Annotated in this window: 42 protein-coding genes (1 of these 42 running past the window's edge); 14 read left to right on the top strand and 28 right to left on the bottom strand. The window is 43.1% G+C overall.

Annotated elements, in window-relative coordinates:
- Nucleotides 1–117: 117 nt before the first annotated feature.
- The 3 genes from KP803_RS06840 to KP803_RS06830 all read right to left on the bottom strand — a co-directional run bounded on the left by KP803_RS06840 (nt 118) and on the right by KP803_RS06830 (nt 2,271).
- The gene (locus KP803_RS06840) at nt 118–453 is read right to left on the bottom strand and encodes a hypothetical protein (RefSeq protein WP_248008102.1); all 336 of its coding nucleotides are present in this window, start codon (nt 451–453) and stop codon (nt 118–120) included.
- A 249-nt stretch (nt 454–702) separates the two neighbouring features.
- On the bottom strand, nt 703–1,473 hold the full coding sequence (locus KP803_RS06835; RefSeq protein ID WP_248008101.1) for an isocitrate lyase/PEP mutase family protein: 771 nt from the start codon (nt 1,471–1,473) through the stop codon (nt 703–705).
- 411 nt (nt 1,474–1,884) lie between these two features.
- The gene (locus KP803_RS06830; protein ID WP_248008100.1) at nt 1,885–2,271 is read right to left on the bottom strand and encodes a hypothetical protein; all 387 of its coding nucleotides are present in this window, start codon (nt 2,269–2,271) and stop codon (nt 1,885–1,887) included.
- 211 nt (nt 2,272–2,482) lie between these two features.
- Between KP803_RS06830 and KP803_RS06825 the strand changes: the two genes are divergently transcribed.
- Complete coding sequence (locus KP803_RS06825; protein ID WP_248008099.1) at nt 2,483–3,436, top strand: DUF2860 family protein; 954 nt, start codon at nt 2,483–2,485, stop codon at nt 3,434–3,436.
- 92 nt (nt 3,437–3,528) lie between these two features.
- On the opposite strand, the gene KP803_RS06820 is transcribed toward KP803_RS06825, so the two are convergent.
- The 4 genes from KP803_RS06820 to KP803_RS06805 form a co-directional block, all read right to left on the bottom strand.
- Nucleotides 3,529–4,461 (bottom strand): LysR family transcriptional regulator, encoded by a 933-nt coding sequence (locus tag KP803_RS06820; protein ID WP_248008098.1) that lies wholly within the window; start codon nt 4,459–4,461, stop codon nt 3,529–3,531.
- A 153-nt stretch (nt 4,462–4,614) separates the two neighbouring features.
- On the bottom strand, nt 4,615–5,904 hold the full coding sequence (locus KP803_RS06815; protein WP_248008097.1) for a MipA/OmpV family protein: 1,290 nt from the start codon (nt 5,902–5,904) through the stop codon (nt 4,615–4,617).
- A gap of 244 nt (nt 5,905–6,148) precedes the next feature.
- Entirely contained in the window at nt 6,149–9,202 is a 3,054-nt protein-coding gene (locus KP803_RS06810; protein WP_248008096.1) for an efflux RND transporter permease subunit, read from the bottom strand.
- Nucleotide 9,203: 1 nt separating this feature from the next.
- Complete coding sequence (locus KP803_RS06805; RefSeq protein ID WP_248008095.1) at nt 9,204–10,289, bottom strand: efflux RND transporter periplasmic adaptor subunit; 1,086 nt, start codon at nt 10,287–10,289, stop codon at nt 9,204–9,206.
- Nucleotides 10,290–10,951: 662 nt separating this feature from the next.
- Here KP803_RS06805 and gltS point away from each other — a divergent pair.
- A complete protein-coding gene (gene gltS, locus KP803_RS06800; protein ID WP_248008094.1) occupies nt 10,952–12,151 on the top strand; it encodes a sodium/glutamate symporter in 1,200 nt (399 codons plus the stop codon).
- 402 nt (nt 12,152–12,553) lie between these two features.
- On the opposite strand, the gene KP803_RS06795 is transcribed toward gltS, so the two are convergent.
- The gene (locus KP803_RS06795) at nt 12,554–13,807 is read right to left on the bottom strand and encodes a D-amino acid dehydrogenase (RefSeq protein ID WP_248008093.1); all 1,254 of its coding nucleotides are present in this window, start codon (nt 13,805–13,807) and stop codon (nt 12,554–12,556) included.
- A gap of 102 nt (nt 13,808–13,909) precedes the next feature.
- Here KP803_RS06795 and KP803_RS06790 point away from each other — a divergent pair, with 102 nt between their 5' ends.
- From KP803_RS06790 to KP803_RS06780, 3 genes are all read left to right on the top strand, one after another.
- Nucleotides 13,910–14,824 (top strand): LysR substrate-binding domain-containing protein, encoded by a 915-nt coding sequence (locus KP803_RS06790; protein ID WP_248008092.1) that lies wholly within the window; start codon nt 13,910–13,912, stop codon nt 14,822–14,824.
- A 692-nt stretch (nt 14,825–15,516) separates the two neighbouring features.
- The gene (locus tag KP803_RS06785; protein WP_248008091.1) at nt 15,517–17,358 is read left to right on the top strand and encodes a glycerophosphodiester phosphodiesterase; all 1,842 of its coding nucleotides are present in this window, start codon (nt 15,517–15,519) and stop codon (nt 17,356–17,358) included.
- Nucleotides 17,359–17,401: 43 nt separating this feature from the next.
- A complete protein-coding gene (locus tag KP803_RS06780) occupies nt 17,402–18,352 on the top strand; it encodes a hypothetical protein (RefSeq protein ID WP_248008090.1) in 951 nt (316 codons plus the stop codon).
- Between the two features lie 19 nt (nt 18,353–18,371).
- Here the strand turns inward: KP803_RS06780 and KP803_RS06775 are convergent, their stop codons facing one another.
- A complete protein-coding gene (locus tag KP803_RS06775) occupies nt 18,372–19,181 on the bottom strand; it encodes a sulfite exporter TauE/SafE family protein (protein ID WP_248008089.1) in 810 nt (269 codons plus the stop codon).
- A 318-nt stretch (nt 19,182–19,499) separates the two neighbouring features.
- Here KP803_RS06775 and KP803_RS06770 point away from each other — a divergent pair, with 318 nt between their 5' ends.
- Together KP803_RS06770 and KP803_RS06765 are read left to right on the top strand one after the other, a co-directional pair.
- Nucleotides 19,500–20,474 carry a DUF1852 domain-containing protein gene (locus tag KP803_RS06770; RefSeq protein ID WP_248008088.1) on the top strand — a complete coding sequence of 325 codons (975 nt, stop codon included), beginning with the start codon at nt 19,500–19,502 and terminating at the stop codon, nt 20,472–20,474.
- 30 nt (nt 20,475–20,504) lie between these two features.
- On the top strand, nt 20,505–21,533 hold the full coding sequence (locus KP803_RS06765) for a methionine synthase (RefSeq protein ID WP_248008087.1): 1,029 nt from the start codon (nt 20,505–20,507) through the stop codon (nt 21,531–21,533).
- 87 nt (nt 21,534–21,620) lie between these two features.
- Here KP803_RS06765 and KP803_RS06760 read toward each other — a convergent pair whose 3' ends face one another.
- Nucleotides 21,621–22,508: a LysR family transcriptional regulator gene (locus KP803_RS06760; RefSeq protein WP_248008086.1), complete on the bottom strand. Its 888-nt coding sequence runs from the start codon at nt 22,506–22,508 to the stop codon at nt 21,621–21,623.
- A 154-nt stretch (nt 22,509–22,662) separates the two neighbouring features.
- Between KP803_RS06760 and KP803_RS06755 the strand changes: the two genes are divergently transcribed.
- The 4 genes from KP803_RS06755 to dgcA all read left to right on the top strand — a co-directional run bounded on the left by KP803_RS06755 (nt 22,663) and on the right by dgcA (nt 26,797).
- On the top strand, nt 22,663–23,583 hold the full coding sequence (locus tag KP803_RS06755) for an NADP-dependent oxidoreductase (RefSeq protein WP_248008085.1): 921 nt from the start codon (nt 22,663–22,665) through the stop codon (nt 23,581–23,583).
- Nucleotides 23,584–23,781: 198 nt separating this feature from the next.
- Nucleotides 23,782–24,675 carry a LysR family transcriptional regulator gene (locus tag KP803_RS06750; protein ID WP_248008084.1) on the top strand — a complete coding sequence of 298 codons (894 nt, stop codon included), beginning with the start codon at nt 23,782–23,784 and terminating at the stop codon, nt 24,673–24,675.
- 112 nt (nt 24,676–24,787) lie between these two features.
- Entirely contained in the window at nt 24,788–25,792 is a 1,005-nt protein-coding gene (gene dgcN / locus KP803_RS06745; protein ID WP_248008083.1) for an N-acetyltransferase DgcN, read from the top strand.
- 15 nt (nt 25,793–25,807) lie between these two features.
- Nucleotides 25,808–26,797 carry an N-acetyl-D-Glu racemase DgcA gene (dgcA, locus tag KP803_RS06740; protein ID WP_248008082.1) on the top strand — a complete coding sequence of 330 codons (990 nt, stop codon included), beginning with the start codon at nt 25,808–25,810 and terminating at the stop codon, nt 26,795–26,797.
- A gap of 93 nt (nt 26,798–26,890) precedes the next feature.
- Here the strand turns inward: dgcA and KP803_RS06735 are convergent, their stop codons facing one another.
- Both KP803_RS06735 and KP803_RS06730 read right to left on the bottom strand, forming a co-directional pair.
- Entirely contained in the window at nt 26,891–27,505 is a 615-nt protein-coding gene (locus tag KP803_RS06735) for a DUF6198 family protein (RefSeq protein ID WP_248008081.1), read from the bottom strand.
- A 167-nt stretch (nt 27,506–27,672) separates the two neighbouring features.
- Nucleotides 27,673–28,368: a type 1 glutamine amidotransferase gene (locus tag KP803_RS06730; RefSeq protein WP_248008080.1), complete on the bottom strand. Its 696-nt coding sequence runs from the start codon at nt 28,366–28,368 to the stop codon at nt 27,673–27,675.
- 363 nt (nt 28,369–28,731) lie between these two features.
- Between KP803_RS06730 and KP803_RS06725 the strand changes: the two genes are divergently transcribed.
- Nucleotides 28,732–29,301 carry a flavodoxin family protein gene (locus KP803_RS06725; protein WP_248008079.1) on the top strand — a complete coding sequence of 190 codons (570 nt, stop codon included), beginning with the start codon at nt 28,732–28,734 and terminating at the stop codon, nt 29,299–29,301.
- A 200-nt stretch (nt 29,302–29,501) separates the two neighbouring features.
- Here KP803_RS06725 and KP803_RS06720 read toward each other — a convergent pair whose 3' ends face one another.
- The gene (locus tag KP803_RS06720; RefSeq protein ID WP_248008078.1) at nt 29,502–30,383 is read right to left on the bottom strand and encodes a LysR family transcriptional regulator; all 882 of its coding nucleotides are present in this window, start codon (nt 30,381–30,383) and stop codon (nt 29,502–29,504) included.
- Nucleotides 30,384–30,532: 149 nt separating this feature from the next.
- Here KP803_RS06720 and KP803_RS06715 point away from each other — a divergent pair, with 149 nt between their 5' ends.
- Nucleotides 30,533–31,741 carry an adenosylhomocysteinase gene (locus KP803_RS06715; protein WP_248008077.1) on the top strand — a complete coding sequence of 403 codons (1,209 nt, stop codon included), beginning with the start codon at nt 30,533–30,535 and terminating at the stop codon, nt 31,739–31,741.
- Nucleotides 31,742–31,926: 185 nt separating this feature from the next.
- Complete coding sequence (locus KP803_RS06710) at nt 31,927–32,121, top strand: hypothetical protein (RefSeq protein WP_248008076.1); 195 nt, start codon at nt 31,927–31,929, stop codon at nt 32,119–32,121.
- A gap of 257 nt (nt 32,122–32,378) precedes the next feature.
- Here the strand turns inward: KP803_RS06710 and KP803_RS06705 are convergent, their stop codons facing one another.
- From KP803_RS06705 to KP803_RS06635, 15 genes are all read right to left on the bottom strand, one after another.
- Nucleotides 32,379–32,984: a hypothetical protein gene (locus tag KP803_RS06705; RefSeq protein ID WP_248008075.1), complete on the bottom strand. Its 606-nt coding sequence runs from the start codon at nt 32,982–32,984 to the stop codon at nt 32,379–32,381.
- Between the two features lie 145 nt (nt 32,985–33,129).
- Nucleotides 33,130–34,299 (bottom strand): phosphoglycerate dehydrogenase, encoded by a 1,170-nt coding sequence (locus KP803_RS06700; protein WP_248008074.1) that lies wholly within the window; start codon nt 34,297–34,299, stop codon nt 33,130–33,132.
- Nucleotides 34,300–34,435: 136 nt separating this feature from the next.
- Nucleotides 34,436–35,551 (bottom strand): phosphoserine transaminase, encoded by a 1,116-nt coding sequence (locus KP803_RS06695; protein WP_248008073.1) that lies wholly within the window; start codon nt 35,549–35,551, stop codon nt 34,436–34,438.
- 213 nt (nt 35,552–35,764) lie between these two features.
- On the bottom strand, nt 35,765–36,022 hold the full coding sequence (locus tag KP803_RS06690) for a hypothetical protein (protein ID WP_248008072.1): 258 nt from the start codon (nt 36,020–36,022) through the stop codon (nt 35,765–35,767).
- A gap of 7 nt (nt 36,023–36,029) precedes the next feature.
- Entirely contained in the window at nt 36,030–36,650 is a 621-nt protein-coding gene (locus KP803_RS06685; RefSeq protein ID WP_248008071.1) for a LysE family translocator, read from the bottom strand.
- A gap of 156 nt (nt 36,651–36,806) precedes the next feature.
- Entirely contained in the window at nt 36,807–39,245 is a 2,439-nt protein-coding gene (locus KP803_RS06680) for a hybrid sensor histidine kinase/response regulator (protein ID WP_248008070.1), read from the bottom strand.
- Nucleotides 39,246–39,283: 38 nt separating this feature from the next.
- Nucleotides 39,284–40,510: an ABC transporter substrate-binding protein gene (locus tag KP803_RS06675; protein ID WP_248008069.1), complete on the bottom strand. Its 1,227-nt coding sequence runs from the start codon at nt 40,508–40,510 to the stop codon at nt 39,284–39,286.
- 73 nt (nt 40,511–40,583) lie between these two features.
- The gene (locus tag KP803_RS06670; RefSeq protein WP_248008068.1) at nt 40,584–42,149 is read right to left on the bottom strand and encodes an HD domain-containing phosphohydrolase; all 1,566 of its coding nucleotides are present in this window, start codon (nt 42,147–42,149) and stop codon (nt 40,584–40,586) included.
- A complete protein-coding gene (locus KP803_RS06665) occupies nt 42,146–43,768 on the bottom strand; it encodes a sensor histidine kinase (RefSeq protein ID WP_248008067.1) in 1,623 nt (540 codons plus the stop codon). Before KP803_RS06665 ends, KP803_RS06670 begins: the two co-directional genes overlap by 4 nt.
- Before the next feature lie 216 nt (nt 43,769–43,984).
- Complete coding sequence (locus tag KP803_RS06660) at nt 43,985–44,983, bottom strand: LacI family DNA-binding transcriptional regulator (protein ID WP_248008066.1); 999 nt, start codon at nt 44,981–44,983, stop codon at nt 43,985–43,987.
- A 74-nt stretch (nt 44,984–45,057) separates the two neighbouring features.
- Entirely contained in the window at nt 45,058–47,835 is a 2,778-nt protein-coding gene (locus tag KP803_RS06655; RefSeq protein WP_248008065.1) for a glycoside hydrolase family 3 protein, read from the bottom strand.
- A 148-nt stretch (nt 47,836–47,983) separates the two neighbouring features.
- Nucleotides 47,984–49,006, bottom strand: a complete 1,023-nt coding sequence (locus KP803_RS06650; RefSeq protein WP_248008064.1) for an ABC transporter ATP-binding protein — start codon at nt 49,004–49,006, stop codon at nt 47,984–47,986.
- Between the two features lie 3 nt (nt 49,007–49,009).
- A complete protein-coding gene (locus tag KP803_RS06645) occupies nt 49,010–50,053 on the bottom strand; it encodes an ABC transporter ATP-binding protein (RefSeq protein WP_248008063.1) in 1,044 nt (347 codons plus the stop codon).
- Entirely contained in the window at nt 50,050–51,039 is a 990-nt protein-coding gene (locus KP803_RS06640) for an ABC transporter permease subunit (RefSeq protein ID WP_248008062.1), read from the bottom strand. Before KP803_RS06640 ends, KP803_RS06645 begins: the two co-directional genes overlap by 4 nt.
- Nucleotides 51,040–51,049: 10 nt before the next feature.
- Nucleotides 51,050–51,548: the 3' portion of an ABC transporter permease gene (locus KP803_RS06635; RefSeq protein ID WP_248008061.1), read on the bottom strand. The gene runs 494 nt beyond the window's last position; the window shows 499 of its 993 coding nt (coding positions 495–993); the start codon falls outside the window, past its right edge; its stop codon occupies nt 51,050–51,052.

The following is a 51,548-nucleotide window of genomic DNA, read 5'->3' as shown; positions in this document are numbered from 1 at the left end:
CTTCTGAGTTATGAAGTGCCAACTGTGAAGGTTCTGGACAGGAATGAGTTTGTAAAAATGATCGGTTAGTATTGATATCATTAGATTGACTAATGCAAACTCTAGATTTGGGTCGCTTTACTGGCCACGTAATGGAATTTGTCGACCATTTAGGCTCAATTTATCGACCGTCGCATAGCTGTCATTAAGACTATGGTAATCAATTTTCACATCATCATTAAGATTAAATATTAGTAACGCCTCATCACAAGTTGATCCTTTGACACCAAATACAAACCTCTTTCGTAGTCCATTTCGCACCAAGTACAGCTCTACAGAGTCACGAGACTTTGCGGTTTGTACGCATTTCTTGGCATCAACTTTCCCTTCAAAGAATTCAGGGGCTTTTAAATATAAGACTGAAGACATAGTGAACAAAATAATTATCGATCCAACTACAAAAAACTTATTCATTCGGTTCCTCTGTCTATAAGTTCTAATAAGCTTTCTTCAAAATTTTGCGTACTTTCGTGTTTGAAAGTACCGACTATAACGATTATGGACATTTCTGAGCTAGCGACTTTGTTAATTTAGATAAGTGCGGATAACTTTGAGTACTGCTAAACACCGTGCAGCACCTCATAATTAGGTGCCATAGGTGAACGGAGTAGGACAAACCGTTCTCCTTGGAGATATGTAGAGGAGATTTTACTTTCCTCTAACTCAATTTGTATTACTGAAAAGTGGTGCAAATGATTGAGTATCCGCGACTTTCAACAAGTCATTTTCTAGTTTTTTATAGATCCTACTATAAGCATAATTCCCCATGCTTATACGTTTTACCCCTAACTCAGAAAGAGTCGTGAAGTCAGGCAAACGTTGGGTACACATTACGTTTAGAGGTAGCTCTGTGAATTCTGAAAGAACCTTAATGTCCTCTTTTTTCTCTAAAAAGGGTACAAAAATGCCATCTGCACCTGCCTTTTGATACAGGGATATACGAAGCTTTGTTTCCTCAAGTGGAGTATCACTTTTGACTAAATAAGCATCTGTTCTTGAGTTCAAGAATATGGAAATATCTGATGCACGTAAAAGTGCTACCAAACCAGAGATGGTATTTTCCATTACATATGGATCTTTTAGAACTCTCTTTCCATCTATGACTACGCTATCTTCGATGTTAATCCCAACGACCCCAATTTCAGCTAACGCCTTAATATTGTCATAGATTTCAGATATTGTTTCCCCATAACCAGCCTCAATATCAACAGTCAACGGAATGGTTGTTCGGCTCTTAATCTTAATTACAAGATCGTGCAACTCAGAAAAGGAAATTTCTTCCCCATCTGAATACCCAAGCATACGAGAAATGGCTGCACTGGAAGTACCGATACATTGGTAACCAGCCTGCTCTGCTATAACTGCACTAAACACATCCCATACGTTACATATCAGAACTGGCTCTGGTTGAAAGTGTAAGCTCCTGAAATCCATATTAATAATCCTTATAACCATCTTCAGATAAAAGCTAACACGACCATGGTATTATTGAATAGTCATGCGGATGGATTTTTTGTCTACACACCCCTATTTTGATAGAAAATGGGAGTTTTCTGTCACGGCCTCTCATCTGTAAACCATGAGCAAAAGTAAGGTGATTTCAGTGGCACGATCTACCACTGAGTAAATACGTTAACGCGCAACGGGGCCGATCTTTATTGTCACAATTGGCTTCTGGTAGCTATGCTGGAAACGGACTTCAGAAGTAGAAAAGTTTTAATTTTTGTTGTCCAGCGACAGCGGCCCCCTTAACACTAACTGCTTTACAAAGTGTCCCATCTATATGATGCAAACACTTTTAACTAAACTTTTCAACGCGATCCACATTTATCGAGTATCTTCTATCTAACACTCGCTTTTTAGTAATGACCGTGAGTAATTTCGCAAAGCAACAACGTTAAAAATTGCTCGCATATCAATATGCTTTATCTCTGATTCTATATGGACTTCATCTAACCAGAACACATCAAAAAGCAGATGGAGATCATTTGCTAACAACTGTGGAACGCTTTCTTTCTGTTCTATGTGCTGAGCAAGCATTTTTGTTATATCTACAAAAATAATTCGACTCGTCACCTTCTCTTTATTTAATTTTTCAATGTGCAGGTCAATATTATTGACGATGATAATTGAGCACTTTCCTTCTCCAAAATCGAAAACATCATAGGGCCTGTCATTCAGGTAAATGGTCGTTTGGTACCGCTCTTCTTTAAGAATTGCACTTAAGGTCATTGTCTTTTCCAATTAAGAATACATTACCACACTTTATACTTAGCTAATGCTAGAAAATATGAATATGAGATATTCATACATGCCATTTGTAACAGTCAAATATGCATAACTGTTACCCATATTAATAATGAAAATAAAAACTAATATAGGCCCCACTAAACGGATGTAACGAAATAGCAGTAAGGAAAATAAAAATTAAGAGAGTTAAAAAATGAAAACTAAAAGCATATTAGCAGCATCAATTCTATCTTCATTGGCAACAGGGGCTTTTGCCTTTGATTCTTCTCGTTTGAGTGGTGAGATTATACTAGCGACAGGCTATATGTCGACCAACTCTAACCTTAGTACAGAAAGCGATGCGCTGCTAAACGATAATACGAGTAAAGGCTCACACAGCGACGATGTTATTGTTATGCCGCTTGGTCACATTTCGTATGAACTGGTGCAAAACCGAACCCAAAGGGTTTACATGGGTACATCTCGCGACGACTTAGCCGTTGGTGACTTGGCTTTTGAGATTGGCTATCAGTTCGATATGCAAAACGGTACACAGATAGATATTGCTTATTTGCCAACTGTTTTATCTGGTGAAGTATGGAAAGACCCATATTTAACAGGCCATCGAAGCAAAACAGATATTGATGGCCACGCTTATCGCTTGAAACTGAATAACATCGTCGGTTCTGGTTTTTCAGTCGATATGGCCTATGCCACACAGGAAATAGATGAAGAGCGCATTCAAGATTCAGAGCTACTGCGCGATAGTGATATGTACGCCTTTAAGGGTAGCTATTTAGCACACTTTGGGGCCAATATGGGGCTAAGCACGAGCCTAGGTTACCTTAATAATGATGCCGATGGTAAAGCAGAGACGTTTGAACAATACGAATTGGAAATGACGTATTTTGTCACTCATTCCGCGCACACACTCGCCGTGACGAGCAGCTATGCTTACCGAGACTACGATGGCCATAACTCTTTGTATGGTAAAACGCGCTCTGACAACAAGCACAAATTGTTTGTCGCTTATGAGTACGCTAACTTTGCAGGACTAGATAACTGGAATTTGGTTTCGTTTGCAGGCGTGAACTATAACGATTCCAATATTGATTTTTACAAGAATGAAGAGTACCTAGCGTCAGTGGGTATGAGCTACAAGTTCTAAAATAGATAGAAGCGTCCCCCTAGTAAAGCCCCCGCTCTGAGCCTTATGGTTTGAGTGGGGGTCTTTACGTTTAAGGGCAAAGGATGGCAGACTTAGCTCTCTGGTTGAACAATCGAGTTAAAGAAGCCCTGCATTGCCTGATGCAAACACTGGTTTAATGGATAACCACGCTTAGATTGAAGGTACCCACCCGAAACACTGACACTTCTAAATCGTTCAGGCATATCCGGTAATGGGTAGCACATCAATCTGTCGTCGTGCTGCAGGATATAACTGCTGTTGAATGCCATCGCATCCGAGTTCACCAAACAGTCAATCATGACAGGTACGTTATGACTAACCAGCTTTACATTTAGCTCGCCCCCTTTTTGCATAAAGAGCTCATCATAATAATCGTATTTTCCAACCTGACTATTTGATGCGTACTTAACAATAGGAATATTTTTGATCGCATCCCAGTCGGACGTTTGACTAAGAACTGGGTGATCTTTTCTCGCGACCAGATTTACTTTTATGTTCGACAGATGATGGGTGTAGAGGTCTTGTGGCAGCGGAAACTGAGTATAGTGAAGCATGTAGTCAATCTCACGATCCAGTAAACCTTGTAGTGAGTCTTGCTGCCAGTACACAAAACGAAACTTGGCTTTTGGTAACGTGTTGGTTAATGCTTGATACAAACCACGGCCAAATACATCCAACAAGGTCAAGTCACACACGACCACAATGTTTCCAGAGTACTCGAGAGGGTCAAAGGTTTGATACGCCTCGAGAACCTGAGTGAAGGGAGTAAGCATATGTTCCGCCGCTTCCGCGAGCTTTTCCGCTAACTCTGATGGCTCGACACCATGTGCTTTGCGAATAAACAATTGATCGCCAAATGTTTCTCTCAGTTTAGCCATCCCTCGGCTCACACTGGTTTGTGAAATGCCTAACTTTTCTGCTGCTACCGAGGTATTTTGGGTCTCCACCACAACACGTAACAGCTTCAGTAAGTTCAAATCGAGATCTTCAAGACTCTTTTTCATAGTGAAAGGGACCTATTCTGATTATCACTGTTTCTACTAACATACCATAATCTCAACTATTCAATAAGTTGGTCGTTCAATCAATGTTGACCAACTTCTAAACTATGAGCATAAAAAAGCCGCCCAATAAGGCGGCTAGGATCAAACTGTCACTTAAAAGTGCCACTGCAAGTAGACAGTATTGTAGTCACTGCCCCCTTTGATCCTGCCAAAGGCGGAGGTGGTGGTGAAAATTCCTGAACGATGGTGCAAGCTGTAGCCCAGCCAAAGGTTATCTAACGATTTATTTCTGAATACATCGCCCATATTGACGTCAACGCTGAAATCAAGGTAGTTCATCAGCTTACTCGGCTGATAGCCATTCCCTTCCAGATGTGTACTTTCCACATGGCTAATCTTGGTGGCGTAGGAAATGCCTTCAGCAAACCCAAGCCTAGTGCGAACCGAGAAATCAATGGTGTAATAGGCTTTAATCGCGATGGCAAATTCATCAAAGGCACTTTGTGTATCTGAACTGTGGTGATACACATAACCTGGTGTTAGATAAAAATCGAGTGGCCAACCAAACACCCCGCCGGCTAAAGGGTGCCCGTAATAAATCGACGTCATTTGGTTGCGTTCTGGATCAGTTTCGTTGTCTAAGAACAGCAAATCTGTTGGCCCAGATAAAGTCGCCACTCCACTGGCCAAGCGAAGGTAAGCTCCTTTTGGAAGGCTCGCTTGGTTTGGAGAAGAACTGCCAAACATCGCCACACCTAGATACCCTTCCCATTGACTATGAGAATCAATGGTGCTGCTGGAATAGGTATCGTGATCAAATATTGTTAAGCCTAAATGCCCCACTGCATACAAGTTTCTGTACAGCTGCATACGACCTTTCGCACCCACTTGGCTGTCTACTGCTGAGCCGATCTCTTCAAGTTGCAGTCCATAGTAGGTATCGTTAAAACGCGCCGACTTAGCTCTTAACGACGCATAAAGCGCACCATCCCAGCCATTCCCTTCTAACTTGTAAGCACCAGTTAGATTTGAATAATAACGGCTGTCGTAGTCGGAAAGCACTTCAATGCTGATATCGAGGTTCGGCGAATAATGCCAAGTTGCTTTGCCACCTATATCAATTTGAGAGCCTTGAATGGTATTTTGTGCGCTACGAGGGATATCGAAAAAACGCATTTGGGCAGCAAAGCCAAAGGAAAACTCTTCGCTGCGATAAAAATGAACACCCCCAGAAGCGCCATCTAGGTAGGCATGAACACCCTTGTAGAACAGTAATGGCATCACGTCATTGACCGTGTTCCCACTAGTCTTGTATGGCATGCTCGCACTCCTTACCCCAATACCCACTCCCCAATTTTCATTGGTTTCTGTGTTTGAAATAACGGTTTGAGAAGCCAAAGCCAAAGGAGATGCCATCGTTAATAATATGATGAGGTTACGCATAGTGTTCGCTCTCGTTTTATGAGTGCGAGTGGCACTCTTAGTTGATCTCTCCCTCCTTAGGTCTGCACTGCGCTATTCGAAAGCCGCCTCTTCCTGATGTGTGTAAGTGTATGGACTTAAGGCGCTTCAAAACACGTATTACAGTTATTCATTTTTGGTGGTTTCACATCGGAGTAACTTCAATAAGGCAACAAAAAAGCTCATCTATACAGATGAGCTTTTACATCGCTGTTCATGCCAAATGTCAGGCTATGGTTTTCGGTTTTACTCTGAAGAAGAGTGCGTAGTTCAGTGGAATCACCACCAGTGTTAGTACGGTTGCAAACAGAAGACCAAACATAATCGTCACCGCCATACTCTTAAAGAATGGATCTACCAGTAATGGAGCTACACCCAAAATCGTTGTTGTCGCACCTAAAATAACTGGCCTTGCTCTGCTCATTGCCGCTTCAATTATGGCGTCGTAGGCTTCTTTTCCTGTTTCAATCTCTTTTTCCGCTTGATCGACTAATACAATAGCGTTCTTCACCATCATGCCCACTAGGCTAAGAAAGCCAAGGGTTGCCATAAATTCAAATGGCGTTTGGAACACCACTAAGCCGATTGCTACACCTAGTACTGCGAGTGGAACCGTACACCAGATAACCAGAGCTTGGCGGATACCATTGAACATGAACACGACGGCAAGAACCATTGCAGCAAACCCATAAGGTGCCGATATCATCAAGCCCTCATCCGCTTCTTTAGCCTCTTTGTACTCACCGTGCCATTCGAATTGGTAACCCACTGGCAATGGCATCGCTTCAATGCGTTCTTTCACTGCATCAAGTGCATCGGCAGTCAGTATGCCAGAACGTGGGTCCGCTTGAGCCATGATAGTTGGAATTCGATCTACTCGGCGTAACATAGCGTCTTGCCATTCTAGCTCAACACGATCAACAAACTGCGCTAGCTGTAGGTACCCACCTGCAATTGAGCTGTAGACTTGCGTATTCTCAATACTGCGCTCGTGGTCTCGCTCTTGTTCTGGTGAGCGAACGACGATTGGAATCAGATCGTTACCATCGCGAAGCACACTCACTTGTCGACCAACTAATGACTGCTCTAATGCCTGATTAAGCTCTTGCGTTGTTAACCCAAACTGTTGAGCTCGATCAGATGCATACACAGGTTTTACTACTGGTACTTGCTGACGCCAATCATCTTGAATGGCTACCAATTCTGGTGTTTCTGCCATTATCTGTTTCGCGTGTTCAGCAAGCTCTCTCAATACGGCGCTGTCTGGGCCGCTGAATGCTGCCTCAATTTTTTTACCGCCACCAGGGCCAAGCATGAATTTCCAAACATTGATTGAAGCTTGCTCATATTTGTCACCTAGCTCAACTTGAAGCTCAGCCACCAAATCTTCGATTACGTCAAAATCATCTACATCAACCAGCATCTGTGCATACGCGGTGTTGCTCGCTTGCGGTGAGTAGGTCAGCATAAAGCGCATGCCGCCAGAGCCAATGAAGCTGACTGTATTCGTTACGCCATCTTTAGCACGCACATCTTCCTCCATTTCTAGCATTACCTGCTCAGTCGTTCGGATATCAGTGCCCTGTGGAAGGAACACATCTATGGCAAACTGTTCACGTTGCGATTCAGGCATAAAACCAGGAGGAACGTAGCCAAACATCTTCACCCCTAGCACAAATACCACGACAACCACCACAAGGCCTTTTTTCTGGTTGTTTAGTACCCACTCAAGTGTTCCTTTGTACCAGACAGAGATTTTGCTTGGCGCTTTATCTTGATTTTGCTGTTTTACCTTCAAGAAATCATGGCAAAGCAACGGTGTCACTGTAATAGCCAGTACCCAACTCAAGAACATTGAGTACAAGATTACCCAGAATAAAGTCCCTGCATATTCACCCATGTTCGAAGGTGACAAACCTATCGCACTAAACGCACAGATACCGACAATAGTGCCGCCTAATAGAGGCCACTTGGTTTCATTGACAATGTCGCCAACAATTTGCTGTTTGTCTTCCTCTGGATTTTTCCGGAGACGAGTCAAGATGCCATCTGTCACAACAATTGCGTTATCAACTAGCATACCCAGCGCAATGATTAGCGCACCTAGAGAAATACGTTGCATCGCTATATCGTCAATCAGCATAACGATTAGCGTACCGGCTACCGTTAGCACCAATACAAAACCAATAACGACGCCAGTACGCAAGCCCATAAACAGCAGCAGTACCACAAAAACAATCACTACTGCAGCGATTAGGTTGTTAATAAAGTTGGCTACCGACTCGCGAACAGAATCTGACTGAATAGAGATCTCGTGCAGCTCAATACCATGTGGTCGTTGCGATTCTAACTCCTCAATACGAGCCTTGACTGCATCGCCCATTTCAACAACATTACCACCTGCAACGTTTGAGATACCTAAGCCAACAGCACGCTCACCGTTGTAGCGCATCAAAATTGAAGTAGGCTCTTGATAGTCATAGGTGACGTCAGCAATGTCTTGTAGACGCACCACTGTATTATTGTTACCTACGGCAACTTGCAGTGACTTTAGCTGCTCAAACGAGCTAATGTTGGCACTTGGTGCCACAGCGACTCGCATGCCATCGGTGTCTAACTGACCCGCTACCGTGACAATATTTTGCTTCTCTAGAACTTGATAGATCTGTTGTGCTGATACGCCAAATTGAGATAAACGTCCGCTAGAGATCTCAATAAAAATCGTCTCTTGCTTCTCCGCGAAAGTAGCTGTTTTTGATACTCCTGGAACCAACACGAGCTCTCGACGCAAAGTATCCACATAATCTTGCAGCTGCTTGTCAGTAAAACCGTCCCCTGTAACCGCATAAAACTGTGAAAACACATCAGCAAAATCGTCGTTCACGATGGAAGCGGTGGCACCAGGAGGCAATGAACGCTGAGCATCGCTAACTTTACGACGCAATTTGTCCCACACTTGCTGAAGCTCGCCTTCCGTTTTTGAGAACTCTCGTTTGATTTCAACCGTAACTTCAGACACACCCTGTTTGGAGACTGAAGTGATCTCCTGAACCTCTTGTAGAGACTGCGCTGCACCCTCAATGACATCTGTAATTTCATCGGCAACCTCTTGTGCGGTTGCACCTGGGTATGGCGTTACAATCACCGACTGACGAATCACAAATTCAGGATCTTCGAATCGGCCCAGTTTTAGGTAACTGATATAGCCGCCAATCAGCATGAGGGCAACCATGACCCAAACACTGGTGCGCTTTGCAATGATATGTTGAGCGATGTTCATATTAATATGCCTCTGTTAGCTCTGGGCGGACCACAAGACCTTCAACAAGGTTCCGTGTGCCTGAAACCACCACTCGCTCTCCCAATTGCAAGTTTGATTCAATCATGATTCGGTCTCCGTTCAATCCACTAGTGAAGACATTGCGCTTACGAAGTGTGTCACTTTCATCAACGATCCAGACATATTGGTTGCCCATATTGTCTGGGTTAACGGCGGTCAAAGGAACTTGGATCGTTTTAAGATCGGACTGAACTTCATTGGAATAAACATGGACATTCATGCCCGGCAGCAAACGACTTTCTGGCTGAGTGTCGATGGCAAATGTCACCGCATAAGTACCTGAAACTGGGTCGGGTTCCGTCTCATATTTTTTTAACGTCAGCTTAAACGTCTCATACGGCGCAATCGCTGAATCAGCAAAAATGTGGTTCGCTTGGCTATTGCGAGTCATTAATGACTCTGGCACATGAATAACAGCTTCAAGATCATTTAAATCATGCAATGCAACAATTGCCTCGTTGCTCTGAACAAGCACATGGTTATCAACGTAAATACGGCTCACTACTCCAGAAAAAGGCGCAGTTAACGTTGTATCATCAAGGCGGCGAGATGCTTCTTCAAATCGATTTTGAGCGAGGTTAAAACGCAGTGTAATCTCTTCAAATTGGCTCTTTGAGATAGACTGACGGCGATCGAATAAAGTTTTAGCACGTTGGTATTCTGAGCGAGCATTATCACGTTCAATTTTTGCAGAGGTTTGAGCTATCTGTGCATCCACGGAATCAAGCTGTGCAATGATCTGACCTTGCTCAACGTAATCACCTTCCTGCACCAGTAGCTCTGTCATTCGACCACTGTTTCTAAAAGAGAGTTCAGCGCGGCTTACTGAATGGACTGTTCCATTAAAAGATAAGTCAGCAGCTTTAATATTCGACACCATTTCTACATAGACAGGGCGAACCACAGGTTCAGATACCACAGTTTCAACGTCTGATTTACAACCTGTCAGTGCAACAGAAAGTGAAATAGCGAGTGCTAATACTGTTGGACGTAGTTGACCCATAGTTAACATATTTGAATTTTTCACAACCTTCTCCAATGAGAGTTTTTATAATTAGTCACGTGTATTGATCACGCTTTGAGTCCTTTTACGATTTCCTTTTGCCGAGCAGTTTACTTAGTTGAACGATTATCTCGATGAATAAGAGTTATTCATTTGTGCACAAACCCTATCTGCTGATAATTCACCGTAAATAAGATTAGCTGCATATGTTTCATCCTCCTCACACTCTTCCTGGTTGTCCGTTTTTCCAGATTCGAAAATCTGCTGTAGATACATAGACGAAAGGTGGTCGTCCAGGCTGTCACTGCTGCTGTAGTAATTCATCGTTGCCAATGTAGATATGAACTTTTTTATATAGCGCATGGGTTGTCCTCTATTTAGACGTCAACGTTCAACATGATTTGATGGGGGACACGATAGTCGATAGAAAGAGCACATTACTATGGGTTAGAGATATTCAAATTTGGGGAGTGCCAGTTTTCATAAATGAATACCTCCTATTCATTTAGGTTCTGGAGAAAACCAAGCAGAATATATTTAAAGATATTCAAGTGGGAAATAAAAATGAATAAGTACCTTCTAATTTATATTATTTTTTCTAGTTATGTAGCCTTGTTATTTCTACTTGTTGGAAGATTGGCATAGCCAACCTTATTAGTTAGAAAGTTAAAAACGGTAATTAATTTATGCAAGTTTTAGAAATCGATGGTTTTATCTCATTTACTTTAGCGATCGTGCTTTTATTTATAGGCAAGTTTGCAACGATGCGGTATCACTTATTACAGAAATACAGTATTCCAGAGCCTGTGATTGGTGGTTTTATATGTGCCATTGTGGTCGCAGCGATGTATTGGTTATTCGATCTGACTATCGAGTTTGATTTGGCCATTAGGGATATATTGCTGCTGTACTTCTTTGCGGGAATCGGTCTCAGCGCCAATCTGAAAACGTTAGTGTCTGGCGGAAAACCGCTATTGATTCTGACGTTCCTTGCGATTGTCTACATAGTACTTCAGAACATCATTGGCGTGAGTGTGGCTTCACTGCTTGGGTTAGAGCCACTCTTAGGTCTGATGGCAGGGTCGATCTCTTTGATTGGTGGCGTGGGCACGACCATGGCTTGGTCTCCAATCTATGCCGATATGGGGATAGATAGCGCTGCAGAAGTGGGATTAGCGGCGAATACGCTCGGTTTAATATCAGCTTGTTTGGTTGGTGGCCCAATTGCAAAATACTTGATCACCAAACACAGACTCACCCCAAACCCTGACCATAATCTGGATATTGGTGTGTGCCACAATGAAACCACGAAACTGGATCACTTTGGTTACCTATACGCTTGGCTAATGCTGAACTTAAGTTTGATTTTTGGTTACTTCATCAACATTGGATTTGAACAAATCGGCTTACAACTTCCTATGTTTGTAGCGTGTTTGGTTGGAGGGATCATTCTGGGTAACGGCAAGTCGATGTTGCTGAAAAAGAAAAAAAGTAGTAACGGCCATCTTGGCCAAGCACTTATCTCAGATATCTGTCTGGGTATGTTCTTAACGATGGCACTAATGGGTCTTCAGTTGTGGCAACTACAGAGCACTATTTTGTTCTTAACTATCGTGATGTTCTTCCAAATTGTTCTGTCGATTGTGTTCACCATTTGGGTAGTCTTTCGCTTTATGGGTAGAGATTACGAGGCTGCGGTTATCGGATCAGGTTTTGGTGGTATTACCCTAGGTTCAACTGCAACAGCGATTGTGAATATGACGGCGGTGAGTCAACGATATGGCGCCGCGCACAAGGCATTCATAATTGTTCCTTTGGTGTGTGGCTTCTTTATCGATATCGCCAACGCTCTGATCATTAATTCATTTATTATCTTCAGTTTTTAAGCTAGTTGTTGAACAAGCACGAAGCAACTTTGTTCATTAAATTGTGTTATTTGGTTTGAAAGGAGGCAAACCAAGTGACTTTGTCATTAGGCTAACTATCGAGCCGATCGAAGAGTAGTCTATGATCAAACTTTATTGTAATTGCCTTCTTGAAGCGATGCGCCTATAGCTTTCCTTTAAATCATACTGTCAATGCGTTTGCTGCCTCAACAGCATTGATGATGTGGTACGGTTGATTGGATTGATCTCTTACGGCTTAGCATCATTGATTGGGGTAGATAAAGTAAGCTTCAAGCACCACTTATGAGATGTTATTATCGGCCTTACTGAGGCTTTAATTGCCGCTATTGTTACATTAAAGTTTTTTTGCCTGAAAGCTAGATCTCAGTTGGTTTATATCTATCAACCGTATCGTTGCATGCCCAGATCATGATGTTCAATGCTCGGTCTTTTTTGACTAATTATATCTGCTAGTAACTGCCCAGAGCCGCAAGCCATCGTCCAACCTAACGTGCCATGACCTGTATTGGTGAACAAATTTTTGATTGGTGTTTCTCCAATAATTGGTGTGCCATCTGGAGTCATCGGCCTCAAGCCAGTCCAGTATTCCGCCTGCTTGAAATCACCAACATCAGGAAATAGCTCATTCACAACGCGATTAATCGTCGCTGTTCTTTTCTTAGGAATGGATAAGTCAAAATCGCACAACTCTGCGGTGCCTGCAACTCTTAATCGATTATCAAATCGTGTAATCGCGACCTTATATGTTTCATCCATTACCGTTGACTTCGGAGAGTATTCGTCGTGCTTAATCGGCAATGTCAGTGAGTAACCTTTCACCGGGTAAGTGGGTAACTCAATGCCAAGTGGCGCAAGTAACTTAGCAGAATAACTCCCACAAGCGACCACATAATAGTCAGCGTCTAATGATCCTATACTAGTCTTGACCGATTCTATGGAGCCGCTTTTTACAGCTAATGAATGAATATCCGTATTGAAATAGAACTCAACACCCGCCTGTTTAGCAAGCTTGGTTAACTGCTGACAAAATAGAAAGCAATCCCCCGTTTCATCATCAGGTAGATGTAAACCTCCCACTATTTTATCTTGAACACGTTTAAGTGCTGGCTCTTTTTCTAGGCAACCTTCCGTGTCTAATAAAGAAAACTGGGTATTACTTTGTTGTAAAAGAGCCATGTCCTTTTTTATTGCGTCGAGCTGTTTAGAATTTCTAAATACTTGAAGTGTCCCTTTTTGGCGACCTTGATACTCAATCCCACTGCTCATCCGTAACTCAGTTAAGCAGTCGCGACTATAGTTTGCCAGCCTTAGCATTCTTGATTTGTTAGTATTGTATTGGGAAGTTCGGCAATTCATCAGCATTTTACTCGCCCAAGCCATCATTGAAGGCGAGAGGCTTGGCTTAATTTTCAGTGGTGCATGCTCTTGCATTAGCCATTGAATCGCCTTCAAGGGAATGCCAGGCGCAGCCCAAGGTGATGAATAGCCATAAGATATTTGCCCTGCATTGGCAAAACTGGTCTCTTTACCACACTCAGATTGACGGTCAATGACAGTCACACTATGACCTTGAAGGGAAAGATACCACGCGCTTGTTAACCCTATCACGCCTCCACCCAATACAATTACTTTCATTATTATTTTCCCTTCTGTTAGCTGCGCTTAGTTTGTGTTATTTACAAAACAGCAACAATCGATAAGAATTAACAACAACGTATAGAAATACTAAAGGCGAAGATGAAGCATTTGAAAAATAATATGGCGTCGGCCTTGATGACGTTTGTTGAGGTAGGCAAGCGAGGCAGTTTAACTCGCGCTGCAAAAGCCAAGTGCTTAACTACTGGTGCAATTAGCCAGCAGCTTTTACAACTTGAAGAGAATATCGGAGTTCGCTTGCTCGATCGGCATTCAAGAGGAGTAACGTTAACCGAGGCTGGACATCTTCTGTATAGAGTTGCTTCATCAAGCTTTCAAGATATCGACATGGCATTATCCACTCTACAAAGTCAATCGTCAGACTCTTCAGAGGTGAGGCTAAAACTGACCCCTTCCTTTGCTTTTAAATGGTTAGTTCCAAGGTTAGAGAACTTCCACCGATTACATCCTGAGATTCAAGTTCAAACATACGCAGAAGGTGCTTTGGTTGATCACACCTCACAAGATTTTGATCTAGCCATTGATTACGGTCCTTTACCCTATCATGACCATGAGGCCGAATTATTAATGGAAGAGAAGCTGATCCCAGTCATGAGTCCAAACTATTTGGCTCAACATGCATGGCTCAACGGTGAAAATCCTGGGAAAGAAGATTGGTCTGAGATTACATTACTACACGATGCTCAACCTTGGCTCGGTGCGATACGACATTATGAGTGGCAATATTGGGCAAAAGTAAATAACGTCCATCTACAAGCTGATAAAGGGCACTTCTTTAATCGAACTGACATGGCGATGTCAGCTGCTGAAGCGGGAGTAGGAATAGCACTTGCTAGAGAAGCGCTTATTCAAGATGAATTATCACAGGGCCGATTAGTTGCCTTACTACCTACCATCAAAGCCAATGCGGGATATGTCCTTCACTATCAGACTGATTCAGCGCCAACAAATTGCTTTGTTCAGTGGATGAGAAAACAAGTTGGAACAACGGCCTAACAAATAAGGATTAAGGTGTTGCACGGCCAACACTAAATCCCGAGCGTTGAACTGCCCAAAGCCACCTTATTAAGTCAATTGTACGATTGGGCTTGAAGAGCACGCTGAGTTAAATGTGCTTTACGATACTTGTAGTAATTCGGTGACTTACTAAGATGTGCATATCCAAAACTCATTTCTGTTCAATAACGAATTGTAGAGATTCGGATTACTGCAAACTTTTCAATTTTAGTCGATGTTACCTATCGAATTTCGTAGATAGTAGTCTCCCCTTCTATTTCATGATCAAGTCCTTCGATGATGATTAGCTTGTTTTATATTCTTGCCGTTTGTCTCCCCCCCCTCCGTCACTACTCAGTTAACAAGTCTTATGGAGCAGGTCAGCAGCTTTGAATTACCAAAATTTTGGTAGTAATAACCAGTAGATTCTCTATGTAAGACATTGAAATCATGTATATAAAAAGAGCTGGTCTGGCTCTTTTCATCTGAGGGAAGTTCCACGGAATTATCATAACTCCCTTATAGAACAATTAGTTATTAATTAGAATATTTAGTTCCTACCAACATTGGGCTTTCACCGTTTTTAACGATCAGAAATCTTCCTATTTTCCAATTCATACAAATAGACAATCCAGTGCTATAATCCAAACCAGAAATAGACTCTAGATTCACAGAACAGGCGACACATCCTCTTGAGCACCGCATTTTTCCATCGCACTCGTCATATCGCCTATTTTGCATGGCACAGACTCAAAGCTAGTGGCTTACAAATGTTGGCCTGCTTTCTTCTCGTAAGAAGTGCGTTAATCACGCTATTTGTTCCATTTGATTTATGGATCTCATCTAAACTGATGGGCTTTTATGGCGTGAGTGCTATTGCAAACCAAGAGCTGCTTGCGTTCTTTCTTTCCCCTGCAGGTTTCCTACTCAATTTGTGGTTTGTTACGCAACTCAGTTTCGCTTTTTTTATTGAACAATCAACGATTAGCATCCTGCTCGCACAGCATGATTTGGGAAAGCGTTCTATTTTGGATGCGTTTGGGCTCATCATTCAACGTAGCTTTCGAGTCGTAAAAGTAGTATTGGCACAATCGATTGGGATCAGCCTATTGCTTGCAACCTTATTATGGTGTGGACGTTGGATCTATGGATTGATGCTTAATGACTGGGATATCAATTACTATATTAGTCATCAACTTGGTTCTCTATGGATGGCTGTAGGTTTATTGATTCTCATTAGTTTACCATGTGTCCTTTTAGTGCTTCGATACTGGGCCAATTGGTGGCTAGCTCTACCCCTGAGCCTTTTTCAAAACTGCTCACAATGGCAACTTTTTAAACAGGCACGACGCTTAAGCCAAGAGATCTATCCGCACATACTCTTTGGCCATATCGCTTGGTTACTTGGTCGAGTGGTGATTACTGCCATATTCGCCGCAACAATGATATTTACGTTAGAGCCAATATTATCGTGGGCGACATCCGATCAAGACCGCTTTTCTTGGATTGTATTTGCAGGATTACTCTTGCTTGGGGTTACGCTGGTGCTTAGCTTTATAGACCGCTTTATCTATGCCAGTTGTCAGTATTATGTGCTTCGTCTACAAACGAAACGCCTTAAGTTAGTCAATGAACAAGCGCGTTTTGTCGGCCTGAAACAAAATACCCAACGTCGTGTGTTACTTAGTGGCGTCATGCTATCACTTATACTATTTTCCATGTTCAATGGTTATAACGATGTCCGTCATTTCGTCCAGCATCTACAAACCAATACAACGGGTTACATCACAGCGCACCGAGCCGGTGGATTTAAGTACCCTGAAAACAGTGAAGCCGGCGTTCAATACTCAATTTCTTTAGGAATCCAAAGCACGGAAATAGACGTACAAATAACTAAAGATGGCCAAATTGTAGTTTTTCATGATCGCGATTTAGGGAGAATGATTGGTAACCCCATGATTGTAGAGGAATCGACTTACGCCGATATTTCTTTGGCTTACCAAAAAGTCAGCCAAACTCCACCACCGTTACTCACTCAACTATTGGACGATTACTCTCAAGACATTGAATTCAATATTGAGCTAAAACGCTATAACCAGAGCCTTGACCTAGCTTTTGCAATGGCTCAATTATTACCAAACTACCAACAAGCAATGATCGTTTCTAGCTTAGATACTGAACTTCTATCGTCGTTGATGTCTAGCCTAGAAGAGAATCGTCCAAAGCAGTTACGCTACGCCCTTATTTACGCAGCGAGTGTTGGCGAAACTCAACTAGAAAGAGAGGTTGATATGCTCATGGTAAGCACCCAATGGCTTAACGCTTGGCGTATTATTGAGATACAACAGCGTGAGCAAGAAGTACTAGTTTGGACAATTAACAACGCCGCTGCGATGCAGAAACTGTTCTTACTTGGAGTCGACGGCATTATTACCGATGAACCCCAATTAGCATTGGATACTCAATCAAAAATTGATCAGATGGAGTTTTCCGAACGAGCACTGCTTACTTTACGTTACTGGTTATCTCTCTAACTTTAAACAGCTTCCCTATTTTAAACAGCGAATTTGAAATCCTATGCCTCATACTCCGATTGATATTCCCTTCAATTTTCGCCATCAATGTTGGTTCTGTGGTGAGCCATCATTGTCACTATTAATGTTTCCACGTAATGCTACCGCTCAAGATAGGATCGAGCATGCTCCATTGGCATTACCTGCATGCTCTGAATGCCAATCCATCAAAAGCTCTCACCATCTCCAGTCCGTTTGGCAGCTTCGAGCACACATCAGACAAGCTCTTATTAGCAAGTACGCGAAACATTTAGGCATAGGGGAAAACTGGACAAAGCAAGAGCTCGTGGATAGTGAGTTTTCAGGAGCTATATTAGGTGGTTTTGGTAAGAGCGCGTGGAAGATGTATGAAATCGCCAAGCAACGAGTTTCTTTCCAGAGTTGGCCACTGAGTATCAACGAAATACCTTTAAGCAGCTCTGATGACACAAGCCGTTTTGAATATAACGGTACAACCTACTCTTCCGTCAAAGCCTGCATTGATTACTTCGTTCAGGCAACAAATATTGATGAAGAGTTACTCACTCAGCTAATTAGTCTAGTGACACCTAAACGTTTTGATTACGCCTTAAAAATTGCCAAACTGAATAAACGCATCTCAAACGCTCAGCGTTCTGAAATAATAGAAGAAATACGCCAACAAGAAACCGAATCAAGGGAAATTGAGCTAAACAAGCAAAACAACATAGGTGCTGCTATTCACAGCACAGTTACAGAAGTCACCCTATCTGGCGTGACAGCACCAGTCTTTGCCATTCAATGGGCACTCAAGCAAGGAATAAGCAACCTTGCTGAGTTATGCCACATCGAAGATGCTTACTTTGACGACCACCAACACCTAGGTGGGGCTAAAGCCTTTGCTTCGTATAACGGACTACAACTTTATTTACAGGCGCGCGAAGATGTAACCTGGACTGAGAATCACGATCCTAATAAATTGCTCTGGGAGCATTAATCAGACCGTTACCCTCCCCCTAATTCATTACCATATTGGCAGCCATAACGACCAGTAAGCCTGCGAAGATCTTCTTAATGGTAGAAACCGGTAGCGATTGTGTTGCTTTTGCTCCCATTGGCGCGGTAAACCAAGAAGTACTTACAATGCCAGCGAGCGCTGGAAGATACACAAACCCGGCAAATCCATCTGTTAACGCGAAATGACTGCTACCTGAACTGATATAACCAATAGAACCAAATAGCGCGATGACAATGCCACACGCTGAAGCGCAACCAATAGCTTTTTTCATATCGAGAGAGAAGAACGTGAGCAAGGGGACGAGAAGCGCCCCACCACCAATTCCAATCATTGCCGACAGACCACCAGTGATTGTCGTTAGAATCGTTAACACGCCTTTATTGGGTAGTTTTCGCTCTTTCGGTGCACTGTTATTGCTGCTTAAGAACATTTTCAACGCAATAAGCACCACGCTCACAGAAAAAACCAAACGAACAACTTGTTCAGGCAACAGCGCCGCCATAAAACCACTGACCAGAGCACCAAGCGCCACGCCAGTCATTATCCAAGGCGCAAGCGCCCATGGCACGTTACCGTTTTTATGATGAGCAATAGCCGAAGACGTCGAGGTGAATAAAATGGACGCCAACGATGTTGCAACCGCCGCAACCACGACCTGCTCTGATGGCAGTACCTCAAAATGAAGTAAAATAGCGCTAAGCACGGGGACAATCACTAGCCCCCCGCCAATGCCTAGTAGACCTGCTAAAAAACCAACTCCACTGCCTAATAATGCACAGTATATAAATAACAACAGTAGTTCACTCACTTCATTATCCCTATATTAGCTGAGGCTATTTAATCCCTATAAATACCCACTTTTTAAATTAAGTTAAGTAATATAACGGTTAAAAATAAAATGAAACATGAATATTTCTCATGTTGAATGTGAAGTAAATCCATTGTTATTCGAACACCAAACAAAGCTATAAATAACCATCGCTCTTAATCATCGTTTTTAACTCAACTGCAATAAACAAAAAAACGGTGGTGACAACCAACTGGGAAAATAGAAACAAAAATGAAAACCCAGAATGAGCAACGAATAATTCAGCTTTCATCTTAGGAAATAGGATAACCGAATACCATGAATACAGATTTCACTTTTACTATTAAAAGCCTCAGTCTCGATGAAAATTATCACCCATCAGACAGCACACGTATCACCACCAACTTTGCAAATTTAGCGCGAGGTGAGAGCCGTCAAGACAACTTACGTAACGCACTAAAGATGATCGACAATAGCTTCAACGCATTAGCACATTGGGATAACCCAAAAGGCGATCGCTATTCTGTCGAGCTTGAAATTATTTCTGTTGATATGGACATTGAAGGCAGCGATCAAACTTTCCCATCGATTGAAGTTTTAAAAACCAATATTGTCGATAACAAAACCAAAGAGCGCATCGAAGGCATTGTCGGTAATAATTTCTCTTCTTACGTTCGAGATTACGACTTTAGCGTATTGCTTCTTGATCATAATAAAGACCAAGCTCAATTTAGTATTCCAGAGAATTTTGGCGACCTACACGGAAAGCTATTTCAATATTTCGTGAACTCGAATACGTATAAAGAACACTTTAATAAAGCACCCGTTATCTGTCTCAGTGTTTCCGACAACAAAGTTTATAGCCGAACGGAAAATAAACACCCTGTGTTAGGTTTCGAATATGAGCCAAATGAATCTTCATTAACTGAACAATATTTCAAAAAAATGGGGCTGCAAGTTCGCTACTTTATGCCGCCAAATAGTGTTGCACCTTTGGCCTTCTATTTCTTTGGCGACCTACTTAATGATTATTCAAACCTTGAGCTGATTAGCACCATTAGCACAATGGAAACGTTCCAAAAGATTTATCGACCAGAAATTTATAATGCCAACGCGGTAGCGGGAAATTGCTACCAACCGAACCTGAAAAATCAGGACCACTCACTAACTCAAATTGTTTATGACCGCGAAGAACGAAGCCAACTCGCTATCAAGCAAGGTAAGTTTGCTGAAGAACACTTTATCAAGCCATATCAAGCAGTTCTTGAGCAATGGTCAGCGAGTTACGCATAAATATTAACGGATTAAACGGCGGCATTTATTATGAAAACACTATTACCAACTTCAACGTCTGGCAGCTTACCTAAGCCCTCTTGGCTTGCTGAACCCGAAACGCTTTGGTCGCCTTGGAAACTTCAAGGGGAAGAATTAGTAGACGGCAAACAAGATGCATTGCGCGTTTCACTGCAAGAGCAACAACTGGCAGGTATTGATATCGTCAGCGACGGCGAGCAATCACGCCAACATTTCGTCACGACCTTTATTGAGCACCTAAGTGGCGTTGATTTTGAAAACCGCCAGACCGTCAAGATTCGCGATCGTTACGATGCAAGCGTACCAACCGTTGTCGGCCCTGTTTCTCGCCAAAAACCAGTGTTTGTAGAAGATGCTAAGTTTCTTCGCCAGCAGACTGACCAACCGATTAAATGGGCGTTACCTGGCCCTATGACGATGATTGATACGCTTTACGATGATCACTACAAAAGCCGTGAAAAGCTAGCTTGGGAATTCGCCAAAATACTCAACCAAGAAGCCAAGGAGTTAGAAGCAGCTGGCGTTGATATCATCCAATTTGATGAGCCAGCCTTTAACGTGTTTTTCGATGACGTTAATGATTGGGGTATTAAGTGTTTAGAAAGAGCCATTGAAGGGCTGAAATGCGAAACGGCTGTGCACATTTGTTACGGTTACGGCATTAAAGCCAATACCGACTGGAAGAAAACGTTGGGTACAGAGTGGCGACAATACGAAGAGGTGTTCCCGAAACTACAGAAATCCAACATCGATATCATCTCACTAGAGTGTCATAACTCTCGCGTCCCAATTGAGTTACTTGAACTCATCCGTGGAAAGAAAGTCATGGTCGGTGCAATTGATGTCGCCACCGACGCAATCGAGACGCCAGAAGAGGTCGCAGACACGCTACGAGAAGCACTCAAATACGTTGACGCAGACAAACTTTACCCTTGTACCAACTGCGGTATGGCGCCTTTGTCGCGCTCAGTAGCCACGGGCAAGTTAAATGCGTTAAGTGCGGGTGCTGAGCTTGTAAGAAAAGAGCTCTCCGCTTAGTCGCATCCTATAAAGTAATACCGAATGGGGCTAGTGTTAGCCCCTTCTTTTTGGACTGAATATCAGATTAATAAAATATCGTTTAACCTACCAACTCCCGATATATTCCTGAAACCACTCTTCAAAAAAATTGATGAATTTGTGTACTTTCAGTGGCGTATACGTACGTTCTGGGTACACCATACTAATAGTAATTTTTCCCTTCTGGTAATCAGGAAGCAAAGTGACGAGATTTGATTGAAGGTTCACGCTCTCGTCCAATTGACCACTTACTGGGATAAAGCCGACTCCCTCGCCTTGCTCAACAAGGTGGCGTACAAAAGCGGTACTGTTTACTCGCACTTTTCTCTCAAACTTCACGCTCTCTGTTTTTCCTCCTATTTCAAAATCAAAAGTGCTGGAACCTGCGTATCGATGTGATATCAATGGATGCTCAGCAAGATCACTGGCAACTTCGGGATGCCCATGCCGCTCCAAATACCCAGTAGAAGCCATCAAATGAATATTCAAGTCGCCAATGTGTTTGTAAATCAGAGTCGAATCTGGAAAGTCAGCACTTGCCCGGATACAAATATCAAAGCCTTCTTCAATCAAATCAACAAAACGGTCTTCCACCAGGATATCCAGCTCGATCTCGGGGTAGCGCCTCAAAAAAGCTGAGCACATCATGGCGCTTGCTCGATTGCCAAGCACACTCGGCATACTGACTCTCAACAACCCCGATGGTGAACCAAGCAGTTCCGACATTTCACTTTCAGCAGCCGAGAGCTGTTCCATGATTTTCTGACAATGATGCAGATACGACTTTCCAGCTTCGGTTAGTGTTAGTACCCTCGTAGTGCGTTGAAATAGTCTCGTCCCTAACGACTTCTCTAATCCAGCGATCTGTTTGCTAATATACGAAGGCGAGGTACTCATTTCATCTGCCGTTTTGGAGAAGTTTCCCACCTCCGTCACACGTATAAAAATTCGCATCGCATTCAATGTATCCATCGCATCACCTAGCTACCATCGACCTTCATCGTATCTATTTATTCCAAATTGGAAAAACTATTAACCCATAAGGCATGTTTATCATCGAAAAGTGAATCAATAAGATGGCTTTTCAATTAACAACGAGAGAGACATCATGAAAGCCGTTCAACTCACTGAAATCGATCAAATAGAAATTCGAGACGTACCCATCCCAACGCCAAAACAGGATGAGATATTAATTAAGGTAGCGGCAGTAGGAATAAACCCTGTCGATTGGAAAATTGCAACAGGACAACTCTCGCAACTGATCAGCCAAACTCTACCATTAACGCTAGGTTGGGATGTCGCGGGCGAAGTCGTCGAGTCAGGTAATGGATACTTAAAGGGAGACCGAGTCTTTGGCATGAAAACCATTGGCCAAGACGGTACGCTTTCTGAGTATTGTGCGATTAAGCGGACACACCTGACCCTTGTGCCCAAAGAACTCCCTTTAGTTGAAGCGGCGGCCCTGCCTATGGTGGCGCTAACAAGCTGGCAAGCACTGTTCACTGCGGGCAATGTTCGCCACGGTCAACGAATTTTGATTCAAGCAGGTGCCGGTGGCATTGGCACGACGGCGATTCAGCTTGCTAAAACGGTTGGCGCTTTCGTCATTGTGACGACATCTGATAAAAACAAAGAATTCGTAACAAGCCTTGGGGCTGATGAAGTGATCGATTATCAAAAAGAGAATTTCGTCGATTGTTTGAAAGATAACCCTGTTGACGTGGTCTTTGAGACTCTATCAGGCGATTTTCAGCTCGACGCGATTCAAGTTATCAAGCCGAAAGGGAAATTGGTTAGTATCTCTGGGCTGATGCAAGAAACCATTGACGCAGCAGAACTCGCCAATATCGAAACCGAGTTTATATTTGTCGAATACAACGCTATTCAACTGAAGCATTTAATGGATCTGATTGAATGCAATAAATTCAAAGCCAATATCGGTGGGCAGTATCATGTTGATGATATTCACTCAGCGTATGAAGAGAGTAAACAAGGGCGCGTACGAGGAAAATTAGTCGCCACGTTCTAGCTGCACTTTCGAGATATCTAAAACACACTGAGAGTTACAAGTTAGTAGTAACAGATAGTGAGTAATGAGGTGTGAGTAAAAAGTAAGTTGTCGTTTGAGTAATACATTCATTTTGCCTTTGGCTTTTATTCTATTACAGCAGATTTCGTGGTTCTGCTGTAATAGAATAAATTAGAAACTCAAACATTTGGACACGCCATGAAACTGAGACAACTCGAAATTTTTTACGCCATCATGCAAGCAGGCACCATTTCCGGTGCGGCGAAGAACCTGCATGTGTCTCAGCCGAATGTCACCCGAGTGTTAGCCCATACCGAGAGCCAACTTGGCTTTCAACTGTTCGAGCGAGTGAAAGGTCGACTAGTCCCGACTCAAGAAGCCAAAACTTTATTACCCGAAGCCGAACGTATATATCAGCAGCTGGGGAAATTTCGCTCTCTAACCAATAAGGTGAAGAAAGGAAGCCTGCATTTGAGAATTGGTGCGCCTCCTATTCTTGCCAGCGCATTGCTCAGCCCCGTTATTGCGCTTCTTTGTGAAGATAAAGACGTTTCCGTGGAACTCTCTACCGCCAATCGCGACGAGCTGTGCCAATCCTTACTTAAGAATGAGTTAGACGTTGCGGTTTGTTTTGGTGATGAAGCCCCATCAGGCATTGCCCATGAGCGGCTTTTAACTCAAGACATGCTCGTACTTGCACCCAAATCAGAAGCGATAGAACAAGAACAATCTAAAGAAGCGATGACACTTGCCACCTTGCTTGAAAGCCCCTTACCTCTTATTGGGCTAGATCAGCGAGATCCACTTGGCCAATTACTTCACCACGCCATCAGTCGAATCGATCCCCACTACCACCACCAGATATCTGTACGTAGCTACAATGCCGCAGCGGAGTTAGTGAGACACAGCGCAGGTTCAGCCATTGTTGATCCGTGGACAGCACAGCAATTCCACGCTTCAGAGCAGATACAAACCCTTGCTCTCGAACCAAGAATCCCACTTCATGTTTCTATTTTGCACGCAGAACATCAACCTTTGTCTATCACAGCACAGCAATTTATTGATCAATTAACGAACTATACTTCACAGTAAAACAGCGTATAACGTAACGTTATAGGTGGTTGATATTTAAGTATTCGGCAACGTCGATGGTATTTTTTATGCTGAGGTTTCTCTTGTCACGGATACAACGTAAAGGATTCCTATGTCTATCTCTCAGCCCTACCTACTTTTTCTTGGTGACGTCACCGACCCACTCGCAGCCAAAACGGCTCGCGGCATTCATCAATGGCGACCTAACTCATGCGTTGGGCAACTTCGCCTGACCGATGAAACCGTATCGTTAGGTTTAGATGAGATGAGCTTACAGCAAGCTCAAGAACTCGGGGCCAAAACACTCGTCATTGGTACAGCGAATGCAGGTGGCGTAATACCGAAAAGTTGGCAAAAGACCCTCATTGCTGCCGCTGAAATGGGGTATGAGATCGCATCGGGAATGCACCAAAGACTCTCCGATATTACCCCATTGAAAACACTTCAAGAAGAAGGTCAAACGCGCCTCCACGATGTACGACATTATGATGGAACATTGGAAGTAGGCTCTGGCAAAAAACGTTCAGGAAAACGCCTGCTCACCATCGGTACAGATTGCTCAGTGGGTAAGATGTTTACCGCACTGGCGATAGAAAAAGCACTGCAACAACGAGATGTCGACGCTCAGTTTAAAGCGACTGGCCAAACGGGCATTTTGGTTCAAGGTAGCGGCATATCAATAGATGCTGTGGTCGCGGATTTTATTTCTGGGGCCGTAGAGGCCGTTAGCCCTGAGTTCACGGATCATGAGTGGGATATCATTGAAGGACAAGGTTCGCTGTTTAACCCATCCTTCGCGGGCGTAAGCATGGGGCTGTTGCACGGAGCTCAACCTGATGCCATGGTGCTGTGTCATGAAGTGGGTCGTCAACATATTCGTCACCTTCCTCACGCTAAGCTGCCAAGCATTGAAGAGACTATCGCTGCCAACCAACAAGCCGCTCGCCTAACCAACCCCAATGCTAAAGTCGTCGGTATCTGTTTAAATACGTCAAGTATAGATGAAGAAGACGCTCGTGAATTATGTGCGCAATGGAGCGAGGAGTATCAGATTCCTGTTACTGACCCTGTTCGCTTCAGCGTGGATAGCATCATTGATAATCTTTTGGCTAAATAGGCATAGGGAAGAATAATGAAGATCACCGCTCAGCACGTTTCCATTAAACTCGCTCGGCCTTTCAGTATCTCTCGTGGCACGCGTACGCACCAAGATGTTGTACGCGTGACTATTGATTATGAGGAAAACACAGTCGTTGGGGAATGCACGCCCTACGCTCGCTATGGTGAGTCGGTGGATTCTGTGATGGAACAGATCCAACAATTCGCCAGTTCGTTACAAGTTATAGAACCCCATTCGAATGTCGACGTTATCAAGCAGCTTCTCCAAGATCGGATGCCAGCGGGTGCTGCGCGAAACGGAATCGATTCTGCGCTTTGGCGTCTGACTGCTCTACATGCTAATAGCCAATTTCCTAGCCCGCACTTTGATGTTTCACCACAAATAGAAACGGCAATGACGGTCTCGGTTAGTTCTCCATCTGCCATGGCCGAACAGGCAAAGGGTTATGTTCAACTCGGGGCAACGCTTCTAAAAGTGAAATTGGATGGCGAGCAGATCATTGAGCGTGTCGCCGCGGTACGCAGCGCAGCACCTAACGCAAAACTGATCTTAGACGCTAACGAAGCCTGGTTAGGCTTGCCACTTCAGCAACTCTTCCATCAATTAACGGAGTATCAAGTTGCTATGATTGAGCAGCCGGTCCCTAAAGGGGAAGACGAGTGTCTACGACATATCGAGCACCCTATCCCTCTGTGTGCTGACGAAAGTTGCCATGTAAGTGAAGACCTACCTTCGCTTCTTGGCTGTTATGAGATGATCAACATTAAGCTGGATAAAACCGGTGGGCTCACCGAAGCGCTAGAGCTAGAAAAGCAAGCGCGCCAACACGGCTTAACGATTATGGTGGGTTGCATGCTCGGTACTTCAATTGCAATGAAAGCGGCACTGCCTATTGCGACTCGAGCTGAGATTGTAGACCTTGATGGGCCTGTATTGCTTGGCGTGGAAGAGCCTGATGGCTTGAAGTATCAATCTGGGCAGATTTTAGTTCCTCAAAGCTGAATACAAAAAGCGCTCAAATTCATTAAGGAACTGAGCGTTTTTCTAGAAGGTTATATACCGGAATCAAACGTGCTGCCTAGCGCAACTTGCAAACTAAGCCGCTGATTTTTCGATGATAGCTTGGTAACGACCAGGTTTATGATTCATGGCTAATATAAGGTTGGTGGCAATTGCACCAAGAATAGAAAGCGCAATCAACTCAATATTCACGATGAACAGCGACATAATCACTATCGAGCAATCTAAGCCCATTTGAACTTTACCCGCACGAATGCCAAAACGTTCCTGTAGGAACAAGGCCAAAATATTGAATCCACCTAGGCTCATCTTATGCCTAAATATCACCAACATTCCCATACCAATGAGACCACCACCTAATAGAGCTGCGTACAAAGGTTCTATGTGAGATATTTGAATCACGTAATAGAGATGATCAACGGCAAACGAGACGATACTCACAGCGATAAAGGTATTAATAGAGAAGCGCCAGCCCATTCGGGTCACTGACAAGATATAAAAAGGTAAGTTGAGAATAAAAAAGACCTGACCGAATGAATAATCAGATATCTTGGTGACAAAAATGGACAGCCCTGCTGTACCACCGGTCAGTAACCCAACCTGATTAAAAAATATAACCCCAAGTGACACTAAAGCACTACCTAGAATCAAGGCCAGTAGGTTTTCTCGAAGAGTATGGTCTTTATCCATAATTGAATGTCCTTATCGCTAAATCTAACTATTTCGTCCTTTTATGCCAGTGTCGCCTGACATCAATAGCCGCATAAGATGGCGTTAAATGTTCAATATGTCGATAAAGAAGCCTTCATTCGATAGATAACAAGTGTTAAGAAAACTATACAGTATGGTTAATAACACTATGCTCGACTCGCGATTAAATCCCCTATCCAACGTCCGACGACTGGATTATCTGAAGCTCTTTCAGACAAACTATTATGGGCATTATCGGCAACAGACATCGGGATAGTGCTGCCTTCAAATAGGCTTAATAAAGCTTGTTCGAAATCGTTACTGAACTCGGGGTGGAACTGGCATGTGAAGATATTAGCCCCATAAAGAAGCCCAGCATTTTTGCAGAAGGTAGAAGAGATAAGAACTTTTGCACCCTTAGGAGCTTTGACAACTTGATCTTGGTGAAAGGCGGGTAAATATGAGGTTTGATGACTTTCATTTTGCCACTGGTATTTATGTAAGCCGACGCCCCAACCCCCATTAAATTGCTCAACCGTGCCACCGAGTGCCTTCGCTATGATTTGATGCCCAAAGCAGATACCAATTAAGCACTGTTTATTTTGATGAAGTTCTTTAATAATACCTTCTAACTTAAGCATCCACGGCAACTCTTCATTCGCACAATGAACAGAGCCCGTGATCACCCAGGCAACCATCTCATCCAATTGCTCAGGAAATTGATTGTCTCTAACATCGAAGTACTCAAACTCTGCGCGTGGTAGGTATGAATGAATCATATCCGACGTCATATGCGCAAAACTTGGGTATTGTTCTTTTAACGCCGGCGGCGTATCTCCCGCCGCCAAGATCCCTATCTTCATCCCTGTTCCTCATCCATATCTGTAAAGAAAAAGTCAATACATCGAGATTATTATTGATGCTTTTATCTAATAAAACGACCGAGAAATCTGTGACCTATATAGTAGGGAGCAAACATTCCCCAAAATCATTAACAATAAAGACACAGCCATGAAACTCAGGCTTTTAGTTCTCTTCTCCGTGAGGTTTTAATCTATTTATGAACAATACGGCAATAACGTTATTCTCAGCGCATTTCGTCGACTGACATTTACACTTCAATTTTCTTTTATAAGTTCTTTTCAAAATAGTTATTGACCTCAACTTAGCTTGAGGTTTTAGGCTATACACAGGTTCAAATCACAACCTTTTGAAAGGAAATTATTTTGTCTAAAATTGCTATCGTTTACTTCTCTCAAACTGACATTACAGGCCAACTTGCTAATGCTATTGCCTCAGGTATTGAGCAACAAAATAACGTAAAAATCTTGTCTCACCGAATTAAAGGAAGTGAAATCATTGAAGGCCGTTTCGTTAATTCAAACCTAATGGAAGAGCTAGCCGATTGTGACGCCATACTATTTGGTTCCCCAACCTACATGGGTGGCGTAGCCGCTCAATTTAAAGCCTTCGCCGATGCGAGCAGCGACTCATGGAGCCATCAAAAATGGGCGAATAAAATCGCCGCAGGATTTACTAGTGGCGGCGCATTGAACGGCGATCAATCTTGTACGCTTCAATACATGCAAACACTAGCCAGCCAACACGGCATGATTTGGCTTGGACTCGATAAGATCACTAACACGGGCATTCAAGGTTTGAATCGCCTTGGTACACAAACAGGCATCGTCTCTCAAGGTATTGATGGAAGCGTTCATCCATCAGATGTGGCAACGGCTGAGTATCTTGGTCGGCGTGTTGCAGAATTGGTGCTGAGACTCGATAAGCGACAGTAGTAAGTCATATGAGTTGTGAATGGAAAGAAAGTCCCGAGAGGTTGCTCTGGGACTTTCTTTTGTGATTTACAGTAGATGAGTCCCTTTATGCGTTACGCTTCAAGGTTCGAACAAATATGTTCAGGTGACTTTGATATACAAAAACTAATACTTGGTAAACGCAAGACCTGACCACATTGGCGTGCCCAAAATAACGATGGTTAACTGGTTAAGTGATCGATAAATGCTCTAACTTTATTTGATGTGACAATAGCACTTGGGTAAACAATATATAGGTCGGTAGACCAAGTGTAATCATTTAGTAAGCTTACTAGCTCGCCCGCATCAATGTAATCATTAACGAGGAAATCAAGCGCACAAGATACGCCTAAGCCATTTTTGGCCATTTCCACTAGCATTCTCTCTGAGTCTGAGCGAATTACAGAATTTAGCTCAACAAACTCATGTGAATTATCACTACTATTGAAGCGCCATTTATCTTTCGTTAAACAGCTTCGATAGTTCATACATCGATGGTCTTTTAAGTCAGTGGGGACCGTAGGAGTACCATTATTTTGAAGATAGTTGGTGGATGCAATCACCTTCGTTCCAAGGCTTTTTATCTTCCTGCAACGAAAGCTACTATCAGGAATAGCGCCTATGTGAAAAGCTAAATCAATATCATCAGAAACCAAATCACCTACCCCATAGCCATAAATAATATCAAGCTGAACGCTTTGGTAGCGCTTTGAGAAAGAGCTTATTTTTTGGATTAGGTCCATATCATGCTCGAGCACAATAGGAAGTCTTAACTTAAGCGAACCACTCAAGGTTTCGTTTCTTTGGTCTATAACATCGTGCGTATCTTTGATGTCGTCGAGAATCTTTGAATAGCGCTCAAAAAGGTAGCGACCATGTTCTGTTAGAGACAGCGTTCGTGTCGTTCGCTGTATGAGCGTACATTGCAACTCACTTTCTAGCTGGCGTATCTGCTTACTTACCACCGATTTAGACAATACTAGCTCATCAGCGGCCCGTGAGAACGAGTTGTGATTAACCACTGTGCAAAATGTAGTGACTAAATTCAAATTCAGGTTTTTCATGGTTCGTTAACTCGGTCTGTTGATTTTTTGAAACCCTTCTCGTCATCGTTTTTCTAGAGAAACAATCTTTCCATGTAGCTTTGTTTTTCCAGTGGCTAATTTAACAGATTATTGGCTAGTACCCTATAAACACTTAAGAGAACTATAAAATGACTGACATTATTCATGACATTGCCGATTTAAGCCTTGCACCACTGGGAACAAAACGAATCGATTGGGCTCGCGCTCATATGCCAATTATGAGAAGCCTCATTGAGCGTTTAGAGAAAGAGAAACCATTTACAGACCTAACTATCTCTATCTGCCTACACGTAGAAGCAAAGACTGGCGTATGGCTTGAGGCACTTACCAAGGGTGGCGCTAAGGTCGCTATTACAGGCTCACCAAGCTCAACACAAGATGAAGTTGCTGCAGCACTCGTTAAAGATTATGGGGTCCATGTTTTCGCTCGCCGTGATGAAACATTTGAAGACCATCTGCGTTTCTGTGAAAACGTTCTAGCTTTTAGCCCTCATATCATTGCTGATAACGGTGCTGACCTACACGAACTCATATTTAATCACCCTGAGTTTAAAGAACTGCAAAATAAGCTAATAGGCGCTACAGAAGAGACCACAACGGGCGCTAACCGTCTACGTGAAGATTTCAAATCCGATCAATGGCCTACGTTGATCATCAACGATACTATGTCTAAGCGTATTATAGAGAACCGTTTCGGCGTTGGCTCATCTGTTGTAGATGGTATTATGCGAGCAACTAACGTTATGCTCCACGGAAAGAAGGTTGTTGTGATTGGTTACGGTTACTGTGGCTCTGGTACCGCTCAACGTCTGCGTGGCATGGGCGCTCACGTAACAGTCGTTGAAAGCAATTCACTAACCAAGCTAGAAGCTCATATGGAAGGTTTCTACACATCAACACTTGAAGAGGCACTACCGGACGCTGATCTGGTCATCACAATTACTGGCCGTGACAATGTTCTACGTAAAGAGCACTTTGAACTTATGCGCGATAAAACAATTATTGCCAACGCAGGTCACTTCCAGCGTGAAATTAATCTACCTGAACTTAAAGCAATGAGCGAGCACACCGACAAGATCCGCCCTCATGTGACCACTTACAAGATTGAAGGAGCTAATAAAGAACTGTTTATACTTTCCGATGCGAACCTAGTTAACCTATCTGCCGGTGATGGCAACCCAATCGAGATTATGGATTTAGGTTTAGCGCTTCAGACTCTAAGCCTCGAGCAAATAGCTCTTGATGCTAAGTCGCTACAGAAAAAGCCGCAACCAGTTCCTTTCGATATTGAAATGAATGTGGCTGATCTTGCTTGTGAGTATTGGATTAATCACTAAGGTATGAAAGGGTTTCGATTAAAATTATGCTTGTAAGTTAAGCATCAACTTGCCTCTTCTGGCGATTTAGAACCACATATCATCTACCAAATATCTTTTCGAAAAATATGACGAGCTTTACTGTTTTGAGAAAGAACCATATGTTAGATTATTGTTGTAGTAACGAAATAACAAGGCATATAAGAATGAAAACTGAAGTATTACTTTTTCTAGAACGCAACCCTATACGTTCCTTTGAAACTGATGAAATTTATTTATCGAGAATTACAGAGATAGCAGTTCAAGAAAGTTTGGACATGAAAAGCTTCTTTCTTGTTTTAGGGGACAAATACCCTCAAAGTTGGAAACAAATCGCTAAACTAGAAAGTGAATTATCTTAAAAAGTTAGAGTTAATATAAATTCAAAAGGGCTGACTAGTAATATCAGTCCTTTTTTTGATACTGAGCCCGAGAGGATGGATGACACATGCAGCCCTAAGGGAATAACGAGAATATTACAAATTGACGGCCTTTGTTCACGTTAACTTTTGATATACAAGAGTTTATCTAAAAATGGGTTGGTGTGTTTATACCCTAACAAACTTCTGTCCACCTTCGATTCAGCTAGGTCAACTGACAAGCGAGAAAAACCTAATTTTCACTCTTTGGAACCCTTTTTATTTCTAAACACTCCACCTATCTCTAGCTCTTGAATAGCGGCGATTAGTTCATGCTTAGGTAAGGTAAATGTTTCTTCATAATAGGGGATTTGGTAAATACTCTTATCTTTTAACATTTCATTTACGTGGTCGAGAGTATATCGAAACCCTGACTTGTTGAAGGTGATATCTGACTCTGTGAATTGGCTCACTCTGTAAATCACATACGCGTTGTCATCGGTGGGCTCAGTGTTGGTCATCAAAAAAGTGTTCACGGCATATACATCTCCTACCTGAGGAGAATTTATCATTGGGATCCAAGTATCAAGTGGATCTTCCCCGCCGGGCATATAGTTAAACGCGAGCGTTAACGCACCGAACGTAGCGACTGTCCATTTCCAGTTGATCGTAATTAGGCTAATGAGGCCACCAATGAGAAGCATCAGTTTTACAAGCCAGTTCGGAACGATGTCGTAAAACCAAAACCCTGAAGAAAAAGAGGCGGTCATTAAAAGTGGGCCTGAGAATAAAACAACGAAACCTATTGCAAGTTCAAATGCGGTCGCTTCTTCCGTGGTCGCGTTTTCATTAGACTCTACTGGCATAGTACTTTCCTTGTTAATTTATTTACTCAGCGTTAATTGAACCTCACCATGTTATCAGACTTATCAATACAACAAAATAACTTACCACAACATCGATAAGCAACGACCTGCATAGCGTGGATTCCTCAGGGCAGCCTCACAAGTACTACAAGGCTCGAACGTTAAACACATGCTCTACGTCACTCAAAGCAGCCAGTAGTTCAGCTGTTGGCTCTTGTTCGACATCCAGTATCGTGTATGCCACTTCGTTACGGCTTTTATTGAGCATATCAAGCACGTTAATGTTTAAATCTGCTAATAGTGAGAGTACATGACCCAAAACCTTAGGGACGTTGTCATTGGCAAACGTGATACGGTAACCTTCTGTACGTTCAAGCTTGATGATGGGGAAGTTGACCGAGTTGGTGATATTACCATTCTCTAGAAAATCAATGAGCTGATGTGCCGCCATAATTGCACAATTTTCCTCGGCTTCGGATGTGGATGCGCCGATGTGAGGCATTAATATTACGTTATCGCGCCCAAGCAAAGATGGCGTTGGAAAATCAGATACGTATTTGCTTAAATGCCCCTTTTCAAGTGCTGTAATCGCAGCATCGGTATCAACAATCTCTTTACGAGCAAAGTTTAATAGCACCATACCAGGCTTGGCCGCGGCTAATACCTCACTGTTTATTAGGCCTAACGTCGCTTTAAGCGCTGGAACATGTACCGTCACAAAGTCACATTTGGCCACTAAAGATTGTAAGTTTTCTGCTCGTTGAATATCACTTGATAATCGCCATGCTGCTTCGACACTCAATGCTGAATCAAAGCCAATCACTTTCATTCCAAGGTCTATCGCAGTATTAGCAACCGATGCACCGATAGCGCCAAGGCCAATAACGCCTAGCGTCTTGCCTTTAATTTCGGTACCCGCGAATCGCTTCTTCTCTTTCTCAAGCAGCCTGTCCATTGCATCGGCGTCGCTCATATCGGTTAGGCTTTGTGAATAAGCGATACCTTCATTAATATCTCGAGATGCCAACAAGAGCCCTGTGAGCACCAACTCTTTTACCGCATTCGCATTCGCTCCTGGTGTATTGAACACCACAATGCCTTGTTCGGTACATTTATCAATTGGAATATTATTAACCCCTGCACCACAGCGAGCGATGGCTTTCAGACCTTCACTAATCGGTTCTTCATGGAGTTTTTGACTGCGAAGTAAAATCGCCTCGGGGTGGCTGCACTCGCTCGATACTTCATAGTGCTCCCTTGGAAAAATATCGAGCCCTTTGGCAGAGATAGCATTGTAGGTTTTGATCAGTTTCATATGTGTTTCACCTTAAGTTGAAATTCCATTTCTACTTATCAGTCACTTAACCTGTCTCACTACTAGCCTTTTTACGTTGCGCTAGAGACAACAAAGCAACTGACTTATTTGTTAAATAAAGCCAGATGCTTTTGTTTTATTTGGTGACTTCTGCGTACGCCCAGTCTAACCATGGCAATAGCGTTTCTAGGTTTATCGCATCAACCGTTGCGCCAGCCCAGATTCTCAGTCCCGCTGGTGCGTCTTTGTAGGCACCGATATCGTAGGCCACGCCTTCACTATCAAGCAATTTGATCAAGCTCCTTAACTGCTCTCCGGTCACGTCAAGCTTGAAACAAACACTGGTGTTTGAACGCTCAGCCTCATTTTTCGCTAGGAAGTGAATCCAATCGCGAGACTCAACAAAGTTTGCTAGAACTGACAGGTTACCCTGAGACTTTTCTATCGCCGCGCTCACGCCCCCTATCTGCTCAATCCAACCCAACGCATCAAGGTAATCGGCGACACACAACATCGAAGGCGTATTAATCGTTGCGCCTTTAAAGATACCTTCAATCAGCTTACCACCGCTAGTCATGCGGAAGATCTTTGGTAGAGGCCAAGGTGGAGTATAAGATTCTAGTCGCGCAACGGCACTTGGACTCAGTACAATAATGCCGTGCGCCCCTTCACCACCGAGCACTTTCTGCCAACTAAAAGTAACAACATCGAGCTTTTCCCATGGCATTTCCATAGCGAATACCGCCGATGTGGCATCACAAATGGTCAAACCTTCACGTTCGTCGCTGATCCAATCGCCATTCGGCACTTTCACACCCGACGTTGTGCCATTCCAGGTAAAAACAACATCATTGTTAAAGTTCGCTTGTGAAAAATCAGGTAACTCTCCGTACTCTGCTGAATACGAGTTAACATTGTCCAGCTTAAGCTGCTTAGTGATATCACCAAACCAGCCTGAGCCAAAAGATTCCCAATGAAAGACATCAACCGCGCGTGCACCGAGTGCCGACCACATGAACATTTCCATCGCCCCAGTGTCAGACGCAGGCACGATACCAACACGATAGTCGGCTGGAATGCCTAATAGCGCTTTGGTCTTATCAATCGATTGAGCCAAAGCCGCTTTACCAATACTACTGCGGTGTGAACGGCCGAGTGTTGATAGATCGAGATTTGCAATATCGTAACCAGGTCGTTTTGCACATGGTCCCGATGAAAAATTGGGGTTCTGAGGTTTGATTTGAGGTTTCATAAGCTCCCTGCCTATAAGACGAATGATGAATATCTATGCAGAATAATCTCAGCAAAGTTGGTCTTATGGCAATAGCTAACAAAAATAAGTTTTATAAAGTAGGGCTAATGCGCAATCCAAAGATGACGGCGCTCTTTTATATACAGTATTAAATCGAAATCATGATCAAGTTTGCATTTTTACGCATAAAGCATCCCCTTGAAAATCCGCGCCCTATTTCACTCTCATTAACCGATGCTTTACCGTTTCAAGCTCAAATTCGATGACTTGAGAACGCTGCATATGATCAACTTTCTCTAACATGATCACGCTGTAGCCTTTACGTTTCATCCATTGAAGCGGTTCTTTAAAGCTGTCTTCGTTAACCACAAAAGATTCGCCTTTATTGTCACCTGTAAAAACATTAACGACCCAAAGCCTCGATTGGAAATCAAGCGCTTCAGCAAGTGCGGTTTTAATTTTGCTCAGCATTATTACCTCAACTCGCCAATAACCAAATCGCAACTCCCATCATTAAAGTGCCAGCGATTCGGTTCATCAAACGAACATTTTTAGAATGACCTAACATACGCTTTAATCCCTTACCGCCTGTTGCATACAGCGTCATACAGATAAACTCAAACAGAAGAATTATGGAAACCAATACAATTAACTGGGGTGCTAGAGAAACACTTTGATCGATAAAAGGTGGGAGAAGAGAGATCATAAACGCCCATCCTTTGGGGTTCGCAATGGCTGTCACAAAGCCTTGCACGACGAGATCCCAATCACTTTGGGCTGTTTGCTCTTGTTCGTCTAAATTGATGGCCAATTTGCCTTTCGAACGCCACATCTGGACGCCTAAATAGAACAGGTAGCTTCCACCAATGATTTTTAAAGCGACGAATAGCCATGGATAGTTAAGCATGACCGCCGCAATACCTAGCACAGCAGCAACTGCAACTAAGCCGACACCAATCAGCTCTCCCGCCATCATCCACAACGTACGTCGATAGCCTATACTCATCCCTAACGTTAACGCTAAAGTCATACACATGCCGGGCGTAATAGAAACAAAGAAAAATGTGGGAATGAACATTCCAAGTAGGGCGGTATTCATCGTGTGGTGACTTATTGATAATTGAGTAATCAGACGAGCTTATCACTAAAAATGAAATAGTCGACCTTTCCTAGAAAACAAACAGAATTGTGCTTGAGGTTAACCTCAATTAAGCAAGCTTTGTAATAAACACTCAATCTATCCAAGTTAATGTTTCTACAGGCTACTCACCTTAGGAGCGTATTTATTACCTACGCGTTGGTGCAAAATCTCATCGAGATGGTAATTGTTAATGGGCTTAGTTAACACCTCGACGCACCCACTGTTTAACATGGCAATACGTGTCTCTTCAAACACATCTGCAGTACAGCCAATAATCACTCTGTTATTGTTATCATTTCGACGAGTAATCGCTTTCGCGGATTCAATTCCGTCCATCACAGGCATATGATTATCCATAAATATACAATCAAACGCCTTGTTTTCAGTAATATCGATAGCCAATTGACCATTCTCAACGGCTTCACATTCAAAGCCTCTTAACTCCAGTAAGGTTTTAAGTAAAATGGTGTTTACTCGGTTATCTTCAACGATGAGCGCTACCAAGCCAGTTCCATCAAACGACTCGATCTCTTTCATGTAAGAATGACGTTTTTGGTATTCATACTTGATGGGGATATCTACAAAGAATTGGCTACCCAAACCAAGTTCACTTTCAACTCGGATCTCTCCCCCCATTGCTAACACAATCTCCTGACAAATAGCCAAGCCGAGGCCCGTCCCTCCATAGCTTCGAGTATTATCGCTTTCCGCCTGAATGAAAGGATCGAAAATATCACCAAGCTTCGATTTTTCAATGCCGATCCCCGTATCTCGAACCGAAACAGAAAGTGTTGCGTTATCACTTTCTCCCAAAATCTGTAGAGCAAAAGTAACTTCCCCATTTAGGGTGAATTTATAGGCATTACCCAGTAGGTTTTGCAGTACCTGTACAATGCGTTTTTCATCACTGTACAGCATGATTTCTCCCTGTTGTTTTGGCGTTTCATACGTAAAACCAAGCCCTTTTTCTTTGCACAACGGCTCATACATACTGACCACTTTATCGACCACAACAGAAAGGAAGAAGCTTCTTTCAACAATCTCAAGCTTACCCGCTTCAACTTTTGAAAAATCCAAAATATCATTAAGAACCGAGACCATATGCTCGCCTGAAAGTAATAACGTATTCACGTATCCCTGCTGTTCTTTGGTAAGGTCCGTTGTTTTCAAAATGCCACCCATGCCCAGCACACCGTTCATTGGTGTGCGCAATTCATGGCTCATTGACGCTAAAAATTGAGATTTTGCGACGTTGGCGGACTCTGCCTCTATCGCTTTTTGTCTGAGAGATGCTTCTAGTTCCACACGATGTGTGACATCTCTTTCTACCGCCATAAAGCCTTCAAGATACCCGGTAGCATCGAAAAGGGGTGTTAATGCGATCTCCACCCAATAGGGTATTCCTTGCTTGCTATAATTTACTATTTCAAAAAATGCGGATTGCCTCTCAGTGATGGCTTTTTTTATCGTTGTTTTCGTTTCTTTGTCCGTCAATTTACCTTGCAATAAAGCGCCAGGATTCTTACCGACAACCTCTTCATATTTGTAACCAGTCAGTTTCTCAAACGCATTATTTACCCATGTGATCTTTATATTTTTGTCCGTAAAAACAACTGCGTCTCGCATATACTTCGCAACTTTAACAAGCAATGCTGATTTCTCTTGTTGCTGTTTCAATTTTTCAGCGTTGGCAATGAGCCTTTGTTCTGATTGATAAAGTTGCTGATATGGTGAAACAAGAACTTTACGTCCGAGAATAAAAAGAGAGATAAATGAAATGATGGTTGCTAACGAAACTCCAACGAACAGACTTTCAAAGAGTGATTGTTGAGCCTCGATAAACAGCAAAGGAGAGAGGGCAAAAGAGACGGCTAAAGAGGTGCCTTCTAATCTTTCAGTTTGAGTTTCCCAACCTGTGGGGGCAGACATCTCCCAGTTTAGTTGGCTTTGGATTATTCCAACCCAATAGTTGCCATCAGAACTGAGTCCTAGCTGCAGCCGGTCATCATCCACACGAGAAACATAGACACCTAACCCTTCAGGTAAATCGTTATAAAGAATCGGTGATGTAAGCAAGACATACGTCATGCCGTCTGACTTGAAAAATGAATACGTAACCTTATCAAGTAACGTTTCATCGGCCACCCCTAACTTCAAATAAAAACTTACCTCAGGTGAAAAATTAAACTCACTGTAAATGCTCTCTCCGACAAAGTCATAAACATTAAAATAACTTTCGATGTCAATGGCTTCTAACTGACGCAGCTTATCTTTAAATGCCCCCTCATCAGCCACCCCTTGAAGTGTTGAGGCGGTTACCGATGGGTGAACAACCATTCTGCTCAAAGTCTGTTCATGAGAATTTAAAAATTCTTTGGTGTAGTTAGAAATGGTTGTAAATCGCCCTGCATTGCTCTCTTTAACCATCAGCTTCGCAGAGTCTTCAGCTTGCTTCTGAATAAAAATAAAACTAACAACGGCAAAAAGGCACGTGCCCAATAAAATGAACAGGGAAAATAAGTGCATGCCATTTTTTTTATCAAATTTCAGCATAAGAAACTCTAAGCCACATCTAACGTTAGTATTTATGATCAGTTAAGGAGTCTAACTGCATTATTTTTATCGTACATCGCCATGCATAAATCATCAATCGTTAGTGCTTCATGCGCGTCAGGGGTACTCTCTGAATAGGGAGAAAATGGACGTTTATACTGCTTAATTAACCCTTGAACGGGTGCATCAAAAGATTCCAACGACTCTTTTATATTCTTACGGTTAACCTTCATATCATTGGTTAAAGTGACCGTACTTACAGCCTCAATAAACACTTGAGCTAAATCATAACCATGAATAAAACCAGCAGGTGCAGCTATGTTAGTATCTGAAAAATCAGCAGGAAATTGCTCTTGCGCATTTTTAAAAACGCCCATTTGAAATTCACTGTTTTCACCACTATAAAAGTTGAAGCATGATTGAATAAATTGAAGATCGGCTTTCTCTCGAACCTCAAAAGGCAACTCATTTGCAAAGCTTCCTCCCGTAATACCCCAATGGCTATAAATGGGCATCTTCACCTCTAAATCGCCCACCGCCTGAGTGAGCAAACGACCTTCTCTTGCATTTGACACCATAAGTAAACAGTCAGCGTTTGAATCTATGGCTTCCCTGATTTTATTTCTTGCATCGACGTCCGTGATCCCCCAGTCAAACCAGGTGACTTGAACTTTATTCGAGAGTGTCGCGGGCAACGCTGACTGCATCGCTTTATAGTTTGATTGCCCCCACGCCGTGTTTTCTAGCATCAGCTGAGGCTGCTGGCATCCATTATCTAAAGCATGGTTAACCAACTTCCCCCCAACCTTAGAGTCATCGACAGATAAGCGAAATACGTAATTATTTTCCGTTGAAGGATAACGAGTAATAGGCGATCCCGCAGCCCAAGGTACTAAAGTGAGCAAGTGAGATTCATTAATAAACTCTCGAAATTTAATAAGTGGGGGGGAATGCAAACCTGCGACATACACAAGTGCGTTTTCATCTTGCAGAAATTTCTCCATATTTTTCTTACTACGGAGTGCATTTCCTCTGTGGTCCAAAGTAACAAACTCCACGGGTATACCATTTAACTGGTTATCCACTTCTGAAAAAGCGACTTTTACCCCCTGCTCTATCGATTTGGCTGACTCAATATGCCCGGTTCTGTCCGAATCAAAATAGACTTTAACAATTTCAGGCGGCGATGCATGAACACTGAGAGTAAATACCATACTCGTTAAGAGTATGGCCATAAAATAGTCGATTCGTTTTCTATTTATCATTATTGTTATCCATTTCTATTATGCTTTTAGCGTCCTGACATACATTTATAATTTCAATAATTAGTGTCCAGCCTCATTCGGGATCTTTAAGTTCTTCTCTGATTTTGAGGAATTGATCTTTATTTGCTAAGAATAGTTCGACCAATTTCGGATCAAAGAATTTTCCCGACTCCGATTGAATGTATTTGAATACGTCTTCTATTGACCATGGGTCTTTATAAACACGCTTAGAACAGAGAGCGTCAAAAATATCAGCTAATGAACAAATTCGACCGTAGATAGGAATATTTTCTCCTGACGTCCCTTTCGGGTAGCCCGTTCCATCCCAACGTTCATGGTGAGTACCTGCGATTATGGCTCCGGCGTCCAATAACTCCAAATCAGAACCTTCTAACATATTCTGACCCGCTTCGGCATGTGTCTGCATAATCGCCCACTCATCCGCGTCTAATTTCCCAGGCTTGTTCAGCACTCGATCTGGGGTACCCACTTTACCGATATCATGGAGAGGAGAAGCAAATAGAATAATTTCACACTCTTCTTCATCCAAGCCATACAGGCGACCTAAAAGTTCGCAATATCGCGCAACACGCTTAACGTGATAACCCGTTTCATTAGAGCGGTTTTCTACCACTTCCGTCAGTCTATAAATGACCTCACGTTGAGAGCGTTTCATCTGCTCATTCAAGTCTATATTCTTAAGTCCAACCACAAGATTTTCGGTAAACACTTCGAGTAAGTGCCTATCGACCTGTCCTAGGCTTTGCTCTGTAACGATATAGAAAACCACCGAATGGTGAGCGCTGGTGCAATAAATCAATATTTCCTGTTCATCAAATACCGAGGCTTCGCTTTCCAACGCTCGATTAAGCAGCTGTTGAAAGGGCAATTCGTCAAAATAGGTATTCTGTTGTTTTACCTCTTGAAACACCCCAGTGCCACATATCATCTGAGCCGTATGCTTATATGGATCAACTTCAATAATTGCAGTGTCAGTAGTGAGATGATCGCTAATGTCTAATAGCATCGTATCGCTGACATTAATCAAGGTTATAATTTGTTCTAGAGCGGCTTTAGAAAAGGCCACAAAACCTAGCTTGTCCATGACATTTTTTGTTGCTTTGACGACTTGTTCCATACCTAACTTACTGCGTTCCAGAATCATAATATGTTGGTAAGCTCTTAAAGCCGTTAAGGTGGAGGTATACAGTTTTTGCGCGGTAAGCTCCGTTTTCGCTTTATAATCATTAATATCATAATCTTTGATAACCGCTTGTTCTGGCGATTGACCAGGTTGCCCCGTTCTCAAAACAATCCTCACATTGAGATCGCCATGCTCGTCTCTAATCCATTTCGCCAACTCTAAACCGGCATGTTCTGTCTCCATCACGACATCCAGTAGCACCATCGCGATATCTTGATGATCTAAAAAGGCTTGTTGCCCTTCTTTTGCCGATTTGGCGCAAATAAAGTTGAGCGGTCTATTCTCAAACTCAAATTTGTTAAGCGCCATCTTTGTTACTCGATGAATCTCTTCTTCATCATCGACAATGAGTACATTCCAAGGTTTTAACGGAACGCTTGTTTCAACCTTTTCTTCATCGGCAAAAAAGTCATCACTAAATAGATCGTCACTCATTCATTCACCTCAGTCGGTAAAAATATGTCAAATTGTAGCCCCGTCGGCTTAACGTGACTCGATTCAATTTGACCATCTAACTTCTTAACTATGTTATAAACAATGTTTAGCCCTAACCCAGTGCCCCCATGGCCTCTTTTCGTGGTAAAGAATGGCTCGAATAGTTGCTGTAATGTCTCGTCATCAACACCGTTACCCGTATCTAGATAACAAAGGTGTAAACCGCCATTTTCAATGCTTGCCTTAACCTCGATCGTTCCCTTAATCTCTGAGTCGAAGGCATGAATAAGGGAATTATTCACTAAATTGGTTATGATCTGATTCAACTTGCCGGAACAGGCACGAAAAACGATGGTTTTTTCAATATGATTAATAAAAGTTATGGGGCGATTCTTGAATTGGTGATGAAAGCTGTTTTGAATATTGTTGACCAACTCAAACAGATTAACTTCAAAGATTGAATCAACGGTCTGTTCAACCGCCAACTGTTTAAAGCTTTTAATCAGGTCGCTTGCTCTTAATAAGTTATCTTGAATTAATTGACCACTGTCTAATGTATATTCAAAATACCCTTCAAGATCGGATTTTTTCATGGTCTTATTCTGGTACTGTTTACTGATCTCTTTTGCTTCCTCTACCAAGTGGGAAGCGGCAGTAACACCAATACCAACAGGCGTATTTACCTCGTGAGCGACCCCTGCAACTAGCCCTCCCAAAGAAGCAAGTTTTTCTGACTCAACCAGCTCATCTTGTGCTTTTTCCAGTTGCTCGACTTTTTCTTGTAGTTGGGAAGAGCGTTCAGCAACAAGCGTTTCTAGATTGTCGTTGATATCTTTCAGTTTTTTAAGGTTGTTAAACCGAACTATGGTGTGCCCCAGAGCCTGTCCATATTGCCCTAAGATCTCTTTAAGCCATGGTTGCATTGGGCGCTTTTTGATTAAGTTGTCACAGGCAATCCAGCCAATAGGCGTATCTCCATCCCAGATGGCTGCCATCGCATTCCAGCCCTTGCCGACCACTTTGTTGTAATAGAGAAGATCCACGTTGTCCCATACCTCTACATGCTCTTTTGACGCCAGTGTTAATTCCACCCAAGGAGCATCCGGTATTGGGCCTCTAAATGCATTTTCATCCTTAACATTGCCATCTTCATCGGTGCCCCAAGTTCCTATCATTTCATTCGTTTCAGTGTCTAAAAGAAGGATTGCTAACCGATCGATAAATAAGTGTTGCTGCGCTTCAATAATCGCTTGTTGGTATAGGTCATCGAGTGTTGGCGCTTGGCTAAGGCGTAGCATCACTTCGTGAAGTTTACTCATTGTATTTGCAAAGAGTTCCCAGCTTTGATCTTCAGAGCTACTGATGCGTTGTAGGTGATAGCAGTAAACGTTTTCGATGCAATAAGAACGCTCTAAATAGAGTGAGAAGTCACCAAAATCAGGGTTAGCCAATTGAGCTGGAGAAAGGTTTGTCAAAAATGAGGATATGCTCAACGAGCCACGAGAAAGTTCCGCGGTTAGCCCTTTGCTTTTACAGATATAGCTCAACTCTGGCTGATATAACAACATCAGCGTCGAACACTCAGAGCAATACTTTTCCGCCCAACTAGAAACACTCATACGCTACCAAACAGATCGTTTACTATTTAACTTAGTTCATGGTTGTGGTTATTTCTAATTCTCAATATCTCGCGTCGAAAAAACGGACGGGTAGCATAAAACCATGAACAAGAGCCGTTTTATCAAACAGTCCTTCTGAGCCTTTAAGTCGTCTAATCCTCACATTCGAGTGTTGTCATCAAGAACTCAATTTTTAGCGTTCTAATCAAGTGAAATTTACATTTCGCGACAACTGTCTCTTTCAATCAAAGTAACAGGAGGGACGGTATATTCAGGTGTATTCGAGCTAATAAGATCCAACATGTACTTAATGGATATTTGTCCTAGGCACTGTAGGGGCTGCTTTATCGTTGTTAAACGAGGGATAAAAAACTGAGAGGTCGAAAGATCATCAAAGCCAATCACAGAGACGTCCTCTGGAACTTTAATACCTTTCTGATGAAGCGCTTGAATCACACCATAAGCACTGGTGTCATTGGCACAGAATACGGCACTAAATGACGCACCTTGTTCAATCAACTCACTCATGGAATCAAACGCTTTTTGCGATTCATAGGCTCCGTCAATCACCAAATTAGAATTGAATTCAATCCCCGCGTTTTCTAGGCTCTGTTTATAGCCGACAAATCGTTCAGCCCCATCTAAGCTACCCATTGTTCCGGTAACAAAAACAATATCAGTATGCCCAAGTTGGATTAAATGGTTCGTCGCAATATAACCGCCCATCTGATTATCGATGAGCAGTGATGGGTAGATACCGTTACCATCTCGAGCGATGAACAGAACGGGCGTATCGCCAACAAGCTTTTCTATCTGTTTAATTTCAATCGTCGGAACCAGTAGAATTATCCCGTCGACTTTCTGTTCTATCAATTGCTTGATTAGTTTCTTTTCTCGGTTTGGATCCCAGTTAGATGCCTCTAGCTCCAATCTATAAGAGGTATGAGCCGCTTCTGAAGAGACGCCCCCCAATATTTGTGAAATAAATGGGCTATCAAATGCTGGAGAGATAATCCCGATCGTCATGTTTCGTTTCGTTTGAGCACTGCTTTGTGTTGTTTTGGGGGTGAAGTTCACCTCTACCATTGCCTTTTCAATCGCATCGACTTTCTCTTTCACAATAAAAGAGGTGCGATTTAAATAACGAGACACTGTGCTAACAGACACATTTGCTCGCGTTGCGACATCATAAACCGTGGCCTTCTTTTTTCGCACAATCACACTCCTTGAAAAAGAAAGTGGGACGTTATTCGCCCCACTTATTCACAAAAACACTAGTTAACCAGTACTTATTGCACTGCAGTAAAGGTTAACTGCTCAAGCTCAAGTCCAGGCTTTACAGATTCAACAGAAAGCTCATAAAGCCCTTTACTCAGTTTTACCTCTTGCCCTTTCACACTCACCAGTTTCCCATCGGTTCCATTCACCGGTAAGGTCATCGCAACCACACCATTAATGCTTAGGTTGCAAGAAGATTGCGCCATCGAATTCAGTTCATAGCGCATCAACGCATCACATTGGTAAAGCCCATCTTTAGAAACGTCAATCACCGCCGTTTTTATCGCTTCCGCTTTAAACGTTACGCCCTGCTCTACCGGTGTTGATACTCTTTCACCAGCCTCTTGCAGTGGCTCAAAGTGCTTCACATTATGATAAAACTCAAGAGGACGATCCATCGCGGGTGCGTTCATGATAAAGCGACAAATATTCATTGCAGAACGCTGTAATTCACCAAGCGTAAGGCGACCGCTATTTAACGCATCGATTGTGTCATCGGAAGAAGCATTACACTCTGCACCGTCATTTTCTACGACCATGTAAAGATCATTTTGAGATCGAATCATAAATGAGGTAAAGCTCACATCTTCTTTGCCCGCGGTGATAGGATCATTCATCTTCGCCCACCAGTCACTCATGACAATTCCACGGTAACCCCACTCATCACGCAGGATAGTAGTGTTCAAGTCATAGTTGGACGCCGTCCAATGACCGTTAACTGGGTTATACGCCGTCATGATGGTCGACGCATTGCCCTCTTTAACCGCCATTTCAAACGGTCTCAAGTGAATCTCACGTAACGCTCGCTCTGATACAACCGAATCTACATCTTTACGATCGGTTTCTTGGTCATTAGCAACAAAGTGCTTAATCGTACCACTCACCCCTGCCTTGCTTAGCCCCAATGTTTGCGCTGAAGCAATGACTCCTGTGATTAATGAATCTTCAGAGAAGTATTCAAAGTTACGACCATTAAGAGGGTGTCGGTGAATGTTCATTCCAGGGCCAAGCAGTGTGTCGATTTTGTGCTCAACTAACTCTTGACCGACAAGGTAAAACAGCTGCTCATTGAGTTCACGGTTCCACGTACTCGCTAATAGTGTCCCAATAGGTACTTGTGTAGCGGTATGGCCACTGTCCATACGAATGCCAGAAGGGCCATCTGCTGCTGCCGCGACTGGGATACCCAACTCAAATAAATCCAGTGAAACTCCGCCAAAGGCCGCCGCGACTCCGGGTGTCACTTTTGGGCTACACATCCCTTCGCCACGGGTCATCGTTGCCAACTGTTCAGGCGTCATCTGCGCAACAAACTCTTCTAGCCCTGCTCGACCTTGTTTCACATCGATAAGTTTAATGCCTTTGTCACCTGACAGTTCAATCGATGCAGGAAGCGCCGATTCAATTCGATCTTGCATTGAAACCGTACGTAAAGGAACAGGTTCGTACGTCAGCTCGTAGCTACCATCCTGTTTTTTAGCGCCCGGTTTCATTCTATCAAACGCTTTAACAGGTGCTAACGCCTCTTTAAGTCGCTCAGTGACCATTAACTCTTTTACATCAAAAGTGGCACTCATGCATTTAGAAGAGCGAACACTTCCGCCAAAATAGAACTGATAACAACCGGCTTCAAGTACGTAGCAGTTACGCTCTCCAGTCACACCGCTATCATCGTAAGAGGCAAACGAGCGAACAGGAACAGAAACACGAACCGTTTCACTTTCACCGCATGCTAATAATTCGGTCTTAGTAAACCCAATAAGAACACGAGACGGCTTACCTAGTTCGCCTTGCGGCGCTTCAAGGTAAATCTGCACGACCTCTTTGCCAGAAAATTGTTCTCCAACGTTTTTCACTTCAACGTCAAAGTGAAGAATAGCCTCGGCACCTTCGCCTTCAATGAGGTATGAGCTTAACGTTTGATTGAATGTCGTATACGAACGTCCAGCACCAAACTCGTATAACACGGTTTCAGGTTTGAAGGTTTCAAAATAGCGGTACCCAAGGTAGATATCTTCTGCGTATAAGTTGTAATCTGAACGACCAAAATTCGCAGCTGATGGGTAATCTTCTAAACGATGAGCAATTGTGTCTGTTAACTTACCACTCGGAGAGACATCGCCAGACAAAACATCCGCTAAGGCGTGGCCACCTTCCATGCCTGCCGCCCAATTATAAAGAACACCTTTAATAGATTGAGCATTTTCAATCGTCGATAACCACGACATATCGATGATATTGCTGACATTAAGAACCATAATCACATCATCAAATTGAGCAGTGACTTTCTTCAACATATCAAGCTCGTCTTCCGTCAAGTAGTAGCTGCCGGCTTCTTCACGGTTATCTTGCTCTTCTCCTGCGGTACGACCAATAAAGACAACGGCTTTATTTGATACGGTTTTCGCCTGCTCTGCCAACGTCTGCGTTATTGGCATCTCTTTTTGAAACCAAGGTTCCGCCGCCCAGCCGCCGCCGCCATTATCAAAAGGGTTATCGCCTACCCACTGCTCATAGACCGACACAAGCTCTTCATTTAAAGTAATGCTAGGATTAGCTCTTAGCCCTTCAAGTGCATTCACCGCATACAGCACATTAACCGCCCCACCAGATCCTGTACCACTTCGGTAAGTATCAATTTGGCAGCGCCCAAACAACGAGATGCATTCCCCGTCTTTAAATGGCAATACATTCCCTTGGTTTTCAAGTAATACAATACCTTCACTTGCAGCCTGACGGCTCACGCTTGATAGAATAGAAGGTTTCAACTGGTTTTTTTCTTGGTACATAATTCACTGTCCATTTGTGTCTGAGCTCTCTACTCTCATGGAACACTAAGGTGAGAGCTCATAATTATTATTGAATTGTTATTTTGTTTATTTCTTCAGGCTTTCGATTTTATCGTCTCGATCATTCGCTTCACTAAATGGCGTTTAGCTAAGTAAACAGATGACAACGAGAAAAGTGGTTTTCTGCTATTTGTGTTGGCTCCGGTAAGTATTCGCTACACACCTTTTTTGCCTGCGGACACCTTGACGCGTAAGGGCAGCCTTGCTTATCTGGTGACCACATTGGGGTTTCTAATGAACGGTGAGTCGGTAACTTATCGTGGATACTTCGACTCGGATCAGGCACCGCGGCGAGTAGAAGTTGGGTGTAAGGGTGCTGAGGGTTTTGGGTGATCGCTTCTGTATCGCCCCACTCCACCATATGCCCACAATAAAGAACGATGGTCTCTTCAGCGAAATAACGAGCCGTCGCGATATCATGTGTGATGTACATGAACGCTTTACCCATCTCTTTTTTCATCTTGTTCATCAGGTTTAGAACGCCAATTCGAATAGACACATCTAACATCGATGTTGGTTCATCCGCTAAGATGACCTTCGCGCCAATCGCGAGGGTTTTTGCCAAAAACACACGCTGTCTTTGACCGCCAGAAAGCTGATGAGGAAACTTACCCAGCACCTCTTTTGCCGGTGTTAAGCCCACTTCTGTTAGTAGCTTGATCATTCGATATTCCATCTCTTTACCCGGCTTAATACCGTGATAAATTTTCAATGGACGCTGCAGATGATAGCGTATTGTGTGCAGAGGGTTGAGTGAACTGAACGGGTCTTGGAACACCATTTGAACTTCTCGGCGGTAGGCATCCAGCACTTTACCCGACTTAAATTCATCAATATTGGTACCGTGGAAATAAATTCCACCTTCCGTTGCCTTATGAATCTTGGTGGCTATTTTTGCACTGGTACTTTTTCCACAGCCAGACTCACCAACGATGGCGACACAATGCCCTTCTCGCAGTTTGAAGTTCAAGCCATTCACGGCTCTTAAGTACTCTTTCGGTCCAAACAGTGATTTCTTTTTCTTATGAAAATCAATCGTTAGGTTCTGTGCTTCTAATACAACAGAACCCTCATTCTTATCCGCAGTACGTGATTGTTCTACTACTTGCATTCTTTAACCCTCCACATCTGCTAATTGAATGACATATTCAGGCTCGGGCTTATTGCGCTGTGCTGATTCTTCGCTGTTTACCAAAGCATTTAGATGAAAGTGACAGGTCGACCAACGATTGGATGCCAATTGCTCTGCCTGAGGTTCTATCTGACGACACTTGTCTTGCACGTACGAGCAGCGTGGAGCAAAACGACACCCTTGAGGAATGTTATTCAGATCCAAAGGAGATCCGGGAATCCCTTTCATCTCTTGAAGCTCACCAATCAAGGTTGGGAATGAGTTCCCTAGGCCTTGTGTATAAGGATGATTTGGCTTTTGTAGGATCTCTTTTGAAGGCGCAAGTTCGACCAACTTTCCTGAATACATGATGCCAATTCGATCACAGAATTCGACCATCAAACTAAGATCATGAGTAATAAACAGAATCGAGAACCCAAAGCGCTCTTTTAGCTCATGAATTTTCTGTAAGATCTCTCGCTGAACCACTACATCAAGGGCGGTTGTTGGTTCGTCCATGACGAGCAGTTTTGGATTCAGTGCCAACGCCATGGCAATCACAACACGTTGACGCATACCGCCCGAGAACTGGTGCGGATAATCAAACAGTCGCTCAGAAGGAATATCAACAATATTAAGCAGCTCTTTTGCCTTTTCTATCGACTCTTCTCGATTGCTGACAATGTCATGCGCCTCAAAGATGTCCCAGAACTGATATTCAATGGTTTTTAATGGATTCAGACAGTTCATTGCACTTTGGAACACCATGGATGCGCCTTTCCAACGATAGGAACGAAGCTCTTCCTCTTCCATCGTCAGTACATCCTGACCATCAAATAGAATCTGCCCTTCAGAAATCAGCGCAGGCGGACGGTGTAAGCGCATTAAAGAGAAAGCAACCGTCGACTTACCACAGCCAGACTCACCAGCAAGCCCTAATATTTCACCTTGATTGATATGGAAACTCACATCATCAACCGCTCTTACACGCCCATCAAAAGTGACGTAATCAACACATAAGCCTTTAACGTCGATTAGCTTTTTCATTGTGTACCTCCGGCGTTCGTCGCAGTGTTATCGAACTCTTTATTTTTGAATTCCGACTGTTTTTGCTCCAACAGCTGCTTTTGCTTTAGAAGTTTCTCTGCTTTTTTCTCTTCACGGCGGTACTTCGCCATAATGCGTTGTGCTTTCAGTTTCGGGTTTGAAATTTCATCAATCGAGAAGTTAATCAGAGCTAGACCAATAGCGACCGACGCTAAGGCAACACTTGGGGCAACAATTTCCCACCATGCGCCGATGCGAATCGCAGAGGTTTGGTCAGCGTTATAGAGCATTCCGCCCCATGTCACGCTTAACGGGTCACCTAAACCAATAAACTCTAACGTTGCTTGAGTCATGATGGCGAAAATAACCGTACCAATGAACAGTGAAGCCAGAATGGACATCATGTTTGGCATAACTTCAGCAAACAGCATGCGCGGTTTAGTTTCACCCATCACCTGAGCAGCATGAACGAAATCTCGATTCCGAATAGCGAGCGTTTGCGAACGTATAACCCTAGCGCCCCAAGGCCAAGAGGTAGCTCCGATGATCACCGCTATCGCAAATGGCGAAACCTGACCAAGGAATGCAGCAAGCACCAGCATTAAAGGAAGACTAGGAATAACCATGACTAGGTTCGTAAAGAACGACAGCGTGTTATCAACTCGACCGCCAAAATACCCCGATGACACACCAACGACCATCGCCATTAGCATCACAAAGGTGCCCGCGACAAAGCCAACCATTAGAGAGGTTCTTCCTCCGTAGAGAACTTGTGCCCAAACGTCACGGCCCATACGAGTAGTACCTAAAATATGATCCCAAGACGGCGCTTGGTGTGGTCTTGCAATACGTGCTGTAGGTTGATACTCAGTGAACAGAGGCGCGGCGAAACAAAGAATTACCACCGCTGCGACCATAAAAATACCGACCGCTGCTTTTGGGTTGCCAAGTAAAAATTGTTTGCATAAAGAAAGCGTTTTTTTCATATCCATATTCCTATGCCTCTAGCTCTGAACGTAAACGCGGATCGAGGATAAACATCAGTAAATCAGCGATGAAATTGGCACTTAATACCATGAAGGTCATGATCAGGAGGTAACCTTGAATTAACGGGTAGTCTCTTGAAAGCATCGCTTGGAACATGACCTGCCCTAAGCCGGGGTAGTTGAAGATGATCTCAATGATCAGTGACCCAGCAAAGATAGAACCAATCGACATAGCGAAAGAGGTGATCATGGGTAAGATAGCGTTACGAGCACCATATTGAAGCATCACCTTTCGGTCTTTTACTCCTTTAGCCCAACCCATTACGATGAAGTCTTCACCCAATTGGTTAATCATGTTTGAGCGCATTCCCATAACACCACCCATGCCCAGTAAAACCATGCTAAATAGTGGGAGTGCTAAGTGATACAAGACACTTGAAATGAATTCCCAGCTTAAGGCAGGATCCAGTTTCGGGTCATAGGCGTACCCTGTTGGGAACCAACCTAAA

The organism is Vibrio amylolyticus, assembly GCF_023145695.1.
Taxonomy (GTDB): domain Bacteria; phylum Pseudomonadota; class Gammaproteobacteria; order Enterobacterales; family Vibrionaceae; genus Vibrio; species Vibrio amylolyticus.
This window is presented reverse-complemented; position numbering and strand designations above follow the sequence as displayed.

Coding starts and splice junctions, on each gene's coding strand:
- KP803_RS06780 (WP_248008090.1), top strand. CDS start 17,402: ATGCCTCATACTCCGATTGATATTCCCTTCAATTTTCGCCATCAATGT.
- KP803_RS06675 (WP_248008069.1), bottom strand. CDS start 40,510: ATGATAAATAGAAAACGAATCGACTATTTTATGGCCATACTCTTAACG.
- KP803_RS06815 (WP_248008097.1), bottom strand. CDS start 5,904: ATGCGTAACCTCATCATATTATTAACGATGGCATCTCCTTTGGCTTTG.
- gltS (WP_248008094.1), top strand. CDS start 10,952: ATGCAAGTTTTAGAAATCGATGGTTTTATCTCATTTACTTTAGCGATC.
- KP803_RS06650 (WP_248008064.1), bottom strand. CDS start 49,006: ATGCAAGTAGTAGAACAATCACGTACTGCGGATAAGAATGAGGGTTCT.
- KP803_RS06830 (WP_248008100.1), bottom strand. CDS start 2,271: ATGACCTTAAGTGCAATTCTTAAAGAAGAGCGGTACCAAACGACCATT.
- KP803_RS06835 (WP_248008101.1), bottom strand. CDS start 1,473: ATGGATTTCAGGAGCTTACACTTTCAACCAGAGCCAGTTCTGATATGT.
- KP803_RS06760 (WP_248008086.1), bottom strand. CDS start 22,508: ATGCGAATTTTTATACGTGTGACGGAGGTGGGAAACTTCTCCAAAACG.
- KP803_RS06790 (WP_248008092.1), top strand. CDS start 13,910: ATGAAGCATTTGAAAAATAATATGGCGTCGGCCTTGATGACGTTTGTT.
- KP803_RS06720 (WP_248008078.1), bottom strand. CDS start 30,383: ATGAAAAACCTGAATTTGAATTTAGTCACTACATTTTGCACAGTGGTT.
- KP803_RS06695 (WP_248008073.1), bottom strand. CDS start 35,551: ATGAAACCTCAAATCAAACCTCAGAACCCCAATTTTTCATCGGGACCA.
- KP803_RS06655 (WP_248008065.1), bottom strand. CDS start 47,835: ATGTACCAAGAAAAAAACCAGTTGAAACCTTCTATTCTATCAAGCGTG.
- KP803_RS06770 (WP_248008088.1), top strand. CDS start 19,500: ATGAATACAGATTTCACTTTTACTATTAAAAGCCTCAGTCTCGATGAA.
- KP803_RS06750 (WP_248008084.1), top strand. CDS start 23,782: ATGAAACTGAGACAACTCGAAATTTTTTACGCCATCATGCAAGCAGGC.
- dgcN (WP_248008083.1), top strand. CDS start 24,788: ATGTCTATCTCTCAGCCCTACCTACTTTTTCTTGGTGACGTCACCGAC.
- KP803_RS06685 (WP_248008071.1), bottom strand. CDS start 36,650: ATGAATACCGCCCTACTTGGAATGTTCATTCCCACATTTTTCTTTGTT.
- KP803_RS06640 (WP_248008062.1), bottom strand. CDS start 51,039: ATGAAAAAAACGCTTTCTTTATGCAAACAATTTTTACTTGGCAACCCA.
- KP803_RS06820 (WP_248008098.1), bottom strand. CDS start 4,461: ATGAAAAAGAGTCTTGAAGATCTCGATTTGAACTTACTGAAGCTGTTA.
- KP803_RS06705 (WP_248008075.1), bottom strand. CDS start 32,984: ATGCCAGTAGAGTCTAATGAAAACGCGACCACGGAAGAAGCGACCGCA.
- KP803_RS06680 (WP_248008070.1), bottom strand. CDS start 39,245: ATGCTGAAATTTGATAAAAAAAATGGCATGCACTTATTTTCCCTGTTC.
- KP803_RS06825 (WP_248008099.1), top strand. CDS start 2,483: ATGAAAACTAAAAGCATATTAGCAGCATCAATTCTATCTTCATTGGCA.
- KP803_RS06755 (WP_248008085.1), top strand. CDS start 22,663: ATGAAAGCCGTTCAACTCACTGAAATCGATCAAATAGAAATTCGAGAC.
- KP803_RS06670 (WP_248008068.1), bottom strand. CDS start 42,149: ATGAGTGACGATCTATTTAGTGATGACTTTTTTGCCGATGAAGAAAAG.
- KP803_RS06715 (WP_248008077.1), top strand. CDS start 30,533: ATGACTGACATTATTCATGACATTGCCGATTTAAGCCTTGCACCACTG.
- KP803_RS06735 (WP_248008081.1), bottom strand. CDS start 27,505: ATGGATAAAGACCATACTCTTCGAGAAAACCTACTGGCCTTGATTCTA.
- KP803_RS06840 (WP_248008102.1), bottom strand. CDS start 453: ATGAATAAGTTTTTTGTAGTTGGATCGATAATTATTTTGTTCACTATG.
- KP803_RS06795 (WP_248008093.1), bottom strand. CDS start 13,807: ATGAAAGTAATTGTATTGGGTGGAGGCGTGATAGGGTTAACAAGCGCG.
- KP803_RS06810 (WP_248008096.1), bottom strand. CDS start 9,202: ATGAACATCGCTCAACATATCATTGCAAAGCGCACCAGTGTTTGGGTC.
- KP803_RS06730 (WP_248008080.1), bottom strand. CDS start 28,368: ATGAAGATAGGGATCTTGGCGGCGGGAGATACGCCGCCGGCGTTAAAA.
- KP803_RS06765 (WP_248008087.1), top strand. CDS start 20,505: ATGAAAACACTATTACCAACTTCAACGTCTGGCAGCTTACCTAAGCCC.
- KP803_RS06700 (WP_248008074.1), bottom strand. CDS start 34,299: ATGAAACTGATCAAAACCTACAATGCTATCTCTGCCAAAGGGCTCGAT.
- KP803_RS06645 (WP_248008063.1), bottom strand. CDS start 50,053: ATGAAAAAGCTAATCGACGTTAAAGGCTTATGTGTTGATTACGTCACT.
- KP803_RS06690 (WP_248008072.1), bottom strand. CDS start 36,022: ATGCTGAGCAAAATTAAAACCGCACTTGCTGAAGCGCTTGATTTCCAA.
- KP803_RS06710 (WP_248008076.1), top strand. CDS start 31,927: ATGAAAACTGAAGTATTACTTTTTCTAGAACGCAACCCTATACGTTCC.
- KP803_RS06665 (WP_248008067.1), bottom strand. CDS start 43,768: ATGAGTGTTTCTAGTTGGGCGGAAAAGTATTGCTCTGAGTGTTCGACG.
- dgcA (WP_248008082.1), top strand. CDS start 25,808: ATGAAGATCACCGCTCAGCACGTTTCCATTAAACTCGCTCGGCCTTTC.